At 65.5% G+C, this 45677-nt stretch carries 42 protein-coding genes; 16 read left to right on the top strand and 26 right to left on the bottom strand.

The window, feature by feature from the left end; translation table 11 throughout:
* The 11 genes from GX444_17455 to GX444_17405 all read left to right on the top strand — a co-directional run.
* Nucleotides 1-506 (top strand): hypothetical protein (locus tag GX444_17455; GenBank protein ID NLH50370.1); only part of this gene is annotated, 506 nt, incomplete at its 5' end.
* A 187-nt stretch (nucleotides 507-693) separates the two neighbouring features.
* Complete coding sequence (gene gdhA, locus GX444_17450) at nucleotides 694-2037, top strand: NADP-specific glutamate dehydrogenase (GenBank protein ID NLH50369.1); 1344 nt, start codon at nucleotides 694-696, stop codon at nucleotides 2035-2037.
* 77 nt (nucleotides 2038-2114) lie between these two features.
* Nucleotides 2115-5120 carry a histidine kinase gene (locus GX444_17445; protein ID NLH50368.1) on the top strand — a complete coding sequence of 1002 codons (3006 nt, stop codon included), beginning with the start codon at nucleotides 2115-2117 and terminating at the stop codon, nucleotides 5118-5120.
* Between the two features lie 131 nt (nucleotides 5121-5251).
* Nucleotides 5252-7972 (top strand): pyruvate, phosphate dikinase, encoded by a 2721-nt coding sequence (locus GX444_17440; GenBank protein NLH50367.1) that lies wholly within the window; start codon nucleotides 5252-5254, stop codon nucleotides 7970-7972.
* A 166-nt stretch (nucleotides 7973-8138) separates the two neighbouring features.
* Nucleotides 8139-8909, top strand: a complete 771-nt coding sequence (locus tag GX444_17435) for an alpha/beta hydrolase (protein ID NLH50366.1) — start codon at nucleotides 8139-8141, stop codon at nucleotides 8907-8909.
* Nucleotides 8906-9793, top strand: coding sequence for an acyltransferase (locus tag GX444_17430; protein NLH50365.1), 888 nt, complete (start codon nucleotides 8906-8908; stop codon nucleotides 9791-9793). Before GX444_17435 ends, GX444_17430 begins: the two co-directional genes overlap by 4 nt.
* Nucleotides 9790-10452 (top strand): SPOR domain-containing protein, encoded by a 663-nt coding sequence (locus GX444_17425; GenBank protein ID NLH50364.1) that lies wholly within the window; start codon nucleotides 9790-9792, stop codon nucleotides 10450-10452. The genes GX444_17430 and GX444_17425 overlap by 4 nt, the downstream gene beginning before the upstream one ends.
* Nucleotides 10453-10480: 28 nt before the next feature.
* Complete coding sequence (locus tag GX444_17420; GenBank protein NLH50363.1) at nucleotides 10481-11545, top strand: glucose-1-phosphate thymidylyltransferase; 1065 nt, start codon at nucleotides 10481-10483, stop codon at nucleotides 11543-11545.
* 40 nt (nucleotides 11546-11585) lie between these two features.
* On the top strand, nucleotides 11586-12008 hold the full coding sequence (gene ruvX / locus GX444_17415) for a Holliday junction resolvase RuvX (GenBank protein NLH50362.1): 423 nt from the start codon (nucleotides 11586-11588) through the stop codon (nucleotides 12006-12008).
* A gap of 204 nt (nucleotides 12009-12212) precedes the next feature.
* Nucleotides 12213-13040, top strand: coding sequence for a ParA family protein (locus tag GX444_17410; GenBank protein ID NLH50361.1), 828 nt, complete (start codon nucleotides 12213-12215; stop codon nucleotides 13038-13040).
* Between the two features lie 100 nt (nucleotides 13041-13140).
* Nucleotides 13141-14457: a hypothetical protein gene (locus GX444_17405; protein NLH50360.1), complete on the top strand. Its 1317-nt coding sequence runs from the start codon at nucleotides 13141-13143 to the stop codon at nucleotides 14455-14457.
* Nucleotides 14458-14475: 18 nt separating this feature from the next.
* Here the strand turns inward: GX444_17405 and GX444_17400 are convergent, their stop codons facing one another.
* The 23 genes from GX444_17400 to GX444_17290 all read right to left on the bottom strand — a co-directional run bounded on the left by GX444_17400 (nucleotide 14476) and on the right by GX444_17290 (nucleotide 38007).
* Entirely contained in the window at nucleotides 14476-14976 is a 501-nt protein-coding gene (locus tag GX444_17400) for a nitroreductase family protein (GenBank protein ID NLH50359.1), read from the bottom strand.
* Nucleotides 14977-15016: 40 nt separating this feature from the next.
* Complete coding sequence (proC, locus tag GX444_17395) at nucleotides 15017-15877, bottom strand: pyrroline-5-carboxylate reductase (GenBank protein NLH50358.1); 861 nt, start codon at nucleotides 15875-15877, stop codon at nucleotides 15017-15019.
* Between the two features lie 21 nt (nucleotides 15878-15898).
* Complete coding sequence (locus GX444_17390; protein NLH50357.1) at nucleotides 15899-16738, bottom strand: glycosyltransferase; 840 nt, start codon at nucleotides 16736-16738, stop codon at nucleotides 15899-15901.
* Nucleotides 16735-17949, bottom strand: coding sequence for a glycosyltransferase family 4 protein (locus GX444_17385; GenBank protein NLH50356.1), 1215 nt, complete (start codon nucleotides 17947-17949; stop codon nucleotides 16735-16737). Before GX444_17385 ends, GX444_17390 begins: the two co-directional genes overlap by 4 nt.
* A 35-nt stretch (nucleotides 17950-17984) precedes the next feature.
* Nucleotides 17985-18740, bottom strand: a complete 756-nt coding sequence (locus GX444_17380) for a tetratricopeptide repeat protein (GenBank protein NLH50355.1) — start codon at nucleotides 18738-18740, stop codon at nucleotides 17985-17987.
* A 67-nt stretch (nucleotides 18741-18807) separates the two neighbouring features.
* Entirely contained in the window at nucleotides 18808-20109 is a 1302-nt protein-coding gene (locus GX444_17375) for a hypothetical protein (protein NLH50354.1), read from the bottom strand.
* Nucleotides 20106-21329 (bottom strand): hypothetical protein, encoded by a 1224-nt coding sequence (locus GX444_17370; GenBank protein ID NLH50353.1) that lies wholly within the window; start codon nucleotides 21327-21329, stop codon nucleotides 20106-20108. Before GX444_17370 ends, GX444_17375 begins: the two co-directional genes overlap by 4 nt.
* Nucleotides 21330-21363: 34 nt before the next feature.
* Entirely contained in the window at nucleotides 21364-21687 is a 324-nt protein-coding gene (locus GX444_17365) for a hypothetical protein (protein ID NLH50352.1), read from the bottom strand.
* Between the two features lie 28 nt (nucleotides 21688-21715).
* Nucleotides 21716-22189: a PTS sugar transporter subunit IIA gene (locus GX444_17360; GenBank protein NLH50351.1), complete on the bottom strand. Its 474-nt coding sequence runs from the start codon at nucleotides 22187-22189 to the stop codon at nucleotides 21716-21718.
* A gap of 64 nt (nucleotides 22190-22253) precedes the next feature.
* Nucleotides 22254-23375 (bottom strand): DegT/DnrJ/EryC1/StrS family aminotransferase, encoded by a 1122-nt coding sequence (locus GX444_17355; protein NLH50350.1) that lies wholly within the window; start codon nucleotides 23373-23375, stop codon nucleotides 22254-22256.
* A 4-nt stretch (nucleotides 23376-23379) separates the two neighbouring features.
* Entirely contained in the window at nucleotides 23380-24117 is a 738-nt protein-coding gene (locus tag GX444_17350) for a class I SAM-dependent methyltransferase (protein NLH50349.1), read from the bottom strand.
* Entirely contained in the window at nucleotides 24114-25151 is a 1038-nt protein-coding gene (locus GX444_17345) for a GNAT family N-acetyltransferase (protein NLH50348.1), read from the bottom strand. The genes GX444_17350 and GX444_17345 overlap by 4 nt, the downstream gene beginning before the upstream one ends.
* Nucleotides 25123-26985 (bottom strand): glycosyltransferase, encoded by a 1863-nt coding sequence (locus GX444_17340; GenBank protein NLH50347.1) that lies wholly within the window; start codon nucleotides 26983-26985, stop codon nucleotides 25123-25125. Before GX444_17340 ends, GX444_17345 begins: the two co-directional genes overlap by 29 nt.
* On the bottom strand, nucleotides 26982-28025 hold the full coding sequence (locus GX444_17335; protein NLH50346.1) for a glycosyltransferase family 9 protein: 1044 nt from the start codon (nucleotides 28023-28025) through the stop codon (nucleotides 26982-26984). Before GX444_17335 ends, GX444_17340 begins: the two co-directional genes overlap by 4 nt.
* Nucleotides 28018-29169: a glycosyltransferase family 4 protein gene (locus GX444_17330; GenBank protein NLH50345.1), complete on the bottom strand. Its 1152-nt coding sequence runs from the start codon at nucleotides 29167-29169 to the stop codon at nucleotides 28018-28020. Before GX444_17330 ends, GX444_17335 begins: the two co-directional genes overlap by 8 nt.
* Nucleotides 29166-30254, bottom strand: coding sequence for a glycosyltransferase family 9 protein (locus GX444_17325; GenBank protein ID NLH50344.1), 1089 nt, complete (start codon nucleotides 30252-30254; stop codon nucleotides 29166-29168). The genes GX444_17330 and GX444_17325 overlap by 4 nt, the downstream gene beginning before the upstream one ends.
* On the bottom strand, nucleotides 30251-31765 hold the full coding sequence (locus tag GX444_17320; protein NLH50343.1) for an O-antigen ligase family protein: 1515 nt from the start codon (nucleotides 31763-31765) through the stop codon (nucleotides 30251-30253). The genes GX444_17325 and GX444_17320 overlap by 4 nt, the downstream gene beginning before the upstream one ends.
* The gene (locus GX444_17315) at nucleotides 31746-32858 is read right to left on the bottom strand and encodes a glycosyltransferase family 4 protein (protein NLH50342.1); all 1113 of its coding nucleotides are present in this window, start codon (nucleotides 32856-32858) and stop codon (nucleotides 31746-31748) included. The genes GX444_17320 and GX444_17315 overlap by 20 nt, the downstream gene beginning before the upstream one ends.
* On the bottom strand, nucleotides 32858-34060 hold the full coding sequence (locus tag GX444_17310; GenBank protein NLH50341.1) for a glycosyltransferase family 4 protein: 1203 nt from the start codon (nucleotides 34058-34060) through the stop codon (nucleotides 32858-32860). Before GX444_17310 ends, GX444_17315 begins: the two co-directional genes overlap by 1 nt.
* A complete protein-coding gene (locus GX444_17305) occupies nucleotides 34057-35091 on the bottom strand; it encodes a radical SAM protein (protein ID NLH50340.1) in 1035 nt (344 codons plus the stop codon). The genes GX444_17310 and GX444_17305 overlap by 4 nt, the downstream gene beginning before the upstream one ends.
* Nucleotides 35092-35093: 2 nt before the next feature.
* Entirely contained in the window at nucleotides 35094-35672 is a 579-nt protein-coding gene (locus tag GX444_17300; GenBank protein ID NLH50339.1) for a methyltransferase domain-containing protein, read from the bottom strand.
* On the bottom strand, nucleotides 35669-37114 hold the full coding sequence (locus tag GX444_17295) for an oligosaccharide flippase family protein (protein ID NLH50338.1): 1446 nt from the start codon (nucleotides 37112-37114) through the stop codon (nucleotides 35669-35671). The genes GX444_17300 and GX444_17295 overlap by 4 nt, the downstream gene beginning before the upstream one ends.
* Nucleotides 37111-38007, bottom strand: a complete 897-nt coding sequence (locus GX444_17290; GenBank protein ID NLH50337.1) for a glycosyltransferase family 2 protein — start codon at nucleotides 38005-38007, stop codon at nucleotides 37111-37113. Before GX444_17290 ends, GX444_17295 begins: the two co-directional genes overlap by 4 nt.
* A 127-nt stretch (nucleotides 38008-38134) precedes the next feature.
* Between GX444_17290 and GX444_17285 the strand changes: the two genes are divergently transcribed.
* Nucleotides 38135-39322, top strand: coding sequence for a TlpA family protein disulfide reductase (locus GX444_17285; GenBank protein NLH50336.1), 1188 nt, complete (start codon nucleotides 38135-38137; stop codon nucleotides 39320-39322).
* 293 nt (nucleotides 39323-39615) lie between these two features.
* Here the strand turns inward: GX444_17285 and GX444_17280 are convergent, their stop codons facing one another.
* The 3 genes from GX444_17280 to GX444_17270 are packed head-to-tail and all read right to left on the bottom strand — an operon-like array spanning nucleotide 39616 to nucleotide 41383.
* The gene (locus tag GX444_17280; protein NLH50335.1) at nucleotides 39616-40596 is read right to left on the bottom strand and encodes a hypothetical protein; all 981 of its coding nucleotides are present in this window, start codon (nucleotides 40594-40596) and stop codon (nucleotides 39616-39618) included.
* Complete coding sequence (locus tag GX444_17275; protein NLH50334.1) at nucleotides 40593-40883, bottom strand: DUF167 domain-containing protein; 291 nt, start codon at nucleotides 40881-40883, stop codon at nucleotides 40593-40595. The genes GX444_17280 and GX444_17275 overlap by 4 nt, the downstream gene beginning before the upstream one ends.
* Nucleotides 40880-41383: a DivIVA domain-containing protein gene (locus GX444_17270; GenBank protein ID NLH50333.1), complete on the bottom strand. Its 504-nt coding sequence runs from the start codon at nucleotides 41381-41383 to the stop codon at nucleotides 40880-40882. The genes GX444_17275 and GX444_17270 overlap by 4 nt, the downstream gene beginning before the upstream one ends.
* Nucleotides 41384-41589: 206 nt before the next feature.
* On the opposite strand from GX444_17270, the gene GX444_17265 reads away from it, so the two are divergent.
* From GX444_17265 to GX444_17250, 4 genes are read left to right on the top strand one after another with little or no spacing between them, the layout of a single operon-like run.
* Nucleotides 41590-42027: an acyl-CoA thioesterase gene (locus tag GX444_17265; protein NLH50332.1), complete on the top strand. Its 438-nt coding sequence runs from the start codon at nucleotides 41590-41592 to the stop codon at nucleotides 42025-42027.
* Complete coding sequence (locus tag GX444_17260) at nucleotides 42020-43090, top strand: hypothetical protein (protein ID NLH50331.1); 1071 nt, start codon at nucleotides 42020-42022, stop codon at nucleotides 43088-43090. The genes GX444_17265 and GX444_17260 overlap by 8 nt, the downstream gene beginning before the upstream one ends.
* 3 nt (nucleotides 43091-43093) lie before the next feature.
* Nucleotides 43094-44530, top strand: a complete 1437-nt coding sequence (locus tag GX444_17255) for an RtcB family protein (GenBank protein ID NLH50330.1) — start codon at nucleotides 43094-43096, stop codon at nucleotides 44528-44530.
* A 5-nt stretch (nucleotides 44531-44535) separates the two neighbouring features.
* Complete coding sequence (locus GX444_17250) at nucleotides 44536-45510, top strand: hypothetical protein (protein ID NLH50329.1); 975 nt, start codon at nucleotides 44536-44538, stop codon at nucleotides 45508-45510.
* Nucleotides 45511-45677 lie beyond the last annotated feature (167 nt).

Here is a 45677-nt window from a genome sequence, read left to right as displayed (position 1 = left end):
TCTGGCGTTTCGCGGCCACCGCCACTCTGCTGATGATGCTGGCGGGTTCCTGGCTGGCGGAACGGTATTTCCAGACGATTCATGTCTCCGGTCCCCATTCGGTCGGCGATTTGAACGGCGCGACACTGGTTCTGCAGCCGGAGACGGCGGGCGCGGTGGCATTTTGGGACAGCGAACCGCTCGGTTTCATGCCCCTGGTGAAAAAGTGGCCGCTCGACGGCAAAACTCATGAATTATTGATGGCTTACCCCGGCCATCTGCCGCTCTTCCGCAAATGGTCGTTTGACCGTCCGCGTAATGTCGACGCCGGCGAATCGCTGGAACCGCAAACGGGTACGATACGCATCCCCGATGATTTTATCGGCCAGGTCACCCTGGCCGGCAGAGTGCTCGGTGCCGGAGAGGAATTGACCCTACCGGCCGGCTCCTACTTGGCTCAGACCGATGTCGGCCGGCGGGTTCTGGTGAAAGTGACTCCAGGGGAAAAAACCTACACTCAGTTGTAATATTCAAGATTGGTCAATCCGACACAAATCATTATTGACAAGTTTTTTCACTAGTACTAGTCTCGCCCTACTTTTCAAGGGGTTTTGGTGCAAATCAAGAGTTCCGCCTCTCGACTATCCAACCATCCCGTGCAGGGAAAACATATTCGGCTGGCCAATCGCCAAAACATCAGAAGGAGTCTGGACCATGTATCGTTCCGTCGATGAATTCATGTCCGAGTACGTCATCAAGAAGAATCCGAAGGAACCCGAGTTTCACCAGGCCGTTCGCGAGGTGCTGTACTCGATCTGGCCGTTGATCGAGGCCAATCCGAAATACCAGGCGGCCAATCTGCTGGAGCGCGTTGTCGAGCCCGAGCGAGTGATCCTATTCCGCGTCACCTGGACAGACGATCAGGGCAACATCCGCGTGAACAAGGGTTATCGCATCGAGATGAACAGCGCGATCGGCCCGTACAAGGGTGGCTTGCGCTTCCACCCGAGCGTCAACCTCGGCATTTTGAAATTCCTGGCCTTCGAGCAGGTCTTCAAAAACAGCCTGACCACGCTGCCGATGGGCGGCGGCAAGGGCGGCAGCGATTTCGATCCGAAGGGCAAGAGCGACGCGGAAGTGATGCGCTTCTGCCAGAACTTCATGCTGGAACTGTTCCGCCACATCGGTCCGGACACCGACGTGCCGGCGGGCGACATCGGCGTGGGCGGCCGCGAAATCGGTTACCTGTTCGGCATGTACAAGAAGCTGCGCAACGAATTTTCCGGCGTGTTGACCGGCAAGGGCCTCAATTGGGGCGGCAGCCTGATCCGGCCGGAAGCGACGGGCTACGGCTGCGTCTACTTCGCCCAGGAAATGCTGGCGACCCGCAACGAAAGCTTCAAGGGCAAGCGGGTGGCGATTTCCGGTTCGGGCAACGTGGCGCAATACGCCGCCGAGAAAACCCTCGACCTGGGCGGCAAGGTGCTGACCCTGTCGGATTCCGACGGCTCGATCTACGACCCCGACGGCATCGACCGCGAAAAGCTGGCCTTCGTGCTGGACCTCAAGAACAACCGCCGCGGCCGCATCAAGGAATACGTCGAGAAGTACACCAAGGCCGAGTACTTCGCCGGTAAACGCCCCTGGCACATCCAGTGCGACATCGCGCTGCCTTGCGCGACGCAAAACGAAGTGTCCGAGGAAGAGGCGAAGCTGCTGGTGAAGAACGGCTGCTTCTGCGTGGCGGAAGGCGCCAACATGCCCTCCACCGAGGAAGCGATCGCGGTGTGGCTCGACAGCAAGATCCTTTACGGCCCCGGCAAGGCCGCCAATGCCGGGGGCGTGGCGACCTCGGGCCTCGAAATGTCGCAGAACAGCATGCGCATCAACTGGCCGCGCGAAGAAGTCGACAGCCGGTTGCACGGCATCATGAAGGCGATTCACGCCAATTGCGTCCGCTACGGCAAGGACGGCGATTTCATCAATTACGTGAACGGCGCCAATATCGGCGGCTTTATCAAAGTGGCCGATTCGATGGTGGATCAGGGCGTCGTCTGAGCCAATGGTCGGGATAGCGTGGCGGGGGTATTCTCTTTAGAATACTCCCGCCTTTTTAACACGTGGGGGAAGGGGCGATGGCCGGACAACCGACCGCTTCGTTGCGTTATCGGCAATACCATCACCTGATGCCGCATCGCGTCCGCGAGGTGCTCCTGGTTTCCTCGCTTTACGACGCGTTCATTCTGCAGGAAGACGGCCACCTCACCGAGCAGGTGTTTCTCGAATACAAATCCCTGGCGCTGTCCAGCGCGCCGCGGTTCACCCACGTGCGGACCGGCGAGGAGGCGATCCAGGCGCTCGAAAAACGGCGTTTCGATCTGGTGCTGGTGATGCCGCGGCTGGCGGACACCGATCTGCTGGAATTCGGCCGGCGGGTGAAGGAACTGCGTCCGGGCAAACCGCTGGTGGTGCTGGCGTTCGACAACCACGAATTGGAAAGCCTGCGGTCGCTCAACGATTCGCCTTACATCGACGCGGTGTTCAGTTGGAACGGCAACGCGGCGATCCTGCTGGCCATCATCAAGTACATCGAGGACCGCGAGAACGTCGACCACGACATCGAGATCGCCGACGTCCGGGTCATTCTGCTGGTCGAGGATTCCATCCGCTTCTTTTCCGAATATCTGGCCGACCTGTACCCGGAAATGATGAAGCAGTCGCAGCGCCTTTTTTCCGAGGGCCTTAACCAACTGCAAAAGCTGATGCGCATGCGCACCCGGCCCAAGGTGCTGGCCGCCACCCACTACGAATCGGCCATCGAGCTGATCGAAAAATACCGCGACAACCTGATCGCCCTGATCACCGACGCCGGATTCGAGCGCGCCGGCCGCCACGAAAAGGACGCCGGGTTGCGGTTGACCGAATGGGTCCGCGGCCGGATGCCGGACCTGCCGATTCTCTTTCAATCGGCCAACGAGGAATTCGCCGCGCCGGCCCATCGCCTCGGCGCGCGGTTCCTCAACAAAAATTCCTCCTCGCTGCTGCACGAAATCAACCAGTTCCTGCAGAATCACCTGGGCTTCGGCGATTTCGTTTTTCGCCTGCCGCACGGCGAGGAAATCGCCCGCGCCACCGACATGCGCGAACTGGAACAGATCATCGAGACCATCCCCGCCGAGTCGCTCGAATACCACGCGCTGCGCAATCACATTTCCAACTGGCTGATGGCCCGCAGCGAATTCGAAACCGCCGCCCGCCTGCGGCCGCGGAAGGTCAGCGACTTCAAGACGATCGAGGACGTGCGCGGGCACGTGCTGCAGGCGCTGCGCGAACTGCGCCGGTTCGAGGGCGAGGGCATCATCACCGACTTTTCGGTCGACCACTTCGACATTGACAGCCTGTTTCAGCGGATCGGCACGGGCTCGCTGGGCGGCAAGGCGCGCGGGTTGGCCTTCATCAACCTGCTCATGACCAGCCACCCGTATCGGGGAATGTTGGGCGGCATGGCCGCCAAGATTCCGCAAAGCTTCGCCATCGCGACCGATTATTTCGACCAGTTTCTCGCGGAGAACGAGCTGCACCGGTTCGCCTTCACCTGCGAGGACGACGCCCAGATCAATCACCGATTCCTGCAGTCGCGGCTGCCGGCGCGGGTGATGGAATGTCTGCAGATCATTCTGGATCATTTGCATTGTCCGTTGGCGGTGCGGTCGTCGAGCCTGCTCGAGGACGACATGTCGCACCCCTTCGCGGGCATCTACCAGACGATCATGCTGGCGAACAATTCGACCAATCCCATGAAACGGTTGATGCAACTGAGCAACGCCGTCAAGCTCGTTTACGCCTCGACGTTCCACGCCGACGCCAAGGCCTACATCGAAAACACCGGCCACCGGATCGAGCAGGAAAAGATGGCGGTGGTGATCGAGCGGGTGGTCGGGCAGCCTTACGGCGGCCGATTCTATCCGCATTTCGCCGGCGTGGCGCAGTCGTACAACTACTATCCGATCGGGCCGCAAAAAGCGGAGGACGGCGTGGCGCAACTGGCGTTCGGCCTGGGGCGGATGGTGGTCGAGGGCGGCCACACGTTCCGGTTCAGCCCGCGCCATCCCCGGGTCACGCCGCAATTCGCGGTGCCGACGATGTTTCTGAAAAATTCGCAAAACCGCTTTTACAGCCTCGATCTGAGCGCCGGCAGCGACGACGGCCTGGGCACGGGATTGGGGCACATCCGCAGCTATCCGCTCTCCGAGGCCGAGGCCGACGGCACCCTGGCGCGGGTCGCCAGCCATTACGATCCCGGCGTCGACGCGATTGTCGACGGCCCGGACGCCGCCGGCCCCTGGGTCGTGACCTTCAACAACATCCTGAAATACGGCGCGATTCCGCTCGACAAGGCGCTCGACGAATTGCTGGCGCTGACCTCGGCCGGAATGAGTTGCGCCGTCGAGGTCGAATTCGCCTGCGACCTGGGCGACTTCGGCCGCCGGTTGCCGCGCGGCGCCGTGCCGCGGCCGCCGACGTTGTATCCGTTGCAACTGCGGCCGATCGTCACCAAATCGGAACTGACGGCGGTGGACACCGAGGAAATGAACGGCGATCGGGTTCTCTGCCGTTCGCTGTCGGCGATGGGGCACGGCAGCTACCCGGAACTGCGGGACATCGTTTACGTCAAGCACGGCGAGTTCGATCCGGCCCGCTCCGCCGAAATCGCGCGGCAGGTCGGGGCGATGAACCATCGGCTGTACGAGGAAAAACGCAGCTACGTCCTGATCGGCCCCGGCCGTTGGGGCAGCAGCGATCATTGGCTGGGCATTCCCGTCACCTGGTCGCAGATTTCCAACGCCAAGATCATCATCGAAGCCTCGCCGGCCTCTTTCACCGTCGATCCCTCACAGGGCAGCCATTTCTTCCACAATATCACCAGCCTGGGCGTCGGGTATTTCACGATTCCGCCGGGGGCGGACAAAGCGACGAGCGCGGCCGGGTTCGTCGATTGGCAATGGCTGGACGGGCACGAGGCGGTGGCCGAAACGGAGTTTTTGCGGCACGTTCGGCTGTCGGGGCCCTTGACGGCGTTGGTGGATGGACGTAAAGGCATCGGAGTCATCTCCCGCGGCGTGGACGCGGAGAAAAAATAATTCTATCCCGCCCGGGAACGCGGGGGCCGGACGCGGCGAGGCGTAACCGGGTGAAACCGTTGACATGGCCAATAAACGGCTTACTTTCTATTGACTTGGCCACAATTGACCGCTGAAAAGGAGTGCGAATGATGGCGACAAAGTACGTGTTCACGTTCGGCGATGGGAAAGCGGAAGGCGCCGCGAAAATGAAGGCCCTGCTGGGCGGCAAGGGCGCCAACCTGGCCGAAATGAATCTGATCGGCGTGCCGGTGCCCGCGGGTTTCACGATTTCCACGGAAGTCTGTACGTATTTCTATGAAAACAAGAAGACATACCCGGCCGAATTGACGGAACAGGTGCTGGCGGGATTGCGCCATATCGAAGCCATCATGGGCGCGAAATTCGGTGATCCGGTGAACCCGCTGCTGGTCAGCGTGCGCAGCGGCGCCCGCGACAGCATGCCGGGCATGATGGACACCGTGCTCAACCTCGGTCTCAATGAAAAGACCGTGGCCGGCCTGGCGAAAAAGGCGAACAACGAACGGTTCGCCTGGGACAGCTACCGCCGGTTCGTGCAGATGTACGGCGACGTGGTGCTGGGAATGAAACCCACCTCGAAGACCGACGTCGATCCGTTCGAGGAAATCATCGACGAAATCAAGGAAAAACGGCACATCGAGCTGGACATCGATCTGACCGTCGACGATCTCAAGCTGCTGGTCGGCAAGTTCAAGGCGGCGATCAAGAAGCGCACGAAGAAGGATTTCCCGGAAGACCCGCTGGAACAGCTCTGGGGTTCGATCGGCGCCGTCTTCGGTTCGTGGAACAACGACCGCGCCATCGTGTATCGCCGGATGAACAAGATCCCCGATGAATGGGGCACCGCCGTCAACGTGCAGAGCATGGTGTTCGGCAACATGGGCGAGGACAGCGCCACCGGCGTCGCCTTCACCCGCAACCCGGCGAACGGCGACAACATTTTCTACGGCGAATACCTGCGCAATGCCCAGGGCGAGGACGTCGTGGCCGGCATCCGCACACCGCAGCCGATCGCCAACCTGGCCAAGGAAATGCCCGAATCCTACGCCCTGCTCAACGACATCCGGAACAAGCTGGAAAAACATTACAAGGACATGCAGGACGTCGAGTTCACCATCCAGGCCGGCAAGCTCTGGATGCTGCAAACCCGCAACGGCAAACGCACCGGTTTCGCGGCGGCGATCATCGCGGTCGACATGGTCAAGGAAGGCCTGATCGACGAGAAGACCGCGGTGAAGCGGGTCGATCCCAACGCTCTGAACCAGCTGCTCGCCCCGATCTTCGACGCCAAGAAAAAAGCCGAGGCGATCAAGGGCGGCGCCTTGCTGGCCAAGGGCCTGCCGGCCGGTCCGGGCGCGGCTACCGGCCGCATCGCGTTCCACGCCGACGACGCCCGGGCCTTCGCCGAAAAGGGCGAGCCGTCGATCCTGGTCCGCATCGAGACCAGCCCCGAGGACATCAAGGGCATGCAGGCCGCCAAGGGCATCCTCACCGCCAAGGGCGGCATGACCAGCCACGCCGCGCTGGTGGCGCGCCAGATGGGCCGCGTCTGCGTGGCCGGCTGCGGCGCGCTGGAAATCGACTACAAGAAAGGCAAGATGAAGGTCGGCGGCAAGACGTTCAAGGCCGGCGATTTCATCAGCATCGACGGCACCGCGGGCGAAGTGTTGGCGGGCAAGATCGACGTCTCCCCGTCGGAAGTGAAAGTGGCCCTCTTCGGCAAGGGCGCCGCGGCGGCCAAGGCGATGAAAGCCCGCACGTATCAAGCTTTCAATCAGCTTATGCAGTGGGCCGACAAATACCGCAAACTGCAGGTGTGGACCAACGCCGACCAGCCGGATCAGGCGGCCGAGGCCGTCGTTTACGGCGCGCAGGGCATCGGCCTGTGCCGCACCGAGCACATGTTCTTCGGCGGCGACCGCATCGTGGCGGTGCGCGAAATGATCCTGTCCGACGATCTGAAGGGCCGCGAAAAGGCGCTGGCCAAGCTGCTGCCCTATCAGCGCAAGGACTTCATCGGCATTCTCAAGGCGATGGGCGAGCGCCCGGTGACCATCCGCTTCCTCGATCCGCCCTTGCACGAATTCCTGCCGCACACCGACAAGGAAATCGCGCAGGTCGCCAAGGTGATGGGCGTCGGCTCGGCCAAGATCAAGGCCAAGGTGGAGAGCCTGCACGAATTCAACCCGATGCTCGGCCACCGCGGCTGCCGGCTCGGCGTCACCTTCCCCGAAATCTACCTGATGCAGGCCCGCGCGGTCGTCGAGGCGGCCATCGAGGTCAAGACCCGCGCCAAGATCGACTGCCATCCCGAAATCATGATTCCGCTCGTCGGCCACTGGAAGGAACTCGACCTGTTGCGCAAACAGGTCCAGGGCGTGATCGACGAGGTGACGACGAAAAAGGGCGTCAAGCTCGACATCATGATCGGCACGATGATCGAACTGCCGCGCGCCGCCCTGACCGCCGGCGACATCGCCAAGTACGCCGACTTCTTCTCCTTCGGCACCAACGACCTGACCCAGACCACCTTCGGCCTGTCGCGCGACGACGCCGGCCGGTTCCTGCCCGAATACGTGGCCAAAGCACTGCTGCCGGAAGATCCGTTCGTCGCCGTCGACCAGAACGGCGTCGGCCGCTTGATGAAACTGGCCACCGACGAAGGCCGCGGCACGAATCCGAAGCTGCAGGTCGGCATCTGCGGCGAACATGGCGGCGAACCCAGTTCCGTCAAGTTCTGCCACCGCATCGGCCTGAATTACGTGTCCTGCTCGCCGCCGCGCGTGCCCATCGCCCGCCTGGCCGCCGCGCAGGCCGCGCTGGAAGAATAGTTCTCTCTATTTGTGCTTGAAACGCGCCGGTCCGAGACTCGCTGAAGCGGGTTTCGGGCCGGCGTTTTTTCGCTTTTCGACGACCTGGGGCCCGGCTGCCACTTGCCGTCCCCAAGGCACCCCTGATAAAAGAAACAATACATTCGTACTATTTGGGGTGGAGATCATGAAATCGCTGGGTTGGATCGTCGCGGTCGTCGCGCTCGCGGCGGCCCTGACCGGCATCGTCGCGGCCGGCGAGGGGTCGGCGCGGGATTTTACCCTGACCGCCAGCGACGGCGTGCGCGTCGCCGCGACCTATCGCGACAGCGGCGCGGCCGGCAGCGGCGGCCTGGTGCTCTTGCACATGATGAACCGGACGCGGGCCGACTGGCGCGATTTTTCCGCGCTGGCGGCAAAGGAAAATTTCTGTTCGGTCGCGATCGACCTGCGCGGGCACGGCGAATCCACTCAAGGCCCCGGCGGGAAGAAGCTCGATTGGCATCAGTTCAAGGACGTCGAGTTTCAAGGCATGATCCGCGACGTGGAAGCCGCGTACAACTACCTGATCAAGGAGAAAAACGTCGATCCCGGGCGCATCGGCATCGTTGGCGCGAGCATCGGCGCGAATCTGGCGGTGAAATTCGCCGCGGCGCATCCGGGCGCGATCCGCGCGGTGGTGCTGCTCAGTCCGGGCCGCGATTACCGGAGCGTGAAAATCGACGCGGACGTGAACCGTTTCGCGGGTAAAATGTTTTTCTACGCCTCGCGCGGCGACCGGTATTCGTTCGATTCATGCGCGGCGCTGGCGGCGGCGGCCAAGGATCGCGCCGTCGTGCGGACACTGGAGCAAGGCGACGCGCACGGCACGAATATTCTGACGGCGAAACCCGAGGCCAACGCGGAAATCGTTTCGTGGTTGAAGCAGAACATCCAGGGAGTCAACGCAAGTCAATGAAGCCGAAAATGAAAGTCGCCGGCATCCAGATCGCCGGCTCGGACGATCGCGAACGCAATCTGCGCCGCGCGGGCGAGATGATCGCCGTCGCGGCCGCCAATCATGCGAAGCTGGCGATTCTGCCGGAACTGTGGGCCTATCCGTGGTTCGTCCACCAACTCGGCGACGAGGCGAAGGAACTCGCCCAGCCGAGCGACGGGCCGCTGATCGCGGCGATGCGGGAAAAAGCCCGGGAGCACAAGCTGTATCTGGTCGTGCCGTTTTTCGAGAAGGACGAGGCGTCGGGCCTGCTCTACAACTCGGCGGTTTTGCTGAAAGACGACGGTGAGACCGCGGGCCTATATCGCAAGATTCACGTGCCGCAGTTGCCCGGCTGGGAAGAGCGGCATTATTTCGCACCCGGCGACAAGGGATTCCCGGTTTTCGAGACGCCGCTGGGCAAGCTCGGCATCCAACTCGGGTGGGACATGCTGTATCCCGAGGGGCTGCGGCTGCTGGCGCTCGCCGGCGCGGAAATCGTCGCGGCGCCGATGGCCGTCACGGCCGCCAACGACGACCTCTGGCAGCGCGTGGCGCTGGCCGGCGCGTTCACCAACGGCCTGTGGGTCTGCCGCGTCGGTCGCGTCGGCCGGGAAAACGACTTCGAGTTCGCGGGCGGTTCGCTGTGCGCGACGCCGACCGGCGACCTGCTCGACGATCCGGCGGCCGACGCCGAAGGGGTTTCGCTGTGGGAAGTGGATCGGCGGGTGGTGCCGATCATTCGCCGCGACTGGCCGTTGTTGCCGGGCCGGCGACCCGATCAATACGGGCGCTTGACGGAAGCGGTGGTTGAGCCCGCGCCGGCCGCCGAACCGTCCGGGGAGGAAGGAGAAAGCGCGACATGAGGGATCTGCGCAAGCTGCGGACCAAGTACGAGATCAAGCTGGACAACCGCCACATCGCCTACCTGCTGGCCGGCGAACTGCTCGTCGTGGCGATCATGTTCAGCCTGGGCGTGGTCGTGGGCAAAGGCATGGGCCAACTGGAAATGGCGGCGCAAACCGGCGCGCCGGCCGCGTCGCCGACGCCCGCGCCGGTCGACCTGGCCGCCGGTAACAACGCCGCCGTCGGCATCGATGCGCTGCTGCACAACGACGCCGGGCTGACGCCGCCCGCGGCGACTCCCGCGGCGCTCACCCCGCCGCCGGCCGAATTGCCGCCGCCCACCATGACCCCGCCGCCGACCGCCGCCGACCTGGCGCCGGCGATCGATCCCACGAAAGCGCAGGTGCCGATCGGCTCGCTCCCCGCGCCCCCGAAGGGCGGCGATTACTGGACCGTGCAGATCGGCTCGTATCCGACGCGCGAGGAAGCCATGGCGATGTACAACCGCATGGTCTCCTCCGGCAACGTCTCGGCGGTCGAGCAAGCCGACCTCGGCGAGCGCGGCACCTGGTACCGCGTCAGCATCGGCCAGTACGCCACGGAAGCCGGCGCGCGGGCCATGGCCTCGGCGATGCGCGAGCGCGAAGGCCTGGACACCTGGGTGCGCTACGTGCCCTGAACCGGGCGGAGGAAAGCGGATGAGCGAATTGAAGGGGCTGATTCTTTCCGGCGGCAAGGGCACGCGGCTGCGGCCGATCACTCACACCAGCGCCAAGCAGTTGGTGCCGGTGGCCAACGAGCCGGTGCTGTTCTACGGCATTCGCGCGATCCGCGACGCGGGCATCACGGACCTGGGCATCGTCGTGGGCGACACCGCGCGGGAAATCGAGGCCGCCGTGGGCGATGGCTCGGCCTTCGGCGTCAAGGTGACCTACATCCACCAGAGCGCGCCGCTGGGCCTGGCGCACGCCGTGCTCGAAGCGCGGGATTTTCTCGGCGACACGCCGTTCGTCATGTACCTCGGCGACAACCTCATCCTGCACGGCATCAAGGAACTGGTCGCCGAATTCCGCCATGGTCAGGCCGACGCCCAGATCATGCTGGCCGCCGTGCCCAATCCCAGTTCCTTCGGCGTGGCGATGCTCGACGCCAACGGCCGCGTGACCCGGCTCGAGGAAAAACCGGCCCAGCCCAAAAGCAACCTCGCGCTCGTCGGCGTCTACATGTTCCGGCGGGCGATCTGGGACGCCGTGCGCGGCATCAAGCCGTCGGCGCGCGGCGAACTGGAGATCACCGACGCCATCCAGTGGCTGGTCGACGCCGGCAAGGAGGTGCGCAGCCACATGGTGACCGGTTGGTGGAAAGATACCGGCAAGCTCGAGGACATGCTCGAGGCCAACCGGATGGTGCTCGATTCGTTCGAAACCGACGTGCGCGGGCAAGTGGTCGATTCCACGCTGGAATTCAAGGTGGTCGTCCAGTCAGGGGCGCGGATCGTCAATTCCACGGTTCGCGGGCCGGCGATCATCGGGCGCAATACGGTCGTCGAAAACAGCTACATCGGGCCGTTCACCGCCGTCTACCACGATTGCACCATTCGCCATTGCGAAATCGAGCATTCGATCATTCTGGAAAACAGCCGCCTGTCGGATATTGACGGCCGTATCTGCGACAGCCTGATCGGCCGCGACGTGACGGTCGCGCCCAGCCAACTGAAACCGCGGGCCATTCGCCTCATGCTCGGCGATTCGTCCGACGTGCGGCTGTTTTGAAAGGCGGCACGGCGACATGACGGAATCCGGACGGCCGTTGGTGCGGGCGCTGGCCATCGACGTCGGCTCGGTGCGGCTGGGGCTGGCGGTGTCCGATCCGCTCGGCCTGACCGCGCAGCCGCTGGCGGTGGTGCGCCGCTCCGGCCCGGCGAAGGATCTGGAGGCGATCCGGAAAGTCGTCGCGGAACGGGAAATCGACGTTCTCGTGCTGGGCCTGCCGTTCAACATGGACGGCAGCGAGGGCCCGGCGGCCGAGGCGGCGCGCGCCTTCGGGAAGTTATTGGAACCGCTGAACCTGCCGATCGAGTTTGTGGACGAGCGGCTGTCGACGGTCATGGCCGAATCGGTCCTGCTCTCCGCCGATTTGCGGCGGGCGGATCGCAAGGAAGTTCGGGACAAGATCGCGGCGACCATTATTTTACAGGCGTGGCTGGATCGGCGGGGTCGGACGGCCTGGGTTTAAAAGCCCGGCTCGGCGGCGAAGAAGATCGGTACCGGACGTGAAAAGCCTCTTGTCTCCGCCCGGCGATCTGGTTATGCTTACCCAAACTTTTTTCGTGGGCACCGCGAGGACCGACAGACCCTCGAAAAGTATGCCAACGAAGTCCGCGAGTCATTCGCTTCGCCGGCGGCGGCACGACAACCGGCGAAATTATGGGAGTTCTCGATGGGCAAGGTGATCGCCATTGCCAGTCAAAAAGGCGGCGTCGGTAAAACCACGACCACGGTCAATCTGGCCGCGAGTCTGGCGACGCTCAAGCAACGCACGCTCGTTCTCGATCTCGATGAGCAGAATGCCGTCAGTTTCGGGTTGGGTTTGTCGCGCCAGCAGATGGAAAACGGTCTCTACGACGTGTTTCTCGGTCGGAAAAAGCTGGGCGAGGTGATTCACGGCACCGTCCTGCCCTACCTCAAGGCAATTCCCTACGGCAAGGGCACTCTCACCGACGAGTTCGAAAAATTCGTCCGGCAAAAGGGCAGCGCCCCCCTGCTGAAAAAATACGTCAACGCCCTGCGCAAGAGCTGCGATTTCATTCTCATCGACTGCCCGCCGGGCATGGGCGATCTGACGATCTACGCCCTGAGCGCCACCGACAGCGTCCTGGTGCCGATGCAGTGCGAACCGCTGTCGCTCAAAACCCTGACCCAAATCCTGAAAATCATCCGCAAGGTCCGCCGCCAGATCAACCCCGACCTGGTCATCGAGGGCTTGCTGATGACGATGTACGACGAAAACTACCGCATCGCGCGCGAGGTCTGCCAGCAGGTCTGGGCCTCGTTCCCCGAGGAAGTGGTGTTTCGCAACGTCATCCCGCGCATGGAGGAATTCTCCAGCGCCTTCGCCGTCGGCCGGCCGATCATCAGTCAGGATCCGGACGCCGAGGTCGCCAAGGCCTACATGCAACTGGCCCGCGAGGTGCTGGCCAAGCGCAAGAAGGAATTGGAACAGCACGGCGAAAAATTCGTCGCCGGTCCGGACGCCGAAGCCAACTGATCCGTTTTCCGTCGCATCGCCGGTCGCCGGGTCCGCCCGGTTGAGCCCCTCTTGCATTTTCTTCGAAAATTGATTCTAAGGGGCTTGGGAGGGCCGGGCCATGAAACCGTACCGTCTGGCGTGGCGGCTGTGGTGGCTTGCCGGTTTGCTGCTGTTGATTTGCCTCCTGGGTTGTTCCGGCGAAAAAAATTCTTCCGGCGATGAAACGACGCCGGCCGCCGCCGGCGGCGACGAACCGTTCGACGACGATTTCCCCGACCGCGGCGAGGGCGACCCGATCGACGACGACACCTACGTCGCGCCGCCGCCCGAGCCGTTCGACCCCGACGCGCCGGGACCTTACCCGGTCGGCAATCGTACGCTGCTGTTGATCGACGAAAACCGGTGGGATCCGTACCTGCGCTCCTGGCGGCCGGTGCTGGTGGAGGTCTGGTACCCGACCGAGGATTGGGCGGAAAACCTGCCGCGCGACAGCCTCGCCAATTTTCTCAACGGCTGGGACGAGCTGATCCTCAGCGTTTTCGAACTGCTCGGCGTGCCGCCGGATGAACTGGCCAACCTGCAGCGTGAAACGGGATCGGCCCGCAACGCGCCGCTGCGGGCCGACCGGGCGCCGTATCCGGTGCTGTTTTTCTCGCACGGCAACGCGGCGATCCGTTTCCAGAATTTCACGCAGTGCGAATACCTGGCCAGCCACGGTTACGTGGTGGTCGCGCCGGATCACGTGGAAAACGCGGTTTTCGTCACCTATCCCGACGACCTGATCATCTTCAACCCGCTATGGATGCCGCTTTCGTATCTCGACCGGCAGAAGGACATCCATTTCCTGGTCGATCGCTTCACCGCGCTGAACCGCGACGATCCCGACTCGTTTTTCACCGGCCGGCTGGCGATGGACAAGATCGGCGTCTTCGGCCACTCGTTCGGCGCGAACACCGCGCAGGAGGTCGTCAAATGGGACCGGCGCTTCCGCGCCGCCGTGGCCTACGCCGGCCCGCAGATTCCGCTGCTGCCCGACGATTTTCAAACGCCCATCCTGACGATGTTCGGGATGGAGGATCACACGATGCACGATTGGGAATTCCTGATCCGGTTCAATTACACGCAGCGGCCGAGCCCGAAAATCATGCTGGGCTTCGTCAACGGCGGCCACTACTCGTTCACCGACGCCTGCCTGATCGTGCCGACGCTGTTCGGCGCGGGCGACGGTTGCGGCACCAGCAGGCGATTCGATACCGGCGAGGAATTCACCTTCATCGAGCACGACCTGGCGATGTCGCTCGTCAACACCTACGTGACCGCGTGGTTCGGCCTGTTCGTCAAGGGCCAGCCGGCCATGGCGCCGTACCTGTCGGCGGACCTGCATCCGGAAGAAGTGACCTATTACCGCGATTTTTCCGCGGCGGGCGGACGCTGAATTTTCGGTGGCCGGCGATTACCAGCGGTTGTAGTGGATCTTGGTTTCGTCGAAGCGTTCGGCGGGCGGTTTCTGTTCGCCCGGGAAACCCACCGGGATGACGGCGAACGGCACGATGTGGTCCGGCAGTTGCAGCAGTTTTTTCATTCCGGCCAGGCGCGACTCGCGCGGATAGATGCCCAGCCAGACCGCGCCCAAACCTTTGGCGTGCGCCGCCAGCAGCAGGTTCTCGGTCGCCGCCGCACAGTCCTGCACCCACATGCCGGCGTGTTTTTCGTTGTGCAGGTTGCCGCAGACCGCGATCACCACCGGCGCTTCCGGGGCCATCTGGGCGTGCGGGTGGAAGGAAGGGATGTGCTTAGTCACCGACGAATCGCGAATGACCACGAACTCCCAGGGCTGTTGATTGCCGGCGGACGGCGCGGCCATGGCCGCGCGCAGGAGCGCCAGGATCCAGGCGTCGGGCACTGGTTGGCGGGTATATTTGCGGATGCTGCGCCGCCCCAGCAGAATGTCCATCATGGCGATTCCCTTTCGACGTTTCCCGGCGCCGGCGGGGTCAGGTGAGCTTTTTCCGGCCCAGTTCGGCGCTCTTTTTCGCCGCCTCTTCCACCGCGTCCATGACGGTGCTGCGGAAAATTCCGCGTTCGAGCACCTTCAGGCCGGCGAAGGTCGTGCCGCCCGGCGTCGCCACCAGATCGCGCAGGTAGCCGGCATGCCGCCCGGTTTCCAGAAACATTTTACCGGCGCCGTAAACCGTCTGCGCCGCCAGTAGGTTGCTGATCTTGCGCGACAAGCCCAGTTGCACGCCCGCGTCGGACAGCGCTTCGATCATCATGAAGACGAAGGCCGGTCCCGATCCCGAAAGGCCGGTCACCACGTCCATCAGTTCCTCGGGCTGCACGATGACGGATTTGCCGGTCGTGTTGAAAATTTTCTGCGCCAGGTCGAGGTCTTCCTCGGTGGCGTGCCGGCCCGGGCAAAGCGCGCTGGCGCCGGCCAGCACCAGGGACGGCGCGTTGGGCATGACCCGGATGATGTGCATTTCCCGATCGGGGAAAAACGAGGCGATGTAGTCGGTGGTGATGCCCGCGACGATCGAGATCAGCAGCGTCCGCTCTTCGAGCGCCTCGCAGATTTCCAGCAGCACCTTGTCGATGTTTTGCGGCTTGATGGCGAGCACGACGATATCGCTGCGCCGCGACAGCTCGGCGTTGTTTTCGGCCATCTCGATGCCGTACGTCTCCTGGATGAACGTGCGCCGGTCGTCCTGAATTTCCGAAGCCAACAAGTGAGGGCGATCCACGGTGTCCGCGGTCAGCAGACCGCGCATCATCACTTCGCCCATATTGCCCGCGCCGATGATCCCGATTGTTTTACCGACCAATTTACCCTCCTGCGCCTGCGGTTGATTATTCATAGCGCAGAAAGCGCCCGGCAATCAATCGGATTGTTGTCGCCCGGCGCCGGCGGTCAGGCCCGCCAACCGTACGAGGAGATTGGCGGCGGTCACGCCGGCGGCCGGCGCGTCGAGGTGAAGGATTTCCCGCCGCAACGCCGGCGACAGCGCCCGCCAGGTGAGCGCGAACAGCGGCTGCAGGGGCTGACCGTGCGCCGTCAGGGCGCGGCCCGTTTCCCGGGAGTGCCGCCAGGCCTGACGCAACAACCCGCCGAGGCCGTCGCTCCGCGCGTGGTCCACGATCGCGTCCGGACGGTAGGACAGCCGCCAGCCGGCCCGGCGCAGGCGCCACGAGATTTCCACGTCCTCGCCGCAGGTCGCGAATCGTTCGTCGAAACCGCCCACAGCTTCCAGCGCGGCGCGGCGGAAAGCGCCGCAGAGGCCCATCACCATCCAGTCGTCGGCGAGCGGCTTGTCGCCGTGCGATTGCGGCGTATGGGTCGCCCGCCAGCGGTCGGCGAAGGTCGCGGCGGCGGCTTCGACGCAGCGTCCGCCGGTCGCCCCGACCCGGTCGTCCGCGAATCCGTCCAGCAGGGCCGCCGCGCAGCCGGGCCGCGGCACGGCGTCGGCGTCGAAAAACATCACGATTTCGGTCTGGCTGGCGCGCCAGAGGCGGTTGCGGTTGGCGGCCAGTCCACCGCCGCCGGCGGCGATGATGGACGCGCCGGCGGCCCGCGCCAGTTCGGCGGTGTCGTCCCGGCTGCCGTCGTCGCCGACGAGCACTCGCGCGGGGGCGGGTTGTTGGGCGGCGGCGGCGCGCACGACCGCGGCGATCGTCGCGGCGGCGTCGCGCGCCGGGATGGCCACGGTGTACGCGGTCATGGCGTCGCTCCCGCGTTCAAGTGGGCGGTCACGTCGTCCTCGATTCGCCGCTCGAAGCGCAGGCCGTCGCGTAGCCGGTGCCATTCGGCGGGCCGTTCGGCCAGGCCGGCGAGCGCTTCGGCCCAGGCGGCGGCGGAGTTGGGGCGCACGAGAACCGCGCCGCACAGTTCGGGCAGTTCCGCCAGGCCGCCGCGGTCGGCCGCCAGCACCGGGATCCCGGCCTGCGCCGCCTCCAGGGCGACGAGCGGCTGGTTTTCGCGCCAGACGCTCGGTACGGCCAGCACATCGATCCGGCGCCAGACGTCGCGCAGGGTTTCGTGGGCGAATGACCCCGCGAAATCGACTCGCGCCAGGTCGGCCCGGTCGCGCAAGGCGGCGGTGTAATCCGGATCGCCGGCGCCGAAAATCGACAGGTGAATGCTGGCGCGTTGCCGGGCGGCGTCGAGCAATAGTTCGATTCCCTTTTCGGGGGCCAGGCGGCCGAGGTAACCGACCCTCAAGGGGGTACCGGGTTTGAACGGCGGCAGTTTTTCGGCGGCCGGCAGGCCGTAAGGCCGGTGAATCAGCTTGGCGTGGGCGAACCCGTTGACGCGATGCGCCTCCAGCACCGCGCGGCTGGGACAGAAAACCCCGCTCATCGCCGTATAAGCCTGGCGCAACAGCGAATTGCGATAAAGAAATCCCAGGATGTGCGCGGGCTGCAACAGCAAGCCGGGCCAGCGGTTGTAAGCGGGATGCCCGCAGCCGCGGCAACGCCAGCCGCCGAGCGGCCCCGGGCAATCCGCGCCGCCGGGCAGCTGCCAGGTGATGCGATGGCAAAACGCCCAGTAGTCATGGACCGTCGCGGTGGCCGGAATGCGCCGGGTTGCCGCCCAGATCGCCAGCCGCGCGCTTCCCAGCAGAAAATGATGCACGTGCAGATGCTCGGGGCGAAAGTCTTGGAGCCGCTGGGTGGCCAGGGCGAACGCCCGCGGATCGTCGAAGGAAGCGCGAAAAGAAAAACAGCGTGGTCGCGGCGGCGCCGTGTCCATCAAGTGATAGCCGACGCCGTCGGACGATTCGTCGCGCGTGCCCGAACCCGGCGCGGCGCTGGTCAGCACAAGTGTTTCGTGTCCCTGCCGGGCGGCCGCGACGGCCAGGTGCCGGGCGTAGATCTCCGCGCCGCCGAAACGGCCGCGCGGATCCTGGTGAACGACGTAGGCGATTCGCATCGTCAAACCAATCCTAAATTGGCCGGTGCGCGCGCCTAGCGGTTGGCGGCCAGCCAGAGCCGGGCCTGGCGAACGTACGGCCGCGCCACGCGCAGGTTGAACCGCGGCAGGCCGCGCGCCTCGCGAACCGCGGTCTCCAGTTGCTCGCGCGCGCCCGCGCGATCGCCGGTCTCGGCCAGCAACAGGCCGTAGCGCACGCGCGCCTCGGTGAGCGACGACTGTTTCAACACTTCCCGAAAGGCCGCCAACGCCTCCGGGGCGCGATTCGCCCCGGCCAGGCACCGGGCATAAGCCAGGTAAGCATCGCCGAACTTCAAACGCGGATCCCGGCGGATGAGCGGCGCCAGCAGATCCGCCGCTTCCTGAAACCGCTGTCGCTTTTCCAGGGTGCGGGCCAGCCAGTAGCGCGGCTCGGGTTCGTCGTCCAGCCGGACGATCGCCTCGCGCAGCAGCGCCTCGGCGCGCGGATAATCGCCGCGCCGGTAAAGCAGCTCGCCGAGTTCCACCCGGTCGGCCGGCAGGCCCATTTCGTCGATCTTGATTTCCAGTTCGCGGATGCGCCGGCGTTGCTCCAGGGTCAGCGCGAATTTGCCTTCAATTGCGCCGCCGCTCGTGCCCACGAGCGGCAACACGAGGTGAATAACGAGATAGGCCAGCGAACCCAGCGGACCCAGGAAGAGAATGATGTAGAACCAGTAGGTTTCCGGCCGGGTGCGGAAATAGTGAACCAGCGCAACGATCATCAGCACGATGCCCAGCCAGCCCGGCAGCGAATACAGTGTGCCCATCATGAGACGTCATACCCACTTGATGTTTTGCCCAACAGTACCAAACCGGCGACGGGAAGCAAAGCGACGGCTAAGGCTTCGCCTCGCCGGAGCGCGCCAGGGCCTGCCGCAGCAGGATGGGGCCGATCAACTGGTTGACGGCGATGAGCGCGACCAGCAGCGTTTGCAGCGCCGGGCCGATTTCGGGAACGCTTCGGCCGACGATCATCGCCAGGCCGAGGGAAATTCCCGCCTGGCCGACCAGCACTTTCCAGATTTCCCGGCGGACCGTCGGCTCGGACCGGCCCAGACGGCTGCCCAGGCGGGCCCCGGCGAAGAGGAACGCCCCGCGCGCCAGCACCAGGATCAGGGTCGCCGCCCACATCTGCCGCAAAACCGGCAGATTGATCTTCGCCCCGGCCAGCGTGAAAAAAACGATGTATACCGGCAGGCTGTAGCGGTCCACCGCCGCGATCATCGCCTCGCCGTGATCGGTGAAGTTTTCCACGTAAAACCCGGCGGCCAGACAGACCAGGATGCCCGACAGGTGCAGCGCCGCGGCCGCCTGCATCGAAACGAAAGCCAGCGTCAGGATCAACAGCGGCAACTCGCGGCCGATGTGGCGGATGTACCCGCGCAGGGCCAAACCCAAGAGCAGGCCGGCGATCAGCGAACCGAGCACTTCCCAGACCACCAGTCCGAGCATGGCCAGGTCAACCGCGGTTTCCGGCTGCAACAGTTTGTTGACGAACATCAGGCTGCCCGAAAAAAGCAGCAGGCTTAGCACGTCGTTGGTGACGGTGGTGCCCATCGCCACCGTGGCGAACGGCCCGCGCGCCTCGCTTTCGTTGATGACGGCGATCGTCGTGGCAGGCGAGGGCGCCAGCGCCGTAATGCCCAGCACCATCGCGGCGGCCAGCCAGAATGTCGGCGGCTTTCCGGCCAGGAAGGAAAGGTGCGGCCCCAGGGCGAACGCGACCAGACCGACCCCCAGCGTGACGACAGGAACCTGGACGCCGGACACGGCCAGGATGGCGCGCAGGCGGGGCCGTAGCGTCGCCATTTTCAACTCGCCGCCGGCGGTAAAGGCGATCAAACCCAAAGCCAGGTCGTCGATCAGCCGCAGTTGCTGCAAAACCTCGGGGGTGAAAAGAGTGAGCTGCGGCGAAAGTCGGCCGGCGAGGTGCGGACCGAACGCCAGGCCCGCCAGCAGGTAACCGGTGATCATCGGCAGGCGGCCACGGCGCACCAACCGCCCGACGGCGGCGGCGCCGAGCAGGACGAAACCGAGCACCAGCACGGCCTGATCGCCGTAACCGGCGGGTGTCCGGGCGGCCATCAGGTTGAGGAACCAACCCAGAAAGAGCAGGACGAGCAGGACGGCGACGTTCATCGACGGCTCCGCGCTTCAGCATCCGACTGGCGGCCGAACGGCAAGAGCGTCGCGAGCGACGCGAAAAGCTCGTTGCCCAGAACGCCGAGCAACAGTACCGTGACGAGGGTCGCCGAAATCGCCGAGGGATAGGCGCGGGCGTAATCGATCGCCATCGCGACGGCCATGCCGCCCTGGCCGAGCAACCCCAGGCCGCTGAGGTAATACCGCCGTTCGGGGGCGGCCATGACCCACGCGACACCCGCGCCGCCGAGCGCCTTGCCGAGCAGGCGCGCCGTCAGGTACAGCGCCGTCAGGCCGATCAGATGGCCGGATGCAAAAGTCCACTGGCAACCGACCAGGATCATGAACAGCACGAAGATCGGATGTTCCGACCTGACCAGCAACGCGTAAATCGCTTCTTTCTTGCCGGCCGTATTGGCGAAGGCGGCGCCGGCGACCGCGCCCAGCACGAGCGGCGAGAGTTGCAGCCGCGCCGCCAGTCCGGCGCCGAAGGCGATCGTTCCCAGCACGGCGAGAAAATGGGTCTGTTCCCGGCGCGCGAGCGCGGCCGTGCTTTTCAACAGAAAACCCAACAACAGACCGAGCGGCAGGTAAAGCAGCGTCCAGAGTAATCCGGCGGCCGTTTCGAACGGGCCGAGCGGCCGGGTTGGCCACCAGGCGAAGAGCAGGCCGAAAACCAACAGGCCGGGAAGATCGTCCAGGGTGGCGACGAGGCGCAGGGCCCGGCCGAGCGGGCGGGGAAATCCGGGGCGCGAAGTGAACAGAAAGACGGCTCCCGGCGCGGTGCCCGCCGCACAAACCGCTATGGTCAGCAGCGCGGGCCACCGTTGGTCGTAAAAGGATTCGTGAATAAACGTCGGGATAAAGAAAAGGAACATCGCCGTCAGCACCAGCAGCAGGGTCAGCGACGATTCGCCGAGAATGACCAGCCACAGACGGGCCGGAATCCGCACCAGTCGTTTGCCTTCGAGGTGGATGCCGAACAGAAAGCCGATCCAGCCCAGGCAGATCAGCACGATCGGCCGCAGTTGTTCGAGGACCGCTTCGTCGAGGATGCTCAGGCCGGCCGGGCCGACGGTCAGACCGAGAAAGACGAACGCCAGGCCCGAGTCGAAGAATTGCTTGATCCACCGGGGCGGCGTCCAGCGGCGCGTCGCGAACCGCGAACCGATCAGGGTCAGCAGGCCCAGAAAAAGCAGGGCGGCGATCAGGCGCACGTTTCACTCCTCGGCGGTGCGGCGGAAGCGGGGGCTATTTGTCGGACGCGGGACGGGCATAAAAATGATCGACCGGCAAAGTAAAAAATACGCCGCCCGGTTTTTCGGCTTCCTCGAACATCACGGTCCGCACGAGTTCCGCGGCTTCGGGCAGTCGCGCGTCGTCGACCACCGTGAAAACGGTGGTGCTGTAAGCGCTGCCGCCGCCCCATAGATTGCGGAACCCGGCGAAGATCGGCATCTGTTCGGCGACGATTTTGCCCATGCCCTGGCTTTCGATAAGCGTCGCGGTGGTGATGCCCGCCTCCATCAGCGCCGCGAGGACGTCGTACACCATCTGCTGGTCGTTGATGACCATGATCAGGCAATGCTTGCCGGCGCGTGCTTCAGTGATGGCGGCTCTCCACTTCCCGCAAGGCCGCCAACACGGCTTCCGGGCTGTCGGCGCGGCGCAATTCCTCGTCGAAGCGTTCGTCCTTCAGCAGGCGGACGATCCGGCTTAGAATCTGGATGTGCATCGCGGGAACGCGTTCGGGCCCCAGCAGCAAAAAGATCAAATCGACCTGCCGCTCGTCGGGGCTGCAATAGTGGATCGGCGACGACAACCGGCCGATGACGATCAGCGGCGTGGTCAGTTTGTCGTAGTAGCAGTGCGGAATCGCCGCGCCGTGTCCGACCGCGGTGGAGCACAACGATTCGCGTTCCGTCAGCCGGCGCAACAGTTCCGGTTGGTCGGCGGCCGACAGCACGCCGCCGGCGACCATCCGTCGCGTGACGGCGGCCAGCGCTTGATTCTGGTCGGCCGCGACCAGGTCGAGGTAGATGCACTGTCGGCGGACCAAATCGATGAGATTCACCATATCCTCGGCTCCTCCCAAGGATCAGAATAAACGCCCGCGGCGGCGTCTGTAAACCTTAAATGGCCTATTTTTTCGCGGCGCGCAGCACTTGCTTGTAGCGCTCGCAAACCTCCGCCACGTCGGCGGCGGTCAGGTGCGAGAACAGGGGCAGGGCCAGGGCGCTGACGGAGACGCGTTCCGTGACGGTCAGCGGCGGCGATGGCGGCGGGAACCCGTGATAGGCCGCCTGCCAATGCAACGGCGGATAGAAGTACCGCTTGGTGTGTACCTTGGCATCGGTCATGCCGTTCCAGACCTCGTCGCGGTCGTATTGCCGCGCGTCGAGGAAGGTGACGAAGTAGTTGTGGCTCGAGCGGCAAGCGGCGGGAAGGGTCTGGAACGTCAGGCCCGGCACGTCGGCGAGGGCGGCCCGATACGCGGCCACCAGCTTCTCGCGCGCGGCGAGCAGGGTCTCGATCCGCTCCAGATTGGCCAGGCCGACGATGCTGTGAAATTCGCTGATCCGGGCCGAGAGGCCGAAACTTTCGATGTCGCTGCCGTCGGCGGTTTTGCCGTAGTCGCGCATCCGGCGCACCTTGCGGGCGAGTTCCGCGTCGTTGGTGGTCAGCAGGCCGCCCTCGACGGCGGTCACCACCTTGGTCGGCGAAAACGAAAAAATCTCCGCGCGGCACAGCCCGCCGCCCCGGCGTCCCTTATAAGTGGCGCCGATGGCTTGCGCGCTGTCGCACAGCAGAACGACGCCGGCCGCATCCGCCACGCGTTGCAGGGCATCAAGGTCCGGGTAAAGGCCGAAGACGTTGGTGGCGATGATCGCGCTGGTCGCCGGAGTGATCCGGCGTTCGACGTCGCGCGGGTCGAGGGTGCAGGTTCCTTCTTCGATATCGGCGAAAACCGGCGTCAGGCCGTTCCAGATCAACGCGTGGCCGGTGCTCGTCCAGGTGAAGCTGGGCAGGATGACCTCGCCGGTCAGCCCCAGCGCGCGGTAGGCCAGCATCAGGCCGCTGGTGCAACTGTTGAGCGCCACAGCGTGCTCGACGCCCATCAGGGCCGACGCGGCGCGTTCGAATTTTTCGGTATGCGGCCCGACCGTCAGCCGCCCGCTGCGCCAAACCGCGGCGAACAGCGGCTCGACTTCTTCCCACGGTACGAGAGTAGGCTGAACCAGATCGATGAATTTTTCGTCCAAGGGATTATTCCTTTCGTAGCACGTAAAACGTCTCGCCGCTGGTCGAGGGGTCGGCCAGGGCCCGCTCCTGCTCGTAGCGGCGCAGCCAGCGCTCGACGCGCCAGCCGGCCGCGGCGGCGTCGCGCCGGAATTCCGGCGTGCGATACCAATGAAACAGCGGCCGCTCGCCGGAGGCCGACTTCTCGCCGCCGATGCGACGCACGAAGGCGTCGTCGGGTTCGAGCCCCAGCGGATTGTAAACGCGGCGCCAGCCGTTGAGCAGCCAAAAGTATGCCCCGTACCAGCGACGGCGTTCAATGGCGTTGGTCGAGACGATCGCGGTGCCGGGCCGCATCACCCGGCCGATTTCCCGCAACACCTGCCGGCGCCGTTCGCGCGGGCGCACGTGGCCGAGCAATTGCCCGACCATCATCACGTGATCGAACGCGCCGTCCGCGAACGGCAGTTCCGCCGCGTCGGCCTGCCGCACGTCCAGCGATAGACCGCGCGCGGCGGCGCCTTGCCGGCACGCCGCGACGAACGCCGGCAGGTAATCCACCGCGGTGACCTGAAAACCCAGCGCCGCCAGGCCGAACGCCTCGCGGCCGCCGCCGCAGCCGACGTCCAGCACCCGGCCGCCGGGAACGAACGCCTCGCGGACCAGTTGCAATTCGGTCGGGAACAGCCCTTCGCCCGCCAGCGCCTCGCCCCATTTGCGGCGTTCCGCCTCGTTCTCGTAAAAGGTGCGCATATCGCCCGTCATCGCCGGCTCCGGTAGGGCGGAAAGAAGTTCGGATCGACCGCCGCCTGGCCCGCCGCCGCCGCCAACCGGGCCAGGTGCGCGATGGCCTCCGGGTCATGCCGCGCGCGGCCGACGAAAAACGGCGCCTGGTGGGGCGAAAAATGGCTCTTGAATTGAAACAGCGAATCCTCGCCGCGGTAGCCGCCGCCCAGGTGGAAAGAAGTCAGCCCGACATCGCGGCCCAGCCGGGCCGTTTCCACCAGCAGTTGCGTGACCGCGCGATACTGGGCCAGGTCTTCGTCCGAACAGCTCAGGTGGTAGTGCAGGCGGTCGCGGTGCCGCAGGCAGATGGCGTAGGCGCAGTCGCGATCGCCGCGATGGGCGCGCATCAGCCAGAAATCGCCGCCCAGCCCGTCGCGCAGCCGGGCGAAATATTCCCACGGGAAAAAATAGTACGCCTCGGCGCCCTTTCGCCGCATGGTCGCCTGGTACATTTCGAAAAAGGCCGGCAGGCGGTCGTGGGCGGACGACTCGACCCGCACGTTTTCCCGCGTCGCCCAGCGCGCGTCGCGCAACCGCGACTTCGAAATGCCGGTTTCGATCGGGGCGGTCAGGTCCATCCAGATCGTGCGGCCGGCGGCGAGCACCTCGATCTGATCGGCGAACGCGCGGTGGTTTTGCAGCAACGGATGAAAGCGGATGAACTCGGCGACGAGGCCGTTGGCGCGGGCGGTTTCGGCCCAGGCGCGCCAGACATCGGCGGCCCTGGCCGGCGCGTCGGTCACCGGGCCGGCGTAACCGTAAGGTGAGACGGCGTCGAAGCGATCAGCGTAGGGATGGGCGAAGGGCAGGGCGCTCAACGGCCGCCAGAGGGCGACGTGCAGCGCCGTGCAGCCGGCGTCGCGGAAGTAAAACAGCCGCGGTTCGCCGTCGCCGTTGGCCGCCAGCGCCGCCAAATAGCCCGGATGATGATAAACGTCCCCGAGGCCGGATTCTTCCAGCAGGCTTCGCCAGCGGTCGGCCCGGTCAAGGCCGAGTAGTTCGATCGTCGCCATCGTCAAACCGGTTGAACCGGTCCTGCTTGCCGGCGTCGGTTTCGTACAAACCCTCGCGCCGCAGCACCACCGGAATGGTTTTTAAAATAATGCGCCAATCGCCGAGGTACGACCAGGCGCGGGCGTAGCGCACGTCGAAGGCCAGTTTTTCGGCCCAGGTCAGGGCGTTGCGGCCGTTGATCTGGGCCAGTCCCGTCAGCCCCGGGCGTACGCGCAAGCGTTCCCGTTGTGTCTCGTCGTACTGCGCGACGTGTTCCGCCAGCGCGGGCCGGGGGCCGACGATCGCCATGTCGCCCCGGATCATGTTGAACAGTTGCGGCAGCTCGTCGAGCGACCACTCGCGCAGAAAGCGGCCGACCCGGGTGATCCGCGAATCGTGCGCGCCGACGTTGAGCCCGTCGCCCAGGGACGCTGCGTCCTCGACCATGGTCCGGAATTTCCACAACCGGAACCGCCGGCCGTCCCGCCCGATGCGATCCTGCCGGAAGAAGACCGGCCCCGGCGAATCCCATTTGATCGCGACGGCGACGGCGAGCAGAAACGGCGAAAGCACCACCGTTGCCGCGCCGGCCAGCAGCAGGTCGGTTGCCCGCTTCAACAGCGGCTCCAGGGCGAACGGGCGCTGGTCGCGGACGTCGCGCAGCGTATGTAAAACCGTGCCGGCCAGTTCGTCGCGCGCGAACCGCGACGACAACCGGCGGGCGGCGGCGGCCATGGCGGCGCGGCGCGTGCCCTCGCGGTCGGTCGCGGCGACGAGCCCGGCGGCTTTTTTAATTTCGCGCGGCAGGGCGAGACCGGCGCCGCCTTCCTGCAAGAGCGCGGCGGTCCAGCCGGGAGTATTGACCAGCACGGGCAGCCCGGCGGCGAGGTAATCGAAAAACTTGTTCGGGCTGTTGGTGGCCAGTACCGGCTTGTCGGCGAAGGAGACGATGCCCCAGTCGGCGGCGTGCAGATACGGCGCCGTTTCGCGACGGCTGACGGGCCCGGCGAACAGGATGTTCGTGATGCCTTCCTCGGCGGCGCGTCGTTCCAGGCGTTCGCGTTCGCTGCCTTCGCCCAGCAGCAGAATGCGATAGCGCGCCTCGGTCCGCGCCAGCGCGCCGGCCAGGTTCAGCAACCAGTCGCCGTCGTTGGACGGCCCGAGGTTGCCCGCGTGGATGATCAGTATCTCGTCCGGCGCGACGCCGAGTTTTTCGCGCACCCCGGCCGGATCGGCGGCGCCGAACAAATCCGGGTCGCAGGCGTTGGGGACCATGACGATTTTCCCGGCGGACACGCCGGCCCGGACCACGCCGTCGGTCATGCCGGGGCTGAGCGTGACGATTCGCGCCGCCAGCCGGTAGAAAAGCCGTTCGGCGAGGCGCGCGACGGCGATCGCCAGCGGATTACGCAAAAAGCCCATTTCGATCGGCGCCTGCGGCCAAAGATCGCGCACCTCGAAAACGAAGGGCGTGCCGCGCCAGCGGCTGATCCAGACCGCCGGCACGCCGATGGTCAGCGGCGTCGAACTGGCGAACACGACGTCGTGGCGGGAAAGCTGAATGCCGATCAACGCCGCCCAGATCATGTAGTGGAAAAACGCGCGCAAGCGGGCCGCGCGGCTCATTTGCTGGGAGTAATAGGAGCGGATGCACAATACGCGGATGCCTTCGATGTCGCGGCGTTCGACGAGACGCTGTTGGGCCCGGCCATCGAGATCGCTGTACCGGCTGGCGCTGGTGAGAACCGTCACCCGGTGCCCCTGCGCGACCCACCGGCGGGCGAATTCGTAGGCGCGCGTACCGCTGATCCCTTCGCGGGTGGAAAAATATTGATCGAGGTAAAGGATTTTCATCGGCGCAACAAATCCTCGGCCGCGGCCAGCACTCGCCCGGGCGGCAACCCGGCGAGGCAATGAGCGTAAGCGTGCGGACAACCCGGGTACGGCCCCAGGCCGTAACAGGGCGCGCAAGTCCGTTCGGTGACCACGGCGCGGCCGCGCGGACCGTACGGCCGGGTCCGGTGCGGTTCGCTGGGCCCGAAAACCGCGACCGTCGGGATGCCGCTGGCGGCCGCCAGGTTCATCAGCCCCGAATCGTTCGCGACAAACAGGTCGCAAACGCTCAGCAAACCCCAGGCGTCGGTCAGCTCGCCGAAACCGTCCAGCGCGTGCACCGGAGTTTTCGCCAGCCGGACCACCCGCCGGCCCGTGCCGGGTTCGGCGGGGCCGTCGAAAACGATCGCCGGTAGTCCGTGGCGCCGAAAAATCTCCTCGGCGAGGACGGCGAAATGTTCTTCCGGCCAACGCTTCTCGACCCACAGGCCGTCGCATCCGGTGTGCAGTCCCAGGTAGCGCGCCTCGGGATCGAGTCCCTGCCCGGCCAGATAGGCGCGGGCCTTGGCGCGCAACTCGTCGGGAACCGACAGTACCGGCCAGCAATCGGCCGGTGCGGCCGGCAAACCCAGCGCGGCGAGCAGTTGCCGGTTTTGATCCAGGTCGTGGGTCCGGGCCGGCGCTGGGACGGCGAGGGTCAGGTGGCGCCAGGCGCCGCCGGCTTCCGGGTAGCGGTGGCCGAGGCGTTCGGGGATGCCCGCGAGCCGGATGAAACGATAGGCGTTGGCGCCCGAGGGATACGAAAAAATCGCGCGCGAGAAACGCCGGCGCCGGAGTTCGCGCCACAGGCGGGCGCGGCCGGCGAGCCCCTGGTAATCGGCTTCGCCCGCGGCCAGCGCGGCGGCGAGAAAGGGGACGCGTTCGAGCAGCGGCAGGGCGCGCGGCGACAGCGTCAGCAGGGTGGCCGGTTCGCCGTTTTCGTACAGGGCGCGGGCCAGCGGCAAGGCCAGCAGCGAGTTGCCGATGCCTTGCAGGCTGACGATCAGGGTCCGGCTAGTCATGGGTCATCTCGTCGTACAACGCCCGCATTTCCTTCGCCATGGCGGCATAGGTAAACCGGGCGGCTTGCGCGAGAATCGCTTCGCGCCGCCGTTGCCGCCAGGCGGCGTCGGTGGCCGCGCGGATCAGCGCCTCGGTCAACTGTTCGTGCCGGCCCGCCGTGACGATCAGCCCCGCCGCGCCGACCACCTCGGGCAGGCTCGTCGCGTTGCTGACGATCGGCAGGACGCCGCACGACATCGCCTCCAGAACGGGCAGGCCGAAACCTTCGTAAAAACTGGGCAGCACCAGGGCCGTCGCCCCCCGGTACAGGTGCAACAGATCCGCGTCGCCGATGCCCGGCAACAGTTTAACCCGATCCCCCTCCTTTTCGCCATGCAGCAGGTGCCGGGTTGATTCGCGCAGGGCGGTGACGTCGCCGACCAGCGCCAGTTGGTAGTCGGCGGGCAGCGCGTCGGCGCGCCGGGCCTCGTAGAAGGCCTTGATCAGGCCGTCCTCGTTTTTCTGGCGGCCGAACTGGCCGACGAACAGAAAATACGCGCCGGCCGTCAAGCCATGACGCGCCAGCGTCGCCGGATCGGGGTCGCCCGGACAAAACAGCGGATTCGCGCCCGGATAAATCACGCGGATACGCCGCGGGTCGAAACGCAGCAGTTCGGCGATCCGCTCGGCGCTGTAATGGCTGATGGTGTGGATGAAATCGGCGCGTTTCGCCGACCGGTAACGCAGCCGGGTGCGGAGGAGCGAACGCAGGTTCTGCGGCGTGGAATACAAAAAATGCGGCGACAGCCGGGCCAGATCGTAGAGCGAAAACAGGACCGGCGTGTTTTCCTCGTAAACGGGCGTCATTTCGAGCGTGCAATGCACCAGGTCGATGTGCCGCGTCGAAACCAGCGCCCCGATGTGTTGCCGGCGCGCGGCTTCCAGCGCCAGCGGCCCCAGAAAGCGCCAGGGCTTGATCGTTTCGTACCGGAAATTGCCAGGCAGGGTTTCGGGCTCCCAGATCCGCGGCGCGAAGCCGAACAGCAAATAGCGGTATTCGCGGTCCCACGACGCCAGATGCCGGATCATTTCCTGAACCAGGCGGCCCGCGCCGGTCAGGTGCTCGGGAGTAAAGGGAGTCGCGTCGAACAGGATCGTCTTCATGTGCGCCACCACCGTTCCACCGCCCCCAACACCTCGGCGGGCGTCAGGTCGCGCAGGCAGGGATGGCCGGCGACCGGGCAACGTTCCTTCCGGCACGGCGCGCAGGCGACCGGGTGGGCCAGCGCCCGCGCTGGGTCGGGCGCCCACCGCGGCGCCACGTTGGTGCCGCTCATCAGCGTGACGACCGGCGTGCCGACCGCTTTCGCCAGGTGGCCCGGTCCGGAATCGACGCCGATCAGCAGATCGGCCGCCGCGACGATCCCGGCGGTCTGGGCGAGGTCGAACCGCCCGGCCCAATCGGCCGCGCGGCCGTTCTGGCCGTGAAGAATGATTTGATTGAAAGGCCGGTCGTCGCCGCCGCCGATGAACGCCAGCCGGGCGCGGGTGCGCTCGGCCAGCAGGCCGAGCAGGGCGCGCCAATGGGCAGCCGGCCACAGCTTGGCGGGCGTGCGCGCCGCCGCGTGCAAAACGATCCGCGGCCCGTCGCCGGGCAGGGAATCCCAAACCGCGGCGGCCGTCTGGGCGGCCGGGGTCAGCGGCAGCGGGGGCACCGTCGCCGGGGCGATCCGCAGCGTTTCGGCCAGCAGGGACAAGTGGTTGTCGGCCTCGGGCTTTGCTTCTTCCGGCGGCCGGCCGGGATGCGTCGCCAGCCGACCGGTGCCTTCGTGATCGTAGGTCGCGAGAAACCGCGGGCGGCAGGCGGTGCACAGCAGAATGTCGCGCACGTCATGACGCAGGTTGATCAGCAAATCGGGCGACCGGCGGCGGACGGCGGCCCGGTACTTCAGCCAACTGCCGCCGCCGCCCAGGAACGGGCTGTCCCAGGGCTCGAGGCGATAACCGAGAACGTCGGCCGCGAGGAGCGCTGCGGCCGGCGGGTGGCAGGCGAAAACGATTTCCGCTTGCGGGTAAGCGGCGCGCAGTGCGGCCAGCGCCGGCCTGGCCAGCAGGGCGTCGCCCAGGTGATCGGGCTTATGAACCCAAATCCGCCGGATCGCGGCGGGTGAAAAACCGGCGGCGCGGCGGCGCACCCGCGGCCCGGCCAGCGCGCCGGCCAGCGAAAAAAGCCGGTAGCCCGCGCTCACGGCTTCGGCTCCTCGGCGGCCGGCGGCGACTCGGCGGCCAGGACGATCGAATGTTCGGGGTAGTAGCCGATGCGCAGGCGGTGGATCGCGGTACTCATCGCCCAGATGGCGACGATCAGGTACGAGCTGTGGTGCGGCTTGAATAAAAAGGAATCGAACAGGCCGCTGCCCAGGAAGATCAGGTAGGCCAGAAAAATCCCGCGCGACAGCCGCGCCATGTCGGGCGTCAGCGCCGCCCGGAGGTTGGCCGCCATCTGGCGCCAGAGGCGGACGATCAGGGTCATGAAGACGCCGAAGCCCAGAAAGCCGGTACCGGTGATGACGTCGACGAACATGTTGTGCGGGCTGCCGTACATCGAACTGACGCCCTCGTACATCGAGTAATGCCCGTAAACGAAGGCGTAGTTGTTGTACCCCACGCCCATCAGCGGGTGTTCGAGGATCACGTTGATGGCGCTGACCCAGCGCACGAGTCGCGATTCCGCGCTGCTGCGCGAGTAGTGGACGAAATCGACGACTTGCTGTTCGACGTCGATCTGGCCGAACAGCGAGGTGGTCATCAGTACGGTGATGCCCGCCAGCAGCAGCGTCATCACGACGACCCGCCGGCGGCTGATGTAGCCCTTCATGGACAGCACCGAGAGGCCGATAAGAATGCCGACCCAGGTGCCGCGGTTGAAGGTCAGAACGATGCACGACAGGATCAGCAGCAACAGCAGCCAGCCCCAGACCCGGCGGCCCTTGTCGCGGAACAGCGGCAGATAGTGGGTCGCCAGCGAGAGGATCGAGGCGTAGTAGATGCCGGTGTAGCTGGTTGATCCGGCGATGCTGATCATGCGCAGGATCTTCGTGCGCAGGAAAATGTAGGCCGGGTTCATCGTCAGGATGTAATACCAGAAGGGCGAATGCGTGAAGTAGATGTAGTAGCTGATCCCGGCCATCCACAGCGCCCAGACCAGCAGCCATTTGACCAGCCGCAAAATCTGCTCGGGGCTGTCGAGCACGTCGACCAGCATGATGTAAAACAGGGCGAGCATCGTCAGCCGCATCAGCTCCTTGCTGTTGAACAAAATGTTGTTGGGGCTGACCCAGGCGACCTTGGTGATGCACAGGATGGCGATCATGACGAACAAGAGAAACGGCAGGGCGATGCGGTCGTCGCGCGGAATGATGAACTGCCGGTTGATGATCGAACGCGTCAGGTAACCGCTGAAGGTCAGCAGGACGAAGGCGTCCTCCACCGTGATGGCCCAGGGGCCGGGGATGTCCAGCCCGATGTTCGGCAGCGCGATGGCGATCGGGAAAAGCACGACGATCGAATGGCGGTTGAAGAAGGCCAGCAGGAAAACGGTGGCGCCCAGCAGGGCGATCAGAAAGCCGAATTTTTCGCCGGCGATGCTCTTGCCGACAATCCAGGCCAGGGCGATGCCCAGCATCGCGCCCATCACTTCGCGCGTGTTGCGATGCGTGACGATGCGGCGAATCAGGTCTTCAGAGGCCGAAGTCGGCATCGTTCCTCTCCCACGCCAGCCGCAGCGCTTGTTCCAACCGCGCCGCCACGGCTTCATCGGTAAACCGCGCCGCCGCGCGGCGCCGGCCGTTTTCCGCCAGTTGGCGCCACGTCGCGCCGTCGGTCAACCGCTCGAGCGCCGCCGCCAGCTCCGGCGCCGCGTTCTCGGCGCAGAGCAGGCCGGCGTCGCCGACCACTTCCGGGATCGCGCCGCAACGGCTGGCGACGATCGGCAACCCGGCCGCCATCGCCCACGCCAGGACGTGGCCGAATTGCTCGGCCCACCCGGGAACGGTGCGGCTGGGCAGCGCCAGGGCGTCGGCGCCGGTCAGCACGGCCGGCACCTCCTCGTGGGAAACGGCCGCGCGAAAAGTCACCCGATCGCCCAGCCGCAGGCGGGCGGCGTGCGCTTCGAGATTGCCGCGTTCGGCGCCGTCGCCGATGATCAGGCCGCGCCAGGCCGGCGCCGCCGCCAGGGCGTCGAGCAGCAGGTCGGCGCCTTTTTTACGATCCAACCGGCCGAGAAACAGCACCGTCGGCGGCGACGCGGGGCCGGCGGCGCGGCGCGGCGGAATCCGCGCCGGATCCACCCCGACCTGCGGGATCACGGTGAGCGGACCGCGATACCCGGCGCGGCGGGCGACTAGCGCCGCTCCCCCCGAACCGACGAGCAACCGGCGCGCGGCGCGATAAACCGGCAGCGCCGCCAGGCGCGACCAACCCGTCAACGGCAGATTCTCCCATGAGAACGGCAGCAAAGGCAGCCCCAGGCGGGTCGCCGCCCACACGGCTTCCAGCGCCGCCAAGCCGCCGGGCTCGGTTTCCGCCACGAGGGCGTCGGGCCGCCAGCCGCGCAGCGCCGCCAGCAGTTCGCCGCGCGGATACCAATAACGGCGCACCCGGCCGTGGAACGGACAGGAAAAGGCGGCGGCGTCCAGGCGATCGTCGCTCTCGAACGTGCGCAGGCCGAAATCGGTCTCCCGCCAGAGGCGCGGCGAACACAGCAGCACCTGATGGCCGCGGCGCTCCAGCGCGCGATATTTGCCGCGATTGGCGCGGACGATGTAGGTATGGCCCAGCACGGCGACGCGCATCAGTCGACCCCCAGGCCGGCGTAAACCCGGTCGAATTCCGCGGCGATCCGCGGCCAGGAATACTCGCGGCGAAGTCGCGGCGAAACGATTTCGCGGCAGGTGCGCGCCTGCGGTTCGCGTTCCCGCGCCGCGCGTTCGATCACCTCGGCCAGCGCCGTGGCCGTCGTTTCGCGCGCCTGGTAGGGCGACGCGACCGCCGCCAGCATTTCGGGCAGCGAACCGACCGGCGTCGCCGCCACCGGAACGCCGCAAGCGGCGGCCTCCAAAACGATGAGGCCGAAATTTTCCTCGGCGCGGGACGGCACGACGAACAGGTCGGCCGCGCGGTACAGGCCCTGCAATTGTTCGTCCGGCACGAAGCCCAAAAAGCAAACCTGCGCGGTGATGCCCAGTTGTTCGGCCTGCTCCTCCAACTCGCGGCGCAAGGGCCCGCCGCCGGCGATCAGGCAGCGAACCGCCAGGCCGCGGGTTTTCAATTCGGCGACCGCCGCCAGCAAAAGATCCAGCCCCATGCGGCGTGCCAGGCGGCGAACCGTCAACACCACGAAATCCGCGCCGGAGCGCCAATCGATCGCCGGCACCGCATCGGGGGTGAAACGATCCGGGTCGATGCCGCCCGGAATCCGCACCGCGTCCGCCGCGCGTTCGGGGGCCAGTTGGCCGACCCAGCCGCGACTGAATTCGCTGAGCACCGCGACCCGATCGACCGCGCGCAACAGGCGGATTTGCCGGCGGCGCTGCCAGGCCATTTGCTCGTCCAGATAGGCGCGGTAAAGCCCGCCCGCGGCGCGCCGGATTTCCTCGGCCTCGACGGCGAATTCCGCGTGCCAAGGCCCGTAAAAACTATAGACCAGCGGTTTGCGTCCTCGCCAAAGGTCGAGCGGCCCCTGGGCCGAGAGCGTCAGGTGAAAATGCACCAGGGCCGGCGGCGATTCGCGGTCGATTTGCCGCGCCAGCCGGCGACTGGCGCGGATGCTGGTCAGGTATTTCCAGGGAGTCGGCCGCGCCGCGAACGGATAGCGAAAAACCTCCACGCCGTCGGCGCGGACCTCGCGCGCCGGGGCTCCGGCGACTGCCTTGGTCAGCACCTGCACGCGGCGGCCGGCGCGGACCTGCGCGGCGGCCAGTTCCTCGACGACGCGTTCGACGCCGCCCCGTTCGGGCGGAAAGGCGTCGGTGACGTGCAGGATCGGCGCGTTCAAATCCACCACTCCAGGCAATCGCGGCAGGGGTCCAGTTCGTCCCAGCGTTTTTCCAGGTGCAGGCGGCGGATGGTTTCCCAACGCGCTGACCGCCAGAGTTCGGCCAGCGGCGTTTCGTTCACGTTGCCGACCGCCAGCTTGTACAGCACGTCCTTGCAGCACACCGTGACGCGCCCGTCCCAACTAACCGCCAGATCCTTCCAGAGTTGGCGGCAGGCAAAACGCTCCGCCGGTTCGAGGTGACGGTGCGCGGCGGTGCGGCGGTCGTCGACCTGGCCGCCGAAGGTGTCGACTTCCTTGATGAGGATGCGGTCGCGCGAGCCCAGCAGCGGCACCCAGCGGGCGCAGAAGTCTTCGATCTCCGCCTCGGTCTGGTCCATCAGCAGGATTTGCAGTTCGATGGCCGGCCGCCGCGCGCCGCGCTGCCGTTTCGCCGCGAGCAGCCGCTCGACTCCGGCTTCGACGACCTCGTAGGCGCAACCGGGGCGGACTTTCTCGTAGGTCGCCCGATCGCCGTCCACCGACAGGATGAGCTGGTCGAACACGTCGGCGGCGAGCAATTCCGCGACGCGGCTTTCGCTCAGCAGCGTCGCGTTGGTGCTCGTGTATAGCCGGTGCAGGCCGGCTTCCTTGGCGATCCGGCCCAGGTCGAGCAACTCCGGGTGCAAAAAGGGTTCGCCCAGGCCCATCAGCGCGACCGATTCGATCCAGTCGCGTTGCGTTTTCAACTGCCGCGCGATCTCGCCGAACCGCTCCCGGTCCATCCGCCCCACCGGACGATCCATGAACTGCCGCGGGCACATGACGCAGCGCAAATTGCAGGCGTTGGTCACCTCGAGGTGAATCGCCTGCGCGAACGGCAGCGGTTCGTGCGGGCGAAAACGGCGGTGCCACTTGCGGCGGACGTCGGCCGCCAGCCGGACCGGTCCCTTGTCGCCGGCCAGACGCAGGCGCAGCGCAAGGCCCGCCCAGCCGCCGCCGGTGGTGTCGGAAAAGTAGACGACCTGGGAGCCGAAACGTCGCCGGTCCATGGTCAGGATTTCTCCACCCGCAGGGTCAGGTGAAGGTCGCGGGCCGGCAGCAACCAGGCGCCGTAAAATTCGTAAAAATCGAGGAAGCGGTTGGCGAGCCAGGCGATGCCCGTCAGGCGAAAGATCCGGCTGAACGACAAATGCAGGCGCACGGGACTGAACGGCGCGACGCTCGGCAGGCGTGGGTACTCGTAGCGGTGTTCGAACAGATAATTGCCCAGCACCGCCAGGCGGCCCGGCCGGCGGGGCGGCGTGCCGGTGAAAAAGTCGAAGGCCCGCGCGCTCAGGGCACGCCGGTGCGTCGGGTCGGCGTAGGCGCAACGGTTGGAAAAGTGCGGTGTCACCAGTTCGACGACGGCGCCGGGCTTGGCGACGCGGTGGATCTCGTTCATGAACGCGACGGGATCTTGCAGATGCTCGATGACGTGCGACGCGACGATCCGGTCGAACTGGTTGTCGGCGAGCGGCCACGGTGTCCGGTCCAGGTCGTGCGTCAGGTCCACGCCGGGAAAGGGATAAAGATCCACCCCGAACGCGCCGGGCGTTTTATTGCCGCCGCAACCGACATCCAACGTTTTCAAACCGCTTCCCGTTTCGTTAAACGATTTTTAATTTCGCCGTATTCCCGCCGCAACCGCCGGCCTTGCGCCAATCCGAGCAACAAGACGGTGAACCCGCCGAACAACACGATTTTCGCGATCAGCCGGGTCACCTCGCCGGCCGGTTGCCAGAGGGACAAAACCAGGGCCGACAGTCCCGCCGCTCCCAGGCACAACACCAACGGTAGGACCAGGACGCCCCAGAAGTCGAATATAACATGCGGGCGCAGATCCCGGTATGCCAGGATCACGCCCAGCAGCATCACCAGCCCGACCGACAGCGCCGCGCCCTTGGCCGCGAAAAAATAGACCAGCGGCGGCGTCAGAACGACCACCGCGATCGCCTGGGCCACCTGGATGCGGCTGATCTTGCGCGGCTCGCCGATCGCCGTGAACAGTTCGCCCACGTCGTCGAACATCGGCCGCAGCACCTCGTACAGCAGCAGGTAACGGACCAGCGAGGCCATCGGCCGCCAGGTTTCGCCGAAGACCACCGCCACGAATTCCGGCGCGCAATAGGCCAGGCCCAGGGCGGCGGGCCCCGAAAACAGCACGATCAGCCGCATCACCAGGGTGAAGGCTTCCGACAGCTTGTTCTTGTCGCGCTGCAACTGGCTGTAGATGGGAAAGGCGACGCGCGCCACGATGTGGCCGACCATCGTCGTGGGCAGCACGGCCAGGGCGTAAGCGCGACTGTAAAAACCGAGCGCCTTTTCGTCGATCATCGTGCCGACCAGGAAGTCGTCGAACTGCAGCACCGCGAAGGTCGCCAGGCCCGCCAGCCACAGCGGCGACCCGAAGCGCAGAAACCACCGGGCCATGTCGCGGGTCGGCCGTTGCAGCTTCAGTCCGGCGTTGAGTTTCCAATAGCCGATCGCTTCGATCGCCTGGGCGCCGGCCACGCGAAACGCCAGCACCCACACGTTCGGCCACAGCCAGGCGGCGCCGACCGCCAGCCCGTTGACCGTCAGGTTGATAGCGAGGTTGAGCAGCATCAGCCCGCGGAACTCGACCTGCTTTTCCAGCATGATCCGCGGCGTGAAGCTGGCGCTTTCGAAGGCGGCGCCGACCGACACGCCGATCAGCACCAGGGCGGTCAACCGGTCGTAATAGTGCGCGACCGCCGGATACGCCGCGAAGGCCGTCAGCATTACCACGGCGGCGCTGGCGAGGTTGAGCGCGAAGTGCGTCCCGGCGGCGGTGTCCAGGTCGTCCTGCTTGTGGATCAGCGCGTGATTGAAGCCGAACCCAACCAGCTTACGGGCCAGGGTGCAGAAAAAGGTCGCCAGCGACAGCACGCCGAACGCTTCGGGCGCGATTAGGCGCATCAGGGCGATGTTGGCCAGGAAGGTGATCAACTGCCCGGCGTAGGTCGCGAAGGCGACCCAGAACGCGGCGCCGGCGGCTTTGCGGACCAGGCTCATCGAACGCCCCGCCGAAACCGCCGATAGTAGTGGATGCGCCCCAGCGCGTTGACGATGCCGCCCGCGAAATTGACCAGCGGCGCCAACCAGGCCCGCCCGCCGGTCGCTTCCGGACCCAGGATGGCCAGGCGCGGCGCGCGCCGGAAATCGATCAGCAACCATTTCCAGGGCGAGAGACACAGGGCCCGCAACATCGTGCCCCAGTTCTCCTCGCCGCTCTTCAGCCCGAATTTCACCGTGCTGCCGCGCCGCCACATCGTGCGCAGAAACGAACGGAAATCGTCCACCTTGAGGTGAGTGACCTGCGCCTGGACCGTGCGCCGCAACCGGCAGCCGGCCGCCAGGAGCCGCCGGGTCAGGTCGGCGTCGGCGCCGTGCAGAAAGGTCTCGTCGAAGCCGCCCACCTTCCGCAACGCTTCGAGGCGCAGGGCCATGTTGTTGCCGTTGAGGCAGATGCCGGGGTATTCGCCCGCCAGTTCGTAGTTCCGCTCGAATTCCTGCACGTAGCGCAGCACCTTCGCCAGTTCGACGGCGGTCAGGCGGCTCGGCAGCAGGTTGCCGCCGACGCCGTCGACGTCTTTGAGGTCGTCCAATAGATCCTCGATCCAGGAGTACGGCACGACGCAGTCGGCATCGGTGAACAGCACGATCTCGCCCCGGGCGGCGGCAAGGCCGGCGTTGAGCGCGGCGGGCCGGCCGACGTGGGGGAGGGCGAGGATTTCGACCCCCGGGCGCGCTGCCTGGTCGCGGGTGTCGTCGTCGCTGCCGTCGTCGGCGACGATGATCTGCAGCCGCTCGCCGCCCAAGCAGGCCCGGACCGAATCGACCGTGCGGCCGATCGTGGCGCCGGCTTGATAGGCGGCGATGACGACGGAGAGGTTCGGATTTTCCATGCGGCGCGCGCGCTTTCTTGATATTCGGATGCAGTTTGCGCAACGATTCCGGGCCGGTCAAGCGAAATTGACTTGCGCCGCAAAGACCTTTATCGTCGCCGTTTCGAGAACTCGAAGGAGTACAACGATGAAAAGAACGCTTTTGGGGTTGATTTTCCTGCTCATGCTGGGCTCGGCCTTGGTTTTCCTCACTCAGTGCAGCACCGGCGACGACGACGACAACGACGACGGCGGCTCCTCGGCCTGCGATGCGTTCTGCAACCGCGTCGGCCAATGCGGCCTGGGCGGTTTGATCGGCGCCGAAACGGCCGACGACTGCCAGCGCATCTGCGATACCGATACCACCGCCGCGGTCGGCCAATGCGTGCTCAACGCCGCCAATTGCGCGGCCGTCAGCGACTGCCTGTCCGGCGGCGACGACGACACCGCCGATGACGACACGACCGACGACGATACCGGCGACGATGACGACGACTCCGTCAGCTCGATCCCCCTGCTGTTGGGGTCGCAACTGTTCCTCTCGGCGCTCGATTACGAATTGTGGTCCCAGGCGACGCTGCCGGAGACCATCGGCACGCAGGAAAAAGCCTTCCTGTTCCCGACCTTCAAGGATGAAGCCTGCGACCTGGCGGGCGGCAAAATGTACTACGCGCTCGACGGCGGCGAGATCGTCGAATACGACGACATCCCCAGCTACGTCGAGTGCACCAGCGACCAGTTGAACTACCTCGTCGGCTACGACTTCACCGACATCGAGGGCGCGCTGGCCGAGGGTACGCACGAATTGAAGTACTACTACATCGACAGCGTCGGCAACAAAAGCAACGAAAAGACCTACCACTACGAGGTGGCCGACAGCGACACCGCGATCGGCGCGACGATGGCCGATTTCACCCTGATCGACCAGGACGGCAATTCGGTTTCGCTGGCCGATTACGCGGACCAGATCGTGGTGATCGACGGCTACGCGCAGTGGTGCGTGTACTGCGGCCAGGAGGCCAACGAACTGGCCGACCTGATGCAGGAATACCTCGACAACGGCGACGACGTGGTCATTCTGGGCCTGATGTACGAGGACAACACGGGCGGTTCGGTCGATCAATCCGAGTTGCAGGATTGGATTACGGATCACGGCTGGACCGGCCTGATCCCGAACCTGAACGACTCCACCGACCATGTTCAACAGGCCTATTGGTGGCAGCCGGCGTTCCCGTTCAATATGATCCTCGACGCCGATCACGTCATCCGCGTCAAATGGCACGGCTACGGCTCGGGCCTCGTGGCCGACGTGGTCGACTTCCTGATGACGAAGTAAACCGCACTTTTCCAAACGATACTTCCGGCGGCGGCCCCTCGGCCGCCGCCGGGCGTTAATATCATTGATTAGTGATTTCTTTACGTGAGCCTGCTCCACAAAAGTCCGGACTTTTTCCCCTAATTCCCGACCCTTCTCCCACCTGGGGATGAAGGGAGCCCATTCATCTTTTCCACTCGCCCTTAAATGGGAGAAGGACCAAGGGTGAGGGATCAAATATTTCACCTGTCGGCTGACTCGCTAGGTAAAGAAATGACGATAGGCGCTATTACGGTTTTTTCTTCTAGCCGGGTTCAATGCACCCGCCGGATCGGCGGGTCGCCGTCGCCGCGGCGGCGGAGGGGGCGCAGTTTGCGCAGCGGGGGCAGGGGCGGGCCGGTCAGGTCGTCGTCGAGGCGTTCGTACTGCTTTTTCCGGCGCAGCTTGACCAGAAACCACCCCACCACCAGCAGCAGCGCCATGAACGTCCAGAGACAGCCCTGGTTGAGAATCGACAGCCAGGTGTATTTCTGCCGCAGAAAACGCAGCCAGCGTTTTTCGAAGGTTTGGAGCGACGCGCCGGTCGCGCTCTTCAGGGCTTCCGATGACGTTTGGCCGGCGCGGATATTTTCAAGCACCGGCGACAGCCGCCCCGATTCCTGCAGGTAATTCGTCAGCGCCAGCGATTCGGCGTAGGCCAGCTTGGCCCGTGATTCGGTTTCCGGCCAATGGTTGATCAGATCCTTCAGCGGAATCAGCCGGTCCAGGAGCAGCGTGACGGTCAGCCGCGCGGCGTCCATACTCGTCCACTGGCCGGCCACCAGTTGCGCCACGCCCTCGTTCAGCCAGCGCGGCAGGTGCCGCCCCTGGACGGCGTCGCTCAGGTAAACGTGGCTCAACTCGTGCAAAACGGTTTTTTCGTATTCGTCGCTCAGCCTCTTGTCGAGCGCGCCGCGCGGCGAATAAACGATGATCGTCCGGGTCTTGACGTTGGCTGTGCCGACCGCCCACTCGGGCGCCCGGCCGTCCGGCTGCAGTTGGTCGAAGGACGCGCGATCGGGCGCCAGCAGGACGTTGACCTTCGGCGCGTCGCCGGCGGCCGGAATGACCGCCAGCACGCGGCCGCGCAGGGCTTCCAGCGTCTTGCCGAACGACACACCCGCCGAGGCTTCCTGATCGGGAAATTGAATGCCGAAATGCTCGGTATCGAAGCGCACCCACCGGGGCTCGGCGCACCGGGCCCGCGGCGCCGGCAGCAACAGGAGCAGCAACAGGGCGAGGCGGAAAAACTTCATAGACCCAGTTTGTCGCGGACCTGTTCGACCGACAAGCCCCGGATCAGCAGGGTTTTCGCGCGGTCGGTCGCGCCGGCGACGACCTCGACGGCGCTTTTCGGCAAGTCCAGCTTTTTGGCGAGCAGGCGCGCCACGTGTTCGTTGGCCTTGCCTTTGTCGGGCGGCGAGGTGACGGCGATTTTCAGGCGGTCGTCGTGCAGGGGGCCCAGGCGGTCGGCCGAGGCCTTGGGGGTGACCCGCGCCTGCAGCAACGCGCCCTCGGGTGCCGGGCGGAGCAGGGAACTCACTTTTTGCCCAGGATCATCACCTTGTCGGCCTCTTCCTCGTGGCGGTCGGTTTCCTCGGCGGCGGCTTCGAGCAGCTTGAGGTGGCTGGTCAGCACGGCGGTCAGCTCGGCCTCGACGCGCACGCGCTGGCGGCGCAGTTCCTGAACATCCTGGGTCAGGTTGCGTACCTGGTCGTGGGCGTTGCCGATGAGCTTTTCCGCGTCCAGCCGGGCCTGGGCGACGATGATCTCGCGTTCCTTGCGGGCGTTGGAAAGGATGTCCTCGACGGCCTTCTGGGTGGAAATGATGGCGTCCTTGAGGATTTTCTCGTTCTCGACCAGTTCGTTCAGGCGGCTCTTGACCCGCTTGAGCTCCTCTTTCATCTCGGCGTTTTCGCGCAGGTTCGCTTCCATCTCCATCGCGACCATGTTGAGGAACGAGTCGACCTCGCCCAGGTCGTAATAACGGCTGCGGATCTTCTTGAACTGCTGCTGCTTGATGTCCAGCGGCGTAATTTTCATCATTTTGCTCCACGAAAATAATCAATTGAAAGCGGCCACAGTGTAGCAAAAACTGCGGAAAAAGCAACGCATTTTTAGCGTTGGATCTCGGCATCGATTGGCCGTTTTAATAAAACCTGGATTGTTTTCTTTCCGATGTCCCCTTGATTTGCGGCCGGGGGTCGCGGTTAATAGGCTCGCTCGCGAATTCATCAAGGAGTGCGGCGATGGGTTTGTTGCGTGTACCATACCGGGTCATCTTCGGCGATACCGATGCCCTGGGCATTGTGTATTACGCCAATTACCTGCGCCTGCTCGATATCGGGCGCACCGAGTGGTTTCGCAAATATTCCCTGGCGCCGCGGGCGATGTTCGAGGAGGCGGAATACTGCATCGTGATCGTCGAGACGCACCTGGAGCACAAACGCCCGGCGCGGTTCGACGACGAGTTGGTCATCGAGTTGTGGCTGAACCGCAAATGGGTGAAAAACGCCTCGATCCGGTTCGATTACCGGATTTACGGGGCGGACGGCGAGGTGTGCGTCCTGGGCTATACGCGCCATGCGTTCGTCAACCGGGCCGGCGTTTTGAAACGCCCGCCGCGCGACTACCTCGATTCGTTGCGGAACCAGGCCCTGGAACGGGAGTACAAGGATCATGCGTAGGGTGATCGGTACGATCGTGCTGTTGCTCGCGGCCGCCGGGCTGGCCGGCGCGGCGGTTTCGCAGTTTTCCGGCCAGCCGGCCTTGAATCCGAGCGAGGCGGGCCGCTGGCATCCGATGAGCGACGAAACCTACATGGAAAGCTGGTCGTTTCACGCCCGGGCCGACGACGGCGGCTTCTTCTTCGCCGTGGTGCTGGTCAGCAACGCCGGCCTCTACGACAACAATCCCGGCATCAACGTCTCTTATTACGCCCCGAACGGGCGGATTTACTCCAACGAATTGCGGATCGACAACAGCCGCTTCCAGGCGGCGACCGACCGCTTCGACGTCCACGCTGGCAAGGCTCGATTCTGGCAGGACGGGCGCGATTACCGCCTCTCGATCCAGGAAGGCAAGGTGACGGCCGAGATGACCCTGACGCCCACCGCGCCCTTGTGGCGCAACGGCACCGGCCGGCTGTTGCTGGGCAAGAACAACGACACCTGGAACTGGCTGATGACCGCGCCGCGCGGCCGGGTCAGCGGGACGGTCGCGTCCGACGGGCAGACCTTCCAGGTGACGGGCACGGGCTACACCGATCATTGCTGGTCGAACGAGGCGTATTTTTCGTTCTCGAAAAACTGGTTCAGCCTGCACGTTTCCACGCCCGTGCGGACGGTCGATTTTCACCAGATCGTCAAACTGCAAAAGCGCGGCGCGGAGATCGTCCGCAGCCTGATGGCCGTGCGCGACGGCCAGCAACCACGCCATACCGACGCCGTCGACCTGGAAATCCTGCAATGGCAGGCGACGAAGAAATACCGCCACCCGGTGGCGTTCAACCTGCACGGCCGCATCGACGACACCGAGTACTTCGTCGAGGCGCGCAACGGCCGGTACGGCGAAACCATCGACCCGCTCGGCCCGTGTTCCTACGTCGAGCAGAAGATCGTCCGCCTGCTGGTCGCCGATCCGATGCTGTACCGCCTCCGGATGGACACCACGATCCGCACCGTGAAAAACGGCGTCACCGAAACCGAGACCTTCCCGGGCATCGCCAACTTGCTTTTTTTCGAGCAGTAGGCCATGAGCGACTGGATCCGCCTGGACGAATTCCGCTTGCGCCTGCCGAAGCAGGGCGGGATGCGGGTCGAGGGGCGTATCTACGTCGATGAGCGCCTCGAACGCGAACTGGGCAAGGACGAGGCGGCCGCGCAGGTGCGCAACGTGGCCCACCTGCCGGGAATCGTCGGCGCGAGCCTGGCGATGCCCGACATTCATTGGGGCTACGGCTTTCCGATCGGCGGCGTGGCGGCGTTCGATTTCGACGCGGGCGTCGTGTCGCCGGGCGGCGTCGGCTACGACATCAACTGCGGCGTGCGTCTGGCGGTCACGGCGCTCGACCGGCGGGAAATCGAAGCCGAGCTGCCGACCCTGGTCGACGCGTTTTATGCCGGGATTCCGGCCGGCGTCGGACGCGGCGGGGATGTCGCGCTCGGTCCGAAAGAATTGAAGCGGGTGCTGCGCGACGGCGCGGCCTGGGCGGTGCGCGCCGGCTGGGGCGAGGCGGACGAACTCGCCTACCTCGAAGACGGCGGCGCGATCGACGACGCCGACCCTGATACGGTGAGCGACAAGGCGCTGGAGCGCGGCAAGGACCAGCTCGGCACGCTGGGCAGCGGCAACCACTTCGCCGAAATCGGCTATGTCGAAGAGATTTTCGACGCCGTCGCCGCGGACGCTTTCGGCCTGCGCCCCGGGCAGATCACGGTGTTGATTCACAGCGGCAGCCGCGGGCTGGGCTACCAGGTTTGCGACGATTTCCTGGCGGCGATGGCCCGCCACGTCCGGCAGCATCCGCTGCACCTGCCCGACCGCCAATTGGCTTGCGCGCCGCGGGCCAGCGCCCCGGGCCGCGAATATCTGGCCGCCATGGCCGCCGCCGCGAATTACGCCTTCGCCAACCGGCAAATCCTGATGGCCCGCGCCGCCCGGATCTTGTCGGCGGCGCTGCGCCTCGCCCCGCGCGAACTGGGCCTGCGAACCGTCTACGACGTGGCGCACAACATCGCGAAAATCGAAACGCACGAGGTCGAAGGCGTCCGGCGCAAGCTGGTGGTGCACCGCAAGGGCGCGACGCGCGCCTTCGGCCCGGGCTCGCCCGACATCCCGGCGCGTTACCGCGAGGTCGGCCAGCCGGTGCTCGTGCCCGGCGACATGGGCTCGGAAAGTTACGTGCTGGTAGGGACGGAACAGGCGGGGCGCGAAACCTTCGGCTCGACCTGCCACGGCGCGGGGCGGCTGTTGTCGCGGCACGCGGCGATGAAACAGGCGCGCGGCCGGGTCATCGACGAGGAACTGCGCCGGTCGGGCGTCCTGGTGCGGGCGCGGCAACGCGGCACCCTGGCCGAGGAAATGCCCGAAGCCTATAAAAACGTGGCCGCCGTGGTGGAAGTCGTACACGGCGCCGGCCTGGCCCGCAAGGTGGCGCGACTACGGCCGCTGGCGGTGATCAAAGGATGAATGCGATGCGGCGAGTTCCGGCGGCGATTCTGGCCGCGCTGTTGGGCGTCCTGGCGCTTCTGGGCGCCGGTTGTACCGAATTGCCGGGACAAAAAAAAGATTTCGCGCTCGGCCCGCTGCGTTTCGGAATGACGGTCGCCGAGATGGAACAGGCGTTCGCCGCGCGGTCGCGGCAGCTCGATACCTACGACACGGAGCTCGGGCAGTCCTGGTCGGTGCTCGATCCCTTCGCGGACGACAAGCCGCTACCCGAATGGTTCACCGCGAACGTCGAGCGGGTCGGACTCAGTTTCTGGAACGAGCGGCTGTTTCGCGTGCGGCTGCATTATCCCACGGCGGATCTGGAAAAAGCGCAGGGCTTTCGCCGCGCGTTCGATCGGGGCTATCGCTTCAACGCGGATCTGTCGCGCGGCGAGCGGCTGTTCCTCGAATACGAAACCGACACGATGCTGGTCTACCTGTCTTGCGGCGGCGACCAGAGCCTGTCGGTGGCCTTCGTCGACAAGGCGGCCTATCGCGCGATGGATACCTCGCGCCGCCGGTTGAAGCTGAAGGCAGCCGAGGCCTTCGCCCCCGCCGGGCTGCGCTTCGGCGCCACCCGGGAACAAGCGGAGCGATTGCTCGCCGGCCCGGCGCGCCCGTCCGACTTTTTCGCCGGCTTGGAATGCCTCTCCTGGCGCGAGGCCGACCCCGAATGGGAATGGTTGCTCGGCTTTTCACCCGACTGGGGCTTGTCCGCCATCGCCAGGCTGTCGCGCGCGCGGCGGGCGCCGGCGGACGTCCAGGCGAGACTGTTGGAAATGACGCGCGCCTTCGGCCAGGGAGAGGTTCAACCGAGCGCCCACGGCTATTCCCTGACGATCGACGGCGAAACGATGACCGCCACGCTGATGGTGATGGATTGCAACGATGCGGGGTGCCTGCTCAGCGAAGGTTGGCTCTGGAAAGGTCCCGCGGAAACGCCGGCCGAGACGAAATAATCCGCTTGCTTCCGGCGGGGCGCCAAACTGTTTATACTTAGGCAATATGTCCCCTTAACTGTGCAGCAAAAATGTCCCCTTGGTTACGTAGAGTTCGGAGCCGAGGCCTGATAGACCCACGTCCAGTTGGTTGTTCCCTTTCGATTTTCCGTTTTGCATCGGGCTTT

It is taken from the genome of Myxococcales bacterium (assembly GCA_012517325.1).
Classification (GTDB): domain Bacteria; phylum Lernaellota; class Lernaellaia; order Lernaellales; family Lernaellaceae; genus JAAYVF01.
This window is presented reverse-complemented; position numbering and strand designations above follow the sequence as displayed.

Excerpts from the sequence above, each read along its gene's own strand:
- gdhA (NLH50369.1), top strand. The coding sequence starts at position 694 with ATGTATCGTTCCGTCGATGAATTCATGTCCGAGTACGTCATCAAGAAG.
- GX444_17445 (NLH50368.1), top strand. The coding sequence starts at position 2,115 with ATGGCCGGACAACCGACCGCTTCGTTGCGTTATCGGCAATACCATCAC.
- GX444_17440 (NLH50367.1), top strand. The coding sequence starts at position 5,252 with ATGGCGACAAAGTACGTGTTCACGTTCGGCGATGGGAAAGCGGAAGGC.
- GX444_17435 (NLH50366.1), top strand. The coding sequence starts at position 8,139 with ATGAAATCGCTGGGTTGGATCGTCGCGGTCGTCGCGCTCGCGGCGGCC.
- GX444_17430 (NLH50365.1), top strand. The coding sequence starts at position 8,906 with ATGAAGCCGAAAATGAAAGTCGCCGGCATCCAGATCGCCGGCTCGGAC.
- GX444_17425 (NLH50364.1), top strand. The coding sequence starts at position 9,790 with ATGAGGGATCTGCGCAAGCTGCGGACCAAGTACGAGATCAAGCTGGAC.
- GX444_17410 (NLH50361.1), top strand. The coding sequence starts at position 12,213 with ATGGGCAAGGTGATCGCCATTGCCAGTCAAAAAGGCGGCGTCGGTAAA.
- GX444_17405 (NLH50360.1), top strand. The coding sequence starts at position 13,141 with ATGAAACCGTACCGTCTGGCGTGGCGGCTGTGGTGGCTTGCCGGTTTG.
- GX444_17400 (NLH50359.1), bottom strand. The coding sequence starts at position 14,976 with ATGGACATTCTGCTGGGGCGGCGCAGCATCCGCAAATATACCCGCCAA.
- proC (NLH50358.1), bottom strand. The coding sequence starts at position 15,877 with ATGAATAATCAACCGCAGGCGCAGGAGGGTAAATTGGTCGGTAAAACA.
- GX444_17390 (NLH50357.1), bottom strand. The coding sequence starts at position 16,738 with ATGACCGCGTACACCGTGGCCATCCCGGCGCGCGACGCCGCCGCGACG.
- GX444_17385 (NLH50356.1), bottom strand. The coding sequence starts at position 17,949 with ATGCGAATCGCCTACGTCGTTCACCAGGATCCGCGCGGCCGTTTCGGC.
- GX444_17380 (NLH50355.1), bottom strand. The coding sequence starts at position 18,740 with ATGATGGGCACACTGTATTCGCTGCCGGGCTGGCTGGGCATCGTGCTG.
- GX444_17375 (NLH50354.1), bottom strand. The coding sequence starts at position 20,109 with ATGAACGTCGCCGTCCTGCTCGTCCTGCTCTTTCTGGGTTGGTTCCTC.
- GX444_17365 (NLH50352.1), bottom strand. The coding sequence starts at position 21,687 with ATGGTCATCAACGACCAGCAGATGGTGTACGACGTCCTCGCGGCGCTG.
- GX444_17360 (NLH50351.1), bottom strand. The coding sequence starts at position 22,189 with ATGGTGAATCTCATCGATTTGGTCCGCCGACAGTGCATCTACCTCGAC.
- GX444_17350 (NLH50349.1), bottom strand. The coding sequence starts at position 24,117 with ATGACGGGCGATATGCGCACCTTTTACGAGAACGAGGCGGAACGCCGC.
- GX444_17345 (NLH50348.1), bottom strand. The coding sequence starts at position 25,151 with ATGGCGACGATCGAACTACTCGGCCTTGACCGGGCCGACCGCTGGCGA.
- GX444_17340 (NLH50347.1), bottom strand. The coding sequence starts at position 26,985 with ATGAAAATCCTTTACCTCGATCAATATTTTTCCACCCGCGAAGGGATC.
- GX444_17335 (NLH50346.1), bottom strand. The coding sequence starts at position 28,025 with ATGACTAGCCGGACCCTGATCGTCAGCCTGCAAGGCATCGGCAACTCG.
- GX444_17330 (NLH50345.1), bottom strand. The coding sequence starts at position 29,169 with ATGAAGACGATCCTGTTCGACGCGACTCCCTTTACTCCCGAGCACCTG.
- GX444_17320 (NLH50343.1), bottom strand. The coding sequence starts at position 31,765 with ATGCCGACTTCGGCCTCTGAAGACCTGATTCGCCGCATCGTCACGCAT.
- GX444_17315 (NLH50342.1), bottom strand. The coding sequence starts at position 32,858 with ATGCGCGTCGCCGTGCTGGGCCATACCTACATCGTCCGCGCCAATCGC.
- GX444_17305 (NLH50340.1), bottom strand. The coding sequence starts at position 35,091 with ATGGACCGGCGACGTTTCGGCTCCCAGGTCGTCTACTTTTCCGACACC.
- GX444_17295 (NLH50338.1), bottom strand. The coding sequence starts at position 37,114 with ATGAGCCTGGTCCGCAAAGCCGCCGGCGCCGCGTTCTGGGTCGCCTTC.
- GX444_17290 (NLH50337.1), bottom strand. The coding sequence starts at position 38,007 with ATGGAAAATCCGAACCTCTCCGTCGTCATCGCCGCCTATCAAGCCGGC.
- GX444_17285 (NLH50336.1), top strand. The coding sequence starts at position 38,135 with ATGAAAAGAACGCTTTTGGGGTTGATTTTCCTGCTCATGCTGGGCTCG.
- GX444_17280 (NLH50335.1), bottom strand. The coding sequence starts at position 40,596 with ATGAAGTTTTTCCGCCTCGCCCTGTTGCTGCTCCTGTTGCTGCCGGCG.
- GX444_17270 (NLH50333.1), bottom strand. The coding sequence starts at position 41,383 with ATGAAAATTACGCCGCTGGACATCAAGCAGCAGCAGTTCAAGAAGATC.
- GX444_17265 (NLH50332.1), top strand. The coding sequence starts at position 41,590 with ATGGGTTTGTTGCGTGTACCATACCGGGTCATCTTCGGCGATACCGAT.
- GX444_17260 (NLH50331.1), top strand. The coding sequence starts at position 42,020 with ATGCGTAGGGTGATCGGTACGATCGTGCTGTTGCTCGCGGCCGCCGGG.
- GX444_17255 (NLH50330.1), top strand. The coding sequence starts at position 43,094 with ATGAGCGACTGGATCCGCCTGGACGAATTCCGCTTGCGCCTGCCGAAG.
- GX444_17250 (NLH50329.1), top strand. The coding sequence starts at position 44,536 with ATGCGGCGAGTTCCGGCGGCGATTCTGGCCGCGCTGTTGGGCGTCCTG.